Raw genomic sequence first — 57,065 nt, 5'->3', positions numbered from 1 at the left:
GACGCCTCCACCGTCTTCCGCTTCTGGGAGCTGAAGAAGGGCTGAGCCCGCACGACGGAGGGGCCCGGCGCGCGACACGCGCACCGGGCCCCTCCGTCGTCCTCGCGACCGGCTACTGATTGCCGCCGGGCCGCACCAGTCCGCTCTCGTACGCGTACACCGCGGCCTGCACCCGGTCCCGCAGGCCCAGCTTCGTCAGCACATGGCCCACGTGCGTCTTCACCGTCGTCTCGCTGACGAACAGGTCCGCCGCGATCTCCGCGTTCGACAAGCCCCGCGCCACCAGCTTCAGCACCTCGACCTCGCGGTCGGTCAGCGTGCTCAGGGTGTCCGGGACCTGCTCCTCGCCCGTCGGCAGATGCGCCGAGTACTTGTCGAGCAGCCGACGCGTGATCGACGGCGCCAGCATCGCCTCGCCCGCCGCCACCACGCGGATCGCCTGCACCAGCTCGTTCGCCGGGGCGTCCTTCAGGAGGAAGCCGCTCGCCCCCGCCCGCAGCGCCTCCACCACGTACTCGTCCAGGTCGAACGTGGTCAGCACCAGCACCTTCGCCGGACCGTCCCGGCCCGGACCGGTGATCTGCCGGGTCGCCTCCACGCCGTCCATCCGCGGCATGCGGATGTCCATCAGCACCACGTCCGGCTGCAGCGCGCGCACCTGCTCCTGCGCCTGGAGACCGTCACCGGCCTCGCCCACCACCGCGATGTCCTGCTCCGCCTCCAGAATCATCCGGAAGCCGGTGCGCAGCAGCGGCTGATCGTCGACCAGGAGGACGCGGATCGTCACAAGGACTCCTTCACGAGGCGGGCTGAGCTCACGGCACGGGCCGCCGTCACGGTGCCGGCGGCGCCGGGTCCATTCTGCCCTGCCCGGATTCGCCCGACTCCGGCGGGCGCGCGGAAACGATCTTCAACGGATACACCGGGGGAGTCCCGCCGAACTCCGGACAGACCTCCTGGTGGTCGCACCAGCCGCAGAGCTTCGTCGGCCGCGGCCGCCAGTCGCCCGTCTCCGTCGCCAGCCGGATCGCGTCCCACAGGGCCAGGAGCTTGCGCTCCACCCGCAGCAGGTCCGCCTCCACCGGGTCGTACGTCAGCACGTCCCCACTGCCCAGGTAGACCAGCTGCAGCCGCCGCGGCAGCACCCGCTTCAGCCGCCACACCACCAGCGCGTAGAACGTCATCTGGAACAGCGCGCCCTCGCGGTACTCGGGCCGGGGCGCCTTGCCCGTCTTGTAGTCGACGATCCGCACGTCACCCGAGGGCGCCACGTCGACCCGGTCGATCACCCCGCGCAGCCGCAGCCCCGAATCCAGCTCCGTCTCCACGAACAGCTCGCGCTCGGCCGGCTCCAGACGCGTCGGGTCCTCCAGCGTGAACCAGCGCTCGACCAGCCGCTCCGCCTCGCCGAGCCAGCCCGCGAGACGCTCCCCGTCCGCATCCTCCGCGAACAGCTCGCCCAGCTCCGGCTTCGACTCCAGGAGCCGCTCCCACTGCCCAGGAACCATCGCCTTCGCCCGCGGCGCCGTCCGCTCCGCCGCCTCGTCGTCGAAGAGCCGCTCGAGCACCGCGTGCACCAGCGTGCCCCGGGTCGCCGCCGGACTCGGCTTCTCCGGCAGCCGGTCGATCACCCGGAACCGGTACAGCAGCGGACACTGCATGAAATCGCTCGCCCGCGACGGCGACAACGACATGGGCGCCCGGGGCTCCGCCGGCACCTGCTCGCTCGTACTCATGACACAGACCCTACGACCCGCCACCGACAGCGAGCGGAATACCATCGACCTGGGACCCCGTCGCACTGCATGATCGAACCGTGACGCACCGACGTGGGTCACACGTCGCGACGAAAGGAACCCGTGAACCAGGACGAGCCCAAGCCGCAGCGGACCGAGGAGCCCGGCGGCGGGATCCTCATGGGCCGCCCCTTCGGCGTGCCCGTCTACGTCGCACCCAGCTGGTTCCTCGTCGCCGCCCTCATCACCTGGGTCTTCGGCGACCAGATCGAGCGGGTCCTGCCCGAACTCGGCGCCGCCCGCTACCTCGTCTCCCTCTTCTTCGCCGTCGCCTTCTACGCCTCCGTGCTCGTCCACGAGCTGGCCCACACGATCGCCGCGCTCCGCTTCAAGCTGCCCGTGCGCCGCATCCAGCTCCAGTTCTTCGGCGGCGTCTCCGAGATCGAGAAGGAGACCGAGACCCCCGGCCGCGAGTTCGTCCTCGCCTTCGTCGGCCCGCTGCTCTCCCTCGTCCTCTCCGGTGTGTTCTACCTCTCGCTGTACGCGGTCGAGCCCGGCACCGTCCCCGGAGTCCTCCTCGCCGGCCTGATGATCTCCAACCTGATCGTCGCCGCCTTCAACCTCCTCCCGGGCCTTCCCCTCGACGGCGGCCGCATGCTCCGCGCCGTCGTCTGGAAGATCACCGGCAAGCCCATGAGCGGCACCGTCGCCGCCGCCTGGGTCGGCCGCGCCCTCGCCGTCCTGGTCCTCGTCGGCCTGCCGCTGCTCACCCGCACCGGCTTCCTCGGCAACTCCACCGAGGACATCAGCGGCTTCAACACCGTCACCGACGCCCTGCTCGCCGCGATCCTCGCCGCCATCATCTGGACCGGCGCAGGCAACAGCCTCCGCGTGGCCCGGCTCCGCGAGCACCTCCCCGAGCTCCGCGCCCGCGCCCTCACCCGGCGCGCCATCCCCGTCGAACCCACCACCCCCCTCTCCGAGGCCCTCCGCCGCGCCAACGAGGCCGGCGCCCGCGCCCTCGTCGTCGTCGACGGCGGAGGCGACCCCACCGGCATCGTCCGCGAGGCCGCGATCGCCGCCGTCCCGCAGCACCGCCGCCCCTGGGTCGCCGTCAGCGCCCTCACCCAGGACCTCGTGGACGGCATGCGCGTCCCCGCGGAGCTCACCGGCCAGCCCCTCCTCGACCACCTCCGCGCCAGCCCCGCCACCGAGTACCTCGTCGTCGAGGAGACCGGCGAGATCTACGGCGTCCTCGCCACCACCGACGTGGAGCGCGCGTTCGTCAGGGCCATGGCACGCCCGTCCTCCTGAGCCCGGTACTCGGCTTCCGAGCCGAAGGCCCGCGTCGGCGCCGACTGGAGCGGGCCGGAGGCGAGGAAGCCCTTGATAAGGTGCTCACATGTCCGAACCGACCGGTGCCGCCCGCCGACGCGGGCCCTTCAAGGTCGGGGACCAGGTTCAGCTGACCGACCCCAAGGGCCGTCACTACACGTTCACGCTCGAAGAGGGAAAGAACTTCCACACCCACAAGGGTTCTTTCCCGCACGACGAACTGATCGGCGCCCCCGAGGGCAGCGTTGTCCGCACCACCGGAAACGTCGCCTACCTCGCGTTGCGCCCCCTGCTCCCCGACTATGTCCTGTCCATGCCCCGCGGCGCCGCCGTGGTCTACCCCAAGGACGCGGGGCAGATCCTGGCCTTCGCCGACATCTTCCCCGGCGCGCGCGTCGTGGAAGCGGGAGTGGGCTCGGGCTCGCTGAGCAGCTTCCTCCTGCGCGCCATCGGCGACAGCGGCATGCTGCACTCCTACGAGCGCCGTGAGGACTTCGCCGAGATCGCGAAGGGCAACGTCGAGCGCTACTTCGGCGGCCCCCACCCGGCCTGGCAGCTGACCGTCGGCGACCTCCAGGACAACCTGTCCGACACGGACGTCGACCGCGTCATCCTGGACATGCTCGCTCCCTGGGAGTGCCTGGAGGCCGTCTCCAAGGCCCTCGTCCCCGGCGGCATCCTCTGCTGCTACGTGGCGACCACCACCCAGCTCGCGCGCACCGTGGAGTCCATCCGCGAGTTCGGCTGCTACGCCGAGCCGCAGCCCTGGGAGTCCATGATCCGCAACTGGCACGTCGAGGGTCTCGCCGTCCGGCCCGATCACCGCATGATCGGCCACACCGGCTTCCTCGTCACCGCCCGCCGCCTCGCGGACGGTGTCGAGCCCCCGATGCGCCGCCGTCGCCCCGCCAAGGGCGCGTACGGCGAGGACTACGAAGGCCCCAACAAGGGCTGACGTCCCGACACCCACACGGCGCCGCCGTCGAGTTCCCGCCCGCGGGAGGGAACTCGACGGCGGCGTCCTCATGTTCGGGCGCGCGGCCTGTTCCGGCGACGTACGGGCGGCCCCGGCGACGCTCGGTGAGGCCCCGCCTGTTCCGTCCCCCTGTGACGTGTGGCACGATGCCCGAAACCCTCCGGACAGCCCTCACAGGAGACCTCTCGCGTGCAGCACTCCGCCGCCCAGGACCCCGCGGATCTGCCGGACCTCGCGCACACCCACGCCAGGCCGGCGCACTGGCTGGCGACCGCCACCGCGACCGCCGCGGTCGTCGCCCTGGCCGGACTGCTCCAGCCCGGCCCCGCCGGAGCCACGGCGGCCCCCGCGGCTCCCGCGGCCCCGCGTCCGGCGCCCGCTCCCGAGGCCGCCGAGGCCGACTACCCCCTGGAGTGCCGGGGAGCGGCCCACAAGGTCGCGAAGCGCGTCTCAGGCGACCTCGACGGCGACGGGAACCCGGAGACCGTTGCGGTCGTGCACTGCGAAGCCGGCTCCGGCACGCCGCCGAGCGGCGTCTACGTCCTGACCCGCGGCAGGGGTGAGGGCGCCCCCGCGCGCGTGGTGGCCACGCTCGTCGCGCCGAAGGACGGCAAGAACGTCACCGGGCTCGCCGTGCGCGACGGAGCGGTGCACGCCACGCTGCTCGGCTACTCGTCCCCCGACGTCCCCATGTGCTGCCCCGACGAGAAGGAGCAGGTCAGCTGGAACTGGCAGGGCGGAGCCTTCGTACGCGTCGCCCGTGCCGAGGCGCGGAGCGCCTGACCCGTCACTCGGCGTCGGGGCCGTACACCTCGACCTTGTCGGCGACCCGGCGCACGTGGATGCAGTCGCCCGGGCACTCCTTCGCCGAGTCCACCACGTCCTGGAGCAGCGGCAGCGGCACCGGGGTCGTCGCCCCGCTGTCCTGGAGCAGCTCGTCGTCTGCGCTCTTCACATACGCGAGCCCGTCGATGTCCAGCTCGAAGACCTCGGGAGCGTACTGCGCGCAGATCCCGTCCCCGGTGCACAGGTCCTGGTCGATCCAGACCTCCAGCGCCTCTTCGACGCCCGTTGCCGGGGCCTCGTTCTGCACGGTCATTTCTCCTGCCGTTTCTGCTTCGCGCGGGTAAGTCGGGCCACCTCTGAAGGGTGTTGACCCATGACGACGATACAACCGCCCGCTTTCAGACGGCGAAAGGGTGGGTATTCCCCTGGCGAGAGGGGAAGCGCAAGGGTGAAGATCGGACACGGCCCTGAGTCTTTTTGATCTAGGGGTTTCAATCACCACCCACGCAGGTAGGGTCAGGAAGCGTCCAGCTCCCCTTGGAGGAGGTGAGGACCGTGGCAGCCCACGACGACGACATCAACCGCGGCATCCGGCCGGGGCGAGGGTCTGAGGACCCCGCCGGTCAGGTTGCCTATCTCGAGCAGGAAATCGCCGTCCTGCGCCGCAAGCTCGCCGACTCTCCGCGACACACGAGGATTCTCGAAGAGCGGATCGTCGAGCTGCAGACGAACCTGGCCGGCGTGTCCGCGCAGAACGAGCGGCTCGCCAATACGCTCCGTGAGGCCCGCGACCAGATCGTGGCCCTCAAGGAGGAGGTCGACCGGCTCGCACAGCCGCCGGCCGGCTTCGGTGTCTTCCTGCAGGCGAACGAGGACGGCACGTGCGACATCTTCACCGGGGGCCGCAAGCTCCGGGTGAACGTGAGCCCCAGCGTCGAGCTCGAAGAGCTCCGACGTGGCCAGGAAGTCATGCTCAACGAAGCGCTCAACGTGGTCGAGGCCATGGAGTACGAGCGTGCCGGGGACATCGTCACCCTCAAGGAGATCCTCGAGGACGGCGAGCGCGCCCTGGTGGTCGGGCACACCGACGAGGAGCGGGTGGTGAGGCTCGCCGAGCCTCTGCTGGACGTCACCATCCGCCCCGGCGACGCCCTGCTGCTCGACGCCAGGTCCGGCTACGTCTACGAGGTCATCCCCAAGAGCGAGGTCGAAGAGCTCGTTCTGGAAGAGGTCCCGGACGTCGACTACGACAAGATCGGCGGTCTGGGCAACCAGATCGAGCTGATCCGCGACGCGGTCGAGCTCCCGTACCTCTACCCCGACCTCTTCAAGGAGCACGAACTCCGACCGCCCAAGGGCATCCTGCTCTACGGGCCGCCGGGCTGCGGCAAGACGCTGATCGCGAAGGCCGTGGCCAATTCGCTGGCCAAGAAGGTCGCCGAGGTGACCGGCCAGCCCGCGGGGAAGTCCTACTTCCTCAACATCAAGGGGCCCGAGCTCCTCAACAAGTACGTCGGCGAGACCGAGCGGCACATCCGCCTCGTCTTCCAGCGTGCGAGGGAGAAGGCGAGCGAGGGCACCCCCGTCATCGTCTTCTTCGACGAGATGGAATCCCTCTTCCGCACCCGCGGATCCGGTGTCAGCTCGGACGTGGAGAACACCATCGTCCCCCAGCTGCTCGCCGAGATCGACGGTGTGGAGGGCCTGGAGAACGTCATCGTCATCGGCGCCTCCAACCGCGAGGACATGATCGACCCCGCGATCCTGCGGCCCGGCCGGCTCGACGTCAAGATCAAGATCGAGCGTCCGGACGCGGAGGCCGCGAAGGACATCTTCGCGAAGTACCTCACGGCCACCCTGCCGCTCCACACGGACGACATCTCCGAGCACAGCGGCTCGAAGGCCGCTGCCGCCCACGGAATGATCCAGTCGGTCGTCGAGCAGATGTACGCGGAATCCGAGGAGAACCGCTTCCTCGAAGTCACGTACGCCAACGGCGACAAGGAAGTCCTCTACTTCAAGGACTTCAACTCCGGCGCGATGATCCAGAACATCGTCGACCGGGCCAAGAAGATGGCCATCAAGGCCTTCCTCGACCACAACCAGAAGGGCATCCGCGTCTCCCACCTCCTCCAGGCCTGCGTGGACGAGTTCAAGGAGAACGAGGACCTGCCCAACACCACCAACCCCGACGACTGGGCCCGGATCTCCGGAAAGAAGGGCGAGCGGATCGTCTTCATCCGCACCCTCGTCACCGGAAAGCAGGGCGCGGACACGGGACGCTCCATCGACACGGTGGCCAACACCGGTCAGTACCTGTAAAAACGCACACCGGCTGCGGATGTCCGGAAACCGGGCATCCGCAGCCGCCGCATTCCGTCCAGAATTCCTCCCGGCAGCACGGGTTCCTTCCGACAGCACGGGAAATACCGCAAGTGATCTCCCCACCAGCGCGGAGCCGTTCTAGGCTCTTCGGTAACGCCGAGTCGCGCACTGTGAGCGACGCCGGGCAAGGAGGGCCGCATGACCGTACGGCGAGTAATGGGCATCGAGACGGAGTACGGGATCTCCGTCCCAGGGCACCCGAACGCCAATGCCATGCTCACCTCGTCCCAGATCGTCAACGCCTACGCGGCGGCGATGCACCGGGCGCGCCGCGCCCGCTGGGACTTCGAGGAGGAGAATCCGCTGCGGGACGCCCGCGGCTTCGACCTCGCCCGCGAGGCCGCAGACTCCAGCCAGCTGACCGACGAGGACATCGGCCTGGCCAACGTGATCCTCACCAACGGTGCCCGGCTCTACGTGGACCACGCCCACCCCGAGTACAGCTCGCCGGAGGTCACCAACCCGCGGGACGCCGTCCTCTGGGACAAGGCCGGCGAGCGGATCATGGCGGAGGCGGCCGTCCGCGCCGCCCAGCTCCCCGGAGCCCAGCCGATCCACCTCTACAAGAACAACACCGACAACAAGGGCGCCTCCTACGGCACGCACGAGAACTACCTGATGAAGCGGGAGACCCCCTTCTCGGACATCGTGCGTCATCTGACCCCCTTCTTCGTCTCCCGCCAGGTCGTGACCGGCGCGGGCCGGGTCGGTATCGGTCAGGACGGCCGGGAGAACGGCTTCCAGATCAGTCAGCGCGCCGACTACTTCGAGGTCGAGGTGGGGCTGGAGACCACCCTCAAGCGGCCCATCATCAACACGCGCGACGAGCCGCACGCGGACGCCGAGAGGTACCGCCGCCTGCACGTGATCATCGGGGACGCCAACCTCTCGGAGATCTCGACCTACCTCAAGCTCGGCACGACCGCGCTGGTCCTGTCGATGATCGAGGACGGGTTCATCACCGTGGACCTCGCCGTCGACCAGCCGGTCAGGACGCTCCATCAGGTCTCGCACGACCCGACCCTCCAGTACCTGGTCACGCTCCGCAGCGGCCGGACGCTCACCGCGGTCCAGCTCCAGATGGAGTACTTCGAGCTGGCCAGGAAGTACGTGGACGAGCGGTACGGCTCGGACGCGGACGAGCAGACGAAGGACGTCCTCACGCGCTGGGAGGACACCCTCAACCGGCTCGAGAACGACCCGATGAGCCTGGCCGGCGAGCTCGACTGGATCGCCAAGCGGGAGCTCATGGAGGGCTACCGGCGCCGGGACGGCCTGGACTGGGACGCGGCCCGCCTGCACCTGGTGGACCTCCAGTACGCGGACGTGCGCCCCGAGAAGGGCCTGTACAACCGTCTGGTGGCCCGAGGGCGCATGAAGCGGCTCCTGGAGGAGCCCGAGGTGCGGCAGGCCGAGACGGTGCCTCCGGAGGACACCAGGGCCTATTTCCGGGGCCGCTGCCTGGAGCAGTACGCCGACGACGTCGCCGCGGCCTCCTGGGACTCGGTGATCTTCGACCTGCCGGGCCGGGACTCGCTCCAGCGCGTACCGACCCTGGAGCCGCTGCGCGGCACCAAGGCCCATGTGAAGGCGCTCCTGGACCGCTGCCGGACCGCGGAGGAACTCGTCCGCGTCCTGTCCGGCGGATGATCGGGGGCCCGGTACGGGCCTGAAATGCCCCGGCACTGGGAATCATGGAATCAGTGCCCGGGCGATGTGGAAACTGCGGGGCCGAAGTCAGACCCGACCTATAGGGTCTGATCTTGTACGGACTCAACCGAGCGGGCCGATTTCGAGCGGGGTGAGGGATATGGCGACCAAGGACACCGGCGGCGGACAGCAGAAGGCGACGCGTTCCACGGAGGAGGTCGAGGAGACCACCACGGAGGCGAGCTCCGATCTCCAGGAACGCCAGGAGAAGCTGAGCGACGACGTGGACTCCGTGCTGGACGAGATCGACGACGTCCTCGAGTCCAACGCGGAGGAGTTCGTTCGTAGCTTCGTCCAGAAGGGCGGCGAGTAGCCGCCTCCCGCGCCTGTACACCTCCGTCCCCGGAGCCCTGGTGAAAGCCGTGGGTCCGGGGACGGATGACAGGCGGTGGCACGGGTATGGTCCGTGCACAGCAAGCAAGATCGGCTCGTGCGTCCCACGGCGGGCCGACTCTCCCACCCGGAAGGAATCGCGTGGAAGCCAACCCTCGTAGCACCGGGCGTCTGCCGGCGGCCTTCCTGACGCCGGGATCGTCCTCGTTCCTGGACTTCCTGTCGGCGTACTCGCCGGAGCTGCTGCCGAGCCACCGCAAGCTGCCGGAGGGCGTCCTCGACGCCCCGCACGGCACGACCATCGTGGCGGTCACCTTCGACGGCGGTGTCGTCCTCGCCGGCGACCGGCGGGCCACCATGGGCAACATGATCGCGCAGCGCGACATGGAGAAGGTCTTCCCGGCCGACGAGTACTCCGCCGTCGCCATCGCCGGCACCGCCGGTCTCGCCGTGGAGATGGTCAAGCTCTTCCAGCTGGAGCTGGAGCACTTCGAGAAGGTGGAGGGCGCCACGCTCTCCCTGGAGGGCAAGGCGAATCGCCTCTCCACCATGATCCGCGGCAACCTCGGCATGGCCATGCAGGGCCTCGCCGTCGTGCCGCTCTTCGCGGGCTGGGACGAAGGCAAGGGCAAGGGCCGGATCTTCTCCTACGACGTGACCGGCGGTCGCTCCGAGGAGCAGGGCTACGCGGCCACCGGCTCCGGATCGATCTTCGCCCGCGGGTCGATGAAGAAGCTCTACAGTCCCGACCTCACCGAGCACCAGGCCACGACCCTGGTCGTGCAGGCGCTCTACGACGCGGCGGACGACGACTCGGCGACCGGTGGCCCCGACATGGCCCGCCGGATCTACCCGCTCGTCACCGTCATCACCGAGGAGGGTTTCCGCAGGCTCACCGAGGCCGAGTCCTCCGAGCTGGCCCGGTCGGTCACCGAGCGGCGCCTCACGCAGCCCGACGGGCCGCGCGCCGCCCTGCTCTGACCACTCGTCGCTCTGTAGGAGCCCAGAAGAAAGGGACGGACCGCCGGTGTCCACTCCGTTCTACGTCTCACCCCAGCAGGCCATGGCCGACCGGGCGGAGTACGCCCGCAAGGGCATCGCCCGAGGCCGCAGCCTCGTCGTCCTCCAGTACACGGACGGCATCGTCTTCGTCGGCGAGAACCCCTCGCGAGCCCTGCACAAGTTCAGCGAGATCTACGACCGGATCGGCTTCGCCGCCGCCGGCAAGTACAACGAGTACGAGAACCTCCGCATCGGCGGCGTGCGCTACGCCGACCTGCGGGGCTACACCTACGACCGGGACGACGTCACCGCGCGCGGCCTGGCCAACGTCTACGCCCAGACGCTCGGCACGATCTTCTCCAGCGCGGGGGAGAAGCCGTACGAGGTGGAGCTGGTCGTCGCCGAGGTCGGCGACGAGCCGGAGGGCGACCAGATCTACCGGCTGCCCCACGACGGCTCGATCGTGGACGAGCACGGCTCGGTCGCGGTCGGCGGAAACGCGGAGCAGATCAGCTCCTTCCTGGACCAGCGGCACCGGGACGGCATGTCCCTGGCCGAGGCCCTGAAGCTGGCCGTGCAGGCGCTCTCGCGGGACACCAACGGCAGCGAGCGGGAGATCCCCGCGGAGCGCCTCGAGGTGGCGGTCCTGGACCGCACGCGCCCGCAGCAGCGCAAGTTCAAGCGGATCGTCGGCCGCCAGCTGTCCCGCCTCCTGCAGGCGGACAACGCGGCCGTGACGAAGACGGACGAGCCTTCGGACGAGGTTCCCGAGGAGTAGGCGCTCTTTGTCGGAGGGGCCCCGGTGCGCGCGAGCGGACCGGGGCCCTCGGCGTGTCCGCCTCAGGAAGCCGGCGGGGGCCCGGAGGAGCCCCGGGGGACCAGGGTGACCGGGAGGTCGTCCGGCTGCGGCGGTTCGCCCGAGAGGACGGCCAGGAGGGCCGCCATGCCCCGCTCGCCGATGCGCTCGGCGGGCAGCGAGACGGTGGTCAGCTCCGGTTCGACGGCGGTGGCGAGCGCGAGGTCGTCGAAACCGGTGACCGAGACGTCCTCGGGGACCCGCAGTCCGAGCCGCCGCAGGGCCTTGCAGGCGCCCGCCGCGAGGATGTCGTCGTCGCACACGAGAGCGGTGGGGCGGGGGCCGGGCGTGGCGAGGGCGCGCTCGGTGGCGGCCATGGCGCCGTGCACGTCCAGGGGTGCGCGGACCGTCCGCACCGACACGCCGGCGAGGGTCTCGGCGAGCGCGGCGGCGCGGACGTCGAAGGTCCAGGACGGCACGGCCGATGCCAGGTGGACGAAGCGGCGGTGGCCGAGGGCCAGCAGGTGGCCCGTGACCTGGCGCATGCCGTCCGCGATGTCGAGGTTGACGTGCGCGGCGGCGCCGGTGTCGGCGGGGTCGCTGTCGAGCATGACCAGGGGCAGGTCGGTGCCCCGGAAGGCCTTCAGGGCGTCCGAGGCCATCGAGGACGCGATGACCCCGTCGAGGGCCGCGCGGGCCGAGGCGAAGGGGTCCTTGGCGGGGCCGACGCCGTCGGGGGAGGGGTACAGGACGACACCGAAGCCGTGCCGGGCGGCGACGGTCGCCGCGCCGGTGTAGACGCGGGCGAAGAACTCGTTGGTGAGCGCCGGAACGACCAGCAGGGCCGTACGGGTGTGGCCGAGGCGGAGGTTGCGGGCGGCGAGGTTGGGCCGGTAGCCGAGGCTCCGGGCGGCCTCCCGCACGACCTCGGCCGTGCGTTCCGACACACGGCCGCGCCACTTGTCGCCGAGCACGAGCGACACGGTGGCCTGCGAGACGCCCGCGGTCCGGGCGACGTCCCTGCTGGTGGGGCGGGCGCCGCCGAGCGGCTCCGGGGTCTGCACACAAGCCTCCGCGTCGGACGGTTCACGAGCCGGTCACCAGGGGGTGGCCTGGCGCGGGGTGGACCCGCGCGCTGCGGACATGGTACGTATGACCTCGGACGTTATACGTAAAACCTCGGCGAGGTCCGGGGGTGAGGGGAGACCGACATGGCCACCGAGGCCACGGCACACGGCGGCTATCTCGACATACTCCGGGCGCCGCACGCCGCCCGGCTGCTGGCCGGCACGCTCGTCGGGCGGCTGCCCAACGGCGTCGGCCCCATCGCCCTCACCCTCTTCGTCCGCGACCAGGGCGGCAGCTACACGCTCGCCGGCGGCCTCATCGCCGCCTACGGCGTCGCCACCGCCGTCGGCCAGCCCCTCCTCGGCCGCGCCGTCGACCTCAAGGGCCAGCCCCGGGTCCAGCTGCCCGCGGCGGTCCTCTCCGCCCTCGGCATGGTCCTGCTCGCGCTCACCGGCATCGACCACCTCGCCCTCGCCTACGCGGCCGTGGTCGTCGCCGGCCTCTTCACCCCGCCCCTGGAGGGCGGCCTCCGGGCCCTGTGGCCGAGCGTCCTCGGCCGTGAGGACCGGGTCCACCGGGCGTACGCCATGGACGCGGTCGCCCAGGAGGTCATGTTCACCGTCGGCCCGCTGCTGCTGACCCTCCTGGTCTCCCTGTGGTCGCCCGCCGCGGCCCTGCTCGTCATCAACGTCCTCGGCGTCCTCGGCGCCCTCGCCGTGGTCCTCTCCGAGCCCTCCCGCACCTGGCGCTCCGCACCCCGCGAGGCGCACTGGCTGGGAGCCCTGCGCTCGCCCGGCCTTCTCGCCCTCCTCGGCTCGTTCTTCTTCGTCGGCCTCGCCCTCGGCTCCATCACCGTCGCCGCCGTCTCCTACGCCGACGACCGGGGCACCCCGGCCGTCTACGGCTGGCTGATGGCCGCGCTCGGCCTCGGCGCCCTCGTCGGCGGCGTCACCTACGGAGCCCGGCAGTGGTCCGGAGCCCCCGAGCGGCGGCTGCGCGTCCTCGTGCTGCTCCTCGCGGTCTGCTACCTGCCGCTCGTCCTCACCCCCGGACCCGTCGCCATGACCGGCCTCGCGGCCCTCTCCGGCGTCTTCCTGGCCCCCGTCCTCGCCTGCGCGTTCATCGTCGTCGACCGGCACGCCCCGGCCGGCACCGTCACCGAGGCCTTCTCCTGGCTCGTCACGACGTTCGGCGTCGGCTCGGCCCTCGGTTCCGCGCTCGCGGGACCCGCCGTCGAACTCGCCGGAACCGTCGCCGGATTCGCCGTGGCCGGAGCGGGCGGCCTCGTCGCCCTTCTCGTCCTCCTCGCCACCGGCCGCGTCCTGCACGTCCCCGTGAGCCCGGCGAGCCCCGCGGTCCCGGCCGAACCGGAAGCGCGACACGCCGTGGGCGCGGGCGGCCCCACCTCCGTACACACCGAAAAGAACACGCACTGATCGGAAAATGATCGAAACGGGAACGCCCAACCCGGTTTCATCACACGCCGTCAGGCGTAATGTTCAGACATGGACCGCCGCATTTTCGGGCTGGAGAACGAGTACGGCGTCACGTGCACGTTCAGGGGACAGCGCCGACTGTCTCCTGACGAAGTGGCGCGCTACCTCTTCCGCCGTGTCGTGTCATGGGGCCGCAGCAGCAATGTCTTCCTGCGGAACGGCGCCCGCCTGTACCTGGACGTGGGTTCGCATCCGGAATACGCAACACCGGAATGTGACGACGTGACCGAACTGGTCACCCACGACAAGGCAGGCGAGCGCATTCTCGAGGGCCTGCTCGTCGACGCCGAACGCCGCCTGCACGAGGAGGGAATCGCGGGCGACGTCTATCTCTTCAAGAACAACACCGACTCGGCCGGAAACTCCTACGGCTGCCACGAGAACTATCTCGTCGCCCGCCACGGGGAGTTCTCCCGGCTCGCGGACATCCTCATTCCCTTCCTCGTCACCCGGCAGCTCATCTGCGGTGCGGGAAAGGTCCTCCAGACCCCGCGTGGCGCGGTCTTCTGCGTCTCCCAGCGTGCCGAGCACATCTGGGAGGGCGTCAGCTCCGCCACGACCCGCTCACGGCCCATCATCAACACCAGGGACGAGCCGCACGCGGACGCCGAGCGCTACCGCCGCCTCCACGTCATCGTCGGCGACTCGAACATGTCCGAGACGACCATGCTGCTCAAGGTCGGCGCCACCGACCTGGTGCTCCGCATGATCGAGGCCGGCACCGTGATGCGCGACCTGACCCTGGAGAACCCCATCCGGGCCATCCGCGAGGTCAGTCACGACATCACGGGCCAGCGCAAGGTCAGGCTCGCCAGCGGCCGCGAGGCCTCCGCTCTGGAGGTCCAGCGCGAGTACTACGAGAAGGCCGTCGACTTCGTCGACCGGCGCGGCATCCGCTCCGGCACCGTCGCGCAGGTCCTGGAGCTGTGGGGCCGTACGCTCGACGCGATCGAGAGCGAGCGGCTCGACCGCATCGAGACCGAGATCGACTGGGTCATGAAGCACCGGCTCATCGAGCGCTACCGGGCCAAGCACAACATGACCATGTCGAACCCGCGCGTCGCGCAGATAGACCTCGCGTACCACGACATCCACCGCCGACGCGGGCTCTACTACCTGCTGCAGAAGAACGGCCAGGCGGCCCGGATCTGCAACGACATGAAGATCTTCGAGGGCAAGTCGGTGCCCCCGCAGACCACCAGGGCGCGACTCCGCGGCGACTTCATCCGCCGCGCACAGGAGCAGCGCCGGGACTTCACCGTCGACTGGGTCCACCTCAAGCTCAACGACCAGGCGCAGCGCACCGTGTTGTGCAAGGACCCGTTCCGCTCCGTCGACGACCGGGTGGAAAAGCTGATCGCCGGAATGTAGGACCGGCGCGTACGAGTCCCGGGGCCCCGCACGTTTGACGTGCGGGGCCCTCGACGTGACAGGAGGAGCGCCTAGAGTGTCGGCACAACTACTGTGCCGTCTGAGATCTGAGGAACACGTGCGCCGACTTGCCGGCCTTCTCGTCGTCCCGCTGCTGCTGCTCTCGACAGCGGCGTGCGGCAGCGACGACAAGGGCTCCGATTCCGCTTCGATGAAGAACGGGCTGCCCGCCATCACCGCGGGGGCCAAGTTCGGTGAGAAGCCGACCCTCTCCAAGGGCGTGGGCGACCCGCCCAAGGAACTGAAGGTCAACGTCATCAGCGAGGGTGACGGCCCGGTGACGAAGAAGGGCGACGCGCTCCAGGTGAACTACCTGGGCCAGGCCTGGGACTCCACCACCCCCTTCGACAACAGCTTCGACCGCGGTCAGCCCTTCGACCTGACGCTCGGCGCCGGCGGCGTCATCAAGGGCTGGGACCAGGGCCTCGAAGGCCAGAAGGTCGGCAGCCGCATCGAGATCGGCATCCCGCCGGAGCTCGGCTACGGCGAGGCCGGCTCCCCGCCGAGCATCAAGCCGAACGCCACCCTCGTCTTCGTCGTGGACATCCTGAAGTCCGTCACGATCCCGAAGTCCGCCACGGGCACCGTCGTCCCGCAGGAGGACGAGAAGCTGCCGAAGGTCGGCACGAACACGGACGGCAAGGCGCCCACGCTGACCGTCCCCAAGGTCGCCGCGCCGACCAAGCTCGTCTCGAACTACGTGCTCGAGTCCAAGGGCGAGGTCGTCAAGGAGACCGACACGGTCGTCGTGAACTACGTCGCCGCCCTCTGGAAGGACGGCAAGGTCTTCGACTCCACGTACACCACGGGCAAGCCCGCGAACTTCCCGCTCGCTCAGCTCACGCTGGAGGGCCTCAAGAAGGGGCTCGTCGGCAAGAAGGTCGGCAGCCGCGTCCTCATCGTCGCCCCGCCGTCCGAGGCCTTCGGCGACCAGGAGAAGCAGGGCATCCCGAAGAACTCCACGCTGGTGTTCGCCGTGGACATCCTGACGAAGATGTAAGACTGTCCCGATCGCGCAGTTCATCAGTATGAGGAGCAGTTCAGTGAGCATCGAGAAGCCCGAGGTCGACTTCCCGGGTGGCGAGCCGCCGCAGGACCTGAAGATCAGGGACATCTGGGTGGGCGACGGCGCGGAGGCCAAGGCCGGCGCCACCGTCTCCGTCCACTACGTGGGCGTCGCCTTCTCCACCGGCGAGGAGTTCGACTCCTCCTGGAACCGCGGTACCCCGCTCCAGTTCAAGCTCGGTATCGGCCAGGTCATCTCCGGCTGGGACCAGGGTGTCCAGGGCATGAAGGTCGGCGGCCGTCGCGAGCTGATCATCCCCGCCCACCTCGCCTACGGTGACCGTGGCGCGGGCAGCGCCATCGCCCCGGGCGAGACGCTGATCTTCGTCTGCGACCTGGTCGCCGTCTGATCGGTCGTGCCGACCGGTACCGGTCGCTCCGAGGCCCCCGCCACCCGTGGCGGGGGCCTCGGCTTTTGCCCCGACACCCCGGGGCGGTACGGTCGGACGTCCGACAAGTGGAACCGGCAGAAGAGGTGCGGGGCGTCGATGGCGATTGCCAAGTCCGAGCGGCTGATGAATCTCGCGCTGTGCCTGCTCGGGACGCGCCGCCCGCTGAGCAAGCGCGAGCTCCGCGGCTCCATCGAGGCCTACCTCGAAGCGAGCGGGGACGACGCCTTCAACCGGATGTTCGAGCGCGACAAGGACGACCTGCGCGAGCTGGGCCTCGTCATCGAGACCGTCGAGAACCTGGAGGGCGAGACCGGCTACCTCGCCCGCCGCGACTCCAACCGTCTCCCGCCCATCACCCTCGACGCCGAGGAGGCCGCCGCGCTCGGCCTCGCCGCCAAGGTCTGGCAGCAGGCCCGCCTCGCCGGCGCCGCCAGCGGCGCCCTCCAGAAGCTTCGCGCCGCCGGCATGCCCGAGGCGGAGGACTCGTACGACGTCCAGCCCAGCGCCCTGGAACCCCGCATCCCGGTCCACGAGGCCGCCTTCGAGCCCCTCATGCTGGCCTGCCGCGACCGCCGGCCCGTCGTCTTCGACTACCGCAAGGCCAACGCCGCCCGCCCCGAGACCCGCCAGGTCGAGCCCTGGACCCTCGAATGCTGGCGCGGCCACTGGTACCTCGCGGGCTGGGACCGCGACCGGGGTGCCGAGCGCGTCTTCCGCCTCTCCCGGATCACCGGCAAGGTCCGCTCCCGGGCCGGCGCCTTCACCGCGCCCGTACCCGACGTCGTCACCGTCCGCGAGACCGTCGAGAGCTGGGCCGGCGAGACCGCCACCCGCTCCGCCCGGATCCGGCTGCGCGCCGGCTGCGGCTACCCGCTGCGGGCCCGCGCACAGTCCGTACAGGTGGGCGACGACGGCTGGGACGAGCTGGAGATCCCGTACGGGCACGGGCTCGACGCCTGGCTCGTCGAGTTCGGCCCCGACGTCGTCGTGCGGGAACCGGCCGACCTGCGGGCGGATGTACTGGACCGGCTGCGCGCCGTGGCCAAGGGCTGAGGGGGAGACGTACGCATGGCTGCCAATGCGATCGACCAGACGAGGCGGATGCTGTCCCTCGTCACCTATCTCCGCGAGCGCCCCGGCGCCCACGTCGCCGACGTCGCGCGCGCCTTCGGGATCACCGAGGACGAGCTGATCTCCGACCTGGACGTGCTGCCCATGTGCGGCACCAGCTTCCGGGGCGGCGACCTGCTGGACATCGACACCGACGGCGACCGGATCTGGTGGCACAACCCCGACGACGTCGCCGCGCCCCTGCGGCTCGCCGCCGACGAGGCGACCGCCCTCCTGGTCGCCGCCCGCGCCGTCGCCACCCTGCCCGGGCTCCGCGAGAGCGACCGGGACGCGCTGGTCCGCGCCACCGCCAAGCTGGAGGCCGCGGCCGGCGAGGCCGCCGGGGCCAGCTCCCGTCTCTCGGTCACCTTCGAGTCCGAGGGCGGCGTCTTCGCCGAGGTCGACCGGGCGATCTCCGAGCGCAGGCGGCTGTGGGTGCGCTACTACTCACCCGCGCGCGACGAGCTCACCGAGCGCGAGGTCGACCCGATCCGGCTCTTCGCCGTCGGCCACACCTACATGGAGGCGTGGTGCCGGCTCTCCGAGGCGCGCCGCACCTTCCGTCTCGACCGGGTCGTCGAGATCCGGCTCCTCGACGAGCACGCGGCCCCGCCCGAGCTGGAGCTGCGCGACCTCTCCGAGGGACTGGTCCAGCCCTCCGCCGACGACCCCGAGGTCGTGGTCGAGGTCGGCCCCGGCGGCCGGTGGGTCGCCGAGTACTACCCGCACGACCGGGCCGATGAGCTGCCCGACGGCGGCCTGCGGATCACCCTGCGGACACCGGACCCCGCCTCGCTGCGGCGGCTCGCGCTGCGGCTGGGCAGCGACGGGCGGATCGTCGCACCGCGCGAGCTCGCCGACAGCGCCCGGGAGGCGGCGACCGCCGCGCTCGCCGCGTACGAAGGCGTGTGACGTTCTCCGCTTCGAGGACGCTGTTGCTGATGTAGTGCCGATTCGGTTGTTGCCGTGGGAATTGAGGGAGATGTCCGTCATGCTTGGTCTTGCCGCGACGATGGCCCCGGTCCTCTTCAAAGCCGCCTGCCCCGACTGCCGCTCGCGCTTCGAGCTCTCGGCGAGCGCCCTGCGCCTCGCGATCGGCGCGAGCCGGCGGACGACCTTCTACTCCTTCACCTGCCCGGAGTGCGGCAGCTCCGTCCGCAAGCCCGCGGGCGAGCGCATCGTCGAGCTGCTCACCGGCGGCGGCGTCCGCACCCTGCGCCTCCACACCACCGTCTGAACGACCCGTATCCGCTCAAGGTCTAGGCTCTGCCCATGTTCTGGCCCATGCTCGCCATCGCCCTCGGCTTCCTCGGCATCGCCGTCCTCGGTGTCCTCGGCATCAAGGTCTTCCTGGAGGTCCAGCGCCTCGGCCGTCAGGTGGCCGACACCACGGAGCGGATCACACAGGCCGCCGAAGAGCTCGAAACGGCCGCCGTGGGACTGGCCCGAACCGGCGAGACGCTGCGCTGAGCCGGTGCCGTACGCTGCATGAAGCGGCCTCGGTCCGGACTTGTGGGACGCAATCGGGAGTATGCACGGGCATTGCCTCGCGTTTACTCCTGCGGGTTACGATCGCAGGCAGCGCGGTGGCCGGACACATGTCCGACCCGCCGGGCACGCACTCCATGTCGCCTCGGTGAAGAAGGTAAACAGCTATGGGTAGGCTCGGCCCCACCGAGATCATTCTCATCCTCGTCGTCATCATCCTGCTGTTCGGCGCCAAGAAGCTCCCGGACATGGCCCGCTCGCTGGGCAAGTCGGCCCGCATCCTCAAGAGCGAGGCCAAGGCGATGAAGTCGGACGACCAGCAGAGCGCCCCCGCCGACCCGCCGCACGCCGGTACCGGAGCGCAGGACCAGCAGCCCGCGCCGCGTACGATCCAGGCCGCTCCCGGTGACGTGACCAGCTCGCGTCCCGTGACCGAGCCGTCGGACACCACCAAGCGCTGACCCGGTCCGCCGTCGCCGCCGCACCATGCGGCGGCTGCCGCACGAGATGAGGACGTGGGTTGCCCAAGTCTGCCCGCAAGCAGGAGAAGGATCCCGAGGGCCGGATGCCCCTCGTGGAGCACCTGCGTGAACTCCGCAACCGCCTGGCGAAGGGGCTCATCGCCATCACGGCGGTGACGATCGTGGCCCTCGTGTACAGCGAGGAGCTGATGCAGTTCCTGGCGGATCCGGTGCCCAAGTGCCCACCGGGCGTCACCAGTGACGGCGGCAACTGCGCGCAGGTCGTCTTCAGCTCGCTGATGGCCCCCTTCAGCGTGACGATCCAGCTGTCGCTGACCGCGGGCCTCGTCATCGCCAGCCCCGTCTGGCTCTACCAGCTGTGGGCCTTCGTCGCGCCCGGACTGCACAAGAGCGAGAAGAAGTACACGTACGCCTTCGTCGGCGCGGCCGTGCCGCTGTTCACCGCCGGCGCCTACCTGGCGTACCTGATCCTCCCCATCAGCGTGAAGGTGCTCATCAGCCTCACGCCCGCCGGCTCCGCGAACCTCCTCTCGCTCGGTGACGTCCTCGACTTCACCCTGCGCATGGTGCTCGTCTTCGGCCTCGCCTTCGAGCTGCCGCTCGTCCTGATCATGCTGAACCTCACCGGTGTCCTCACCGGCCGTCGCATGGCCGGCTGGTGGCGCGGCGTGATCATGGGCGTCTTCGTCTTCGGTGCCGTCATCACCCCGACCACCGACCCGGTCGGCATGATCGCCCTCGCGGGACCCATCACGATCCTGTACTTCGGGGCCGTCGGCTTCTCGCTCCTGAACGATCGCCGCCGCAAGCGCAACAACCCCGACGCCGCACTCGACGACGACGAGGCCTCCGTCCTCGACCTCACGCCCGAGACCGTCGGCGCCGTCGAACCCGTCCCCGCCGCCCGGGCCCTGCCCGAGCAGGCCACCGGACCGGGCGAGACCGGGGGTTCCGCAGCGCACCGGCTCAACGGCTACGACGACATCACCTGATCTGGTCGGGGTCCCCCCGGACATCGTCCGGGGGGACCCACGCATGACCGGCGGCATCTCTGTCCTCGCCGGCGTCACTGCTCTCCCACGCGCACCGCATCGCACGCGCACCGCGCCGTACGCGAACGCCCCTGCGCGCCTCTCGCGAGCCCCGGGAGCATTGCCCCGATAAAGATCGCGTCACTGTCAGAGGTGGCGGGTAGGCTCGACAACAAGATGACAGAGGACCTCACACCAGCCGAGCGGTACGCGGCCGCCCTCGCCCGAAACGCCGAGCAGGCCACCGCGCTGTTCCCCTTCCGCGAGCTCTACGACTTCGATCTGGACCCCTTCCAGATCGAGGCCTGCAAGGCCCTCGAAGCGGGCAAGGGCGTGCTCGTCGCCGCGCCGACGGGCTCCGGCAAGACCATCGTCGGCGAGTTCGCCGTCCATCTCGCCCTCAGCCAGGGCCGCAAGTGCTTCTACACGACGCCCATCAAGGCGCTGTCGAACCAGAAGTTCGCCGACCTCGTCAAGCGGTACGGCGCGGACAAGGTCGGGCTGCTCACCGGTGACAACAGCGTCAACGGGGACGCGCCGATCGTCGTCATGACCACCGAAGTCCTCCGCAACATGCTGTACGCGGGGTCCCAGGCGCTCTCCGGCCTCGGCTACGTCGTGATGGACGAGGTGCACTACCTCTCCGACCGCTTCCGCGGCGCCGTCTGGGAGGAAGTGATCATCCACCTCCCCGAATCCGTCACGCTGGTCTCACTCTCCGCGACCGTGTCCAACGCCGAGGAGTTCGGCGACTGGCTCGACACCGTCCGCGGCGACACCGAGGTCATCGTCTCGGAGAGCCGTCCCGTGCCCCTCTGGCAGCACGTCCTGGCCGGACGCCGGATGTACGACCTCTTCGAGGAGGAGACCGACCACGGCGGCCGCGGCTCCTCCCGCCGCGAGGTCAACCCCGACCTCGTCCGCCTGGCCCGCACGGAGAACTCGACGTACAACCCGCGTGACCGGCGCCGCGGCAAGATGGTCCGCGAGGCCGACCGCGAGCGCGAGCGCCGCCAGCGCTCCCGCATCTGGACGCCCGGCCGCCCCGAGGTCATCGAGCGCCTCGACGCCGAGGGGCTGCTGCCCGCCATCACCTTCATCTTCAGCCGCGCCGCCTGCGAGGCCGCGGTGCAGCAGTGCCTCCACGCCGGGCTCCGCCTCAACAACGAGGAGGGACGCCAGCGCGTCCGCGAGATCGTGGAGGAGCGGACCGCCTCCATCCCCACCGAGGACCTCCACGTCCTCGGCTACTACGAGTGGCTCGAAGCGCTGGAGCGGGGCATCGCCGCCCACCACGCCGGCATGCTCCCCACCTTCAAGGAGGTCGTCGAGGAGCTCTTCGTCCGCGGCCTCGTGAAGGCGGTCTTCGCCACCGAGACCCTCGCCCTGGGCATCAACATGCCCGCGCGGTCCGTCGTCCTGGAGAAGCTCGTCAAGTGGAACGGCGAGCAGCACGCCGACATCACGCCCGGCGAGTACACCCAGCTCACCGGCCGCGCCGGCCGCCGTGGCATCGACGTCGAAGGCCACGCCGTGGTCCTCTGGCAGCGCGGTTTCGACCCCGGCCACCTGGCCGGACTCGCGGGCACGCGCACCTACCCGCTGCGTTCCAGCTTCCGGCCCTCGTACAACATGGCGGTCAACCTCGTCGACCAGTTCGGCCGGCACCGCTCGCGCGAGCTCCTGGAGACCTCCTTCGCGCAGTTCCAGGCCGACCGCTCCGTCGTGGGCATCTCGCGCCAGGTGCAGAAGAACGAGGAGGGCCTGGAGGGCTACCGCGAGGGCATGACCTGCCACCTCGGGAACTTCGAGGAGTACGCGCGGCTCCGCCGCGACCTCAAGGACCGCGAGACGGAACTGGCCCGGCAGGGTGCCGCCCAGCGGCGCGCCCAGGCCGCCGGCTCGCTGGAGAAGCTCAAGCCGGGCGACATCATCCACGTCCCGACCGGCAAGTTCGCGGGCCTCGCCCTCGTCCTCGACCCCGGCATCCCCGCGGGGCGGACCAACGGGCACCGCGGCTTCGAGCACCACGACGGACCGCGGCCCCTCGTCCTCACCGCCGAGCGGCAGGTCAAGAGGCTCGCCTCCATCGACTTCCCGGTCCCCGTCGAGGCGCTCGACCGCATGCGGATCCCCAAGTCCTTCAACCCGCGCTCGCCGCAGTCCCGCAGGGACCTGGCCTCCGCGCTGCGGACCAAGGCCGGGCACGTCCATCCCGAGCGTCACCACAGGCAGCGCGCGGCCGCCGCCGACGACCGTGAGATCGCCCGGCTTCGCACCGCGCTGCGCGCCCACCCCTGCCACGGCTGCGACGAGCGCGAGGACCACGCCCGCTGGGCCGAGCGCTTCCACCGTCTCCAGCGCGACACGCAGCAGCTGGAGCGGCGCATCGAGGGGCGTACCAACACGATCGCCCGGACCTTCGACCGGATCGTCGCGCTCCTCACCGAGCTCGACTACCTGCGGGGCGACGAGGTCACCGACAACGGCAAGCGGCTGGCCCGGCTTTACGGCGAGCTCGACCTGCTGGCGAGCGAGTGCCTCAGGGACCGTGTCTGGGAGGGGCTCACCCCGCCCGAACTCGCCGCCTGTGTCTCGGCCCTGGTGTTCGAGTCGCGCCAGGCCGACGACGCCGTCGCGCCGAAGCTGCCCACGGGCGACGCCAAGGCGGCGCTCGGTGAGATGGTCCGGATCTGGGGGCGTCTCGACGCCCTCGAGGAGGAGTTCAAGATCAACCAGGCGGAGGGGGTCGGCCAGCGCGAGCCCGACCTCGGCTTCGCCTGGGCCGCCTACCAGTGGGCCTCCGACAAGAGCCTCGACGAGGTGCTGCGCGAGGCGGACATGCCCGCCGGTGACTTCGTCCGCTGGTGCAAGCAGGTCATCGACGTCCTCGGCCAGATCGCCGCGGCGGCGCCCAGGGAGAACAGCACGGTCTCCAAGAACGCCCGCAAGGCCGTCGAATCGCTGCTGCGGGGTGTCGTCGCCTACAGCTCGGTGGGCTGACCCTCCCGGTTCCTTTCAGGCCGGTGCCCGTGGTGATCACGCCACGGGCACCGGTCGTTCCGTCCCCTGTGCGCGGGGTTGTCCACAGGGCGTTGTCCACAGGGGTGGCGCCTGGGTCGGCCCTTCCGCTTGCATGGACTCGCACACGGGGAAGGCCAGTTGGGGAGGGGACGCACATGACCACGGAAGCCGGTCAGGACGCCGGGGCACGCGGCGACACGGCACAGCCGACACCGGGGATCGTCGACGGCCCCCGAGGGCTGCCCCTCCTGGGGAACCTGCCCGCGTTCGGCAAGGACCCCCTCGCCTTCTTCGAACAGCTGCGGGAGCGCGGTGACTTCGTCCGCTGGCGCTTCGGGCGCGGACCCGCCCTCTTCATCGCCCACCCCGACACCGTGGGCGAACTCCTCACCGAGGTCGAGCGCACCTTCGACCAGCCCGACCTCGGCATCGCCTTCCGCACCCTCCTCGGGAACGGGGTCGTCGTCGCCAAGGGCGCCGACTGGCGGCGCAAGCGCTCCCTCGTCCAGCCCTCCGTCCGCCCCAAGCAGGTCCGGTCCTACGCGGCGACCATGACGGAGTGCGCAGTCGATCTCGCCGACCGGTGGAGCGACGGACAGCCCATCGACATCAAGAGGGAGATGGCGGCCCTCACCCAACTCATCGCCGTCCGCACCATCTTCGGCGTCGATACCGCCGCCGACGCCGAGGCCATCGGCCGGGCCATGGACATCGCCCAGCAGGAGATCGGCGCCGAGTTCAGCGGCATCGGCGCGATCCTGCCCGACTGGGTCCCCACGCCCGGACGCGCCCGCATCAAGCGTGCCACCGCCGTCATCGACGCGGAGGTCTCCCGAGTCGTCTCCCGGCACCGCGACGGCGACACCGAGCGGCCGGATCTCCTCAGCCGTCTCCTCGCCGCCCGGGACGAGACCGGTGCCCGGCTCTCCGACCAGGAGATCCGGGACGAGACCGTCACCCTCTACATCGGGGGCCACGAGACGACCAGTTCGACGCTCGTCTGGGCCTGGTATCTACTCTCCCGCAACCCGCAGGTCCGTGACGCCCTCACGGAGGAGCTCGACCGGGTCCTCGCCGACCATGAACCCGGCTACGACGACTACGCCTCCCTTCCGTACACCCAGGCCGTGGTGAAGGAGACCCTCCGCCTCTACCCGACGATCTGGCTCATCACCGGCATCGCCAAGGAGGGCGCCACCCTCGGCGGCAGGCCCGTCCCCGTCGGCACCCGCGTCTGGTCCAGCCAGTGGGCTACGCAGCGCGACCCCCGGTGGTACGGCGAGGCCGAGGCCTTCCGCCCCGAGCGGTGGCTCACCAACGAGGACGGCCAACCCGCCGAGCAGATACCCGAGTACGCCTGGTTCCCCTTCGGCGGCGGCCCCCGCGTCTGCCTCGGCACCCGCTTCGCCCTCGTCGAGGCCGTCCTGGTGCTGGCCGTCCTCGCCCGCCGCTTCGAGCTGGAGCTCTGCACCAGGGACATACGCCCGGTCCCGAGCCTCACCCTCCAGCCGGACCGCGAGGTCATCGCCACGGTCCACGCCCGGAGCTGACGCCGGGCCAGGGAGTCGGGGAGGGGGCATGGCTGGTGCCGCTATCGTCACCGGATGTCTGAAGAATCCGAGAAGTTCGACGCCGCGATGACGACGTGGCAGGAGTGGCAGGAGGCCCCCTGGGGCCGCCTCCGCTACACCCTCGCCGAGGCGAATCTGATGCGGCATCTCGACGGCCCCGACGGCCCCGACGGCCCCGAGAACGGACGAGCCCTGCGGGTGCTCGACCTGGCGGGCGGCGACGGCGGCGACGCGCTGCGTCTCGCCGCCCGTGGGCACCACGTCACGGTCGTCGACTACGCACCGGCGATGCTCGCCGCCGCGGCCGAACGTGCGGCGGCGGGCCTGTCGGAGCGGATGAGCTGCGTCCGTGCCGACGTGACCGCCCTGCCGGCCGACCTCGCGGCGGGGGAGTTCGACGTGGTGCTGTGCCACAACCTGCTGCAGTACGTGGACGACGTGCCCGCGACCCTCGCCGGGGCTCTCGCACCGCTGAAGGACGGAGGACTGCTCTCCCTCATGGCCATCAACCGGAACTCGGCGCCCCTGAACATCGCCGTCCGGGAGATGGACCTGAAGGCGGCACTGGCCGCCCTCGACAACGACCGGCTCGCGACCGCGATGTTCGACGCGGAGCTGACGCTCCACACGGCGGAGGAGATCGTCCCGCTCCTCCGGGACCTCGGTTGCCTGGACGTACGGCACTACGGCATCCGCACCTTCTGCGACTACATCACCGACGACGTCCGCAAGTACGACAAGGAGTACTACGACGACCTGGAGCGCCTGGAGCTGGCCACCACGGCGAGACACCCGTACCCGCACACGGCCCGACTCTTCCAGCTGACGGCCCGGAAGAGGGCTGTCTGATCCTGCCGCCGGCTGTCCGCCGGGGCCGGACGTCCCCCTCACTCATGGGGCGGCCCTGGCAGTTCGTCCCCGCTCTCGCCCCGTTCGGCCAGGCTCCTCGCCAGGTCCCGCAGATCGTCGGAGCGCAGGATCCGGCCGGCTGAGCCGGGGAGGGGAACGTGCAGTTCGGACGTCCAGCGGGCGGGGAGGGCGTCGGGGCCGTGGACCGCACCCGCGAGCATGCCGGTCACGGCCGCCACGGTGTCGGTGTCGCCGCCCAGGTCCACTGCCGCGCCGAGGGCCTCCTCGAAGGAGTCCGTGGTGCGCAAGGCCCACACCGCCGAGCCCAGGCAGGGCCAGACCGCGCCGTTGAACTCGGTGGCGTCGTCCGGGTGCCAGGCGGGGTCCAGGACCCTCGCCCAGCGCTCGCGGTGCTCCGGGGCCACTTCGGCGAGCGTGGCGGGCAGTGCTGCGAGCGGGTCCTCGCCGAGGAGGGCGACCCGGACCAGCTCGTGGAGGATCGCCGTACCCTCCCAGGCCGCGCCGTCGCCGTGTGTCAGTGCCGCGATGCGCCGCCCGGCGTCCATCGTCGCCGTCCGGCCCCGCGCGGCGAAGTAGACGGCGGAGGTCGACGCTCGCATGAGCGAACCGTTCCCCGCGGCACGGCCGTTGACCTGGAAGTGCAGGGAGGCCGCGAGGTCCCACGGGTCTCCGCCGAGCAGGACCTGCTCCGTCTGGAGACCGATGTCCTTCGGGTCGGCGGCCGCCCACCGGCGGAACCTGCTGAAGATGTCCGGTAGGTCGAGACCGCCCCGTTCGAGGAGCGACTCCCCGACGAGAACGGCCATCTGGGTGTCGTCGGTGGCCTCACCCGGATCCCAACCTCCGCCTCCGCACAGCTCCCCGACGCCGTCCGGGAACCGCTCGCGGAAGACGCCGGGCAGCCCGAACTCGAAGGGTGCGCCCAGTGCGTCGCCCACCGCGGAGCCCAGGACGGCGCCCACGGCGCGGTCGGTGTTTCGCATGGTGGGGAGACTAGTCCGCGCCCCGGGTCTTCCAGGCTCGGGCCGCGAGGAAGGGTGGGAGGGCGAGGGGGGAGAGGAGGATCGTCAGGAGGAGGAGTGGGGCCATCAGGAAGGGGGAGAGGGCGAGGCGGCGGGACTCGCGGTACATCCACTGGCCCAGGAGCAGGTCCCAGGCGAGGATCTGGGCCCAGATCGCGCCGGCGCCGTTCGGGAGTGCGGCCAGTTCGCGGAAGGTGTCGATGTCGGGGCTGCTGACCGCCGTCCACAGCTCCGGCATGACGGGGGCGGCCAGGACGGCCCAGACCGCGAGGAGCGGGAGGACGGTCAGCGGTGAGGCGGCGACGCGGTCGGTGATCCGCCGTCCCGGCGCGAAGATCATCAGCAGCCAGACGGGCGCCGCGAGGAGGAACGTCAGCTCGAAGAGGAAGGCGGTCATGCCGCGACCTCCTCGGCGAGCGACGGGGCGGGGGTGCGGAGGGAGAGCGCGGTCGCGGCGCCGCCGAGCAGGACGATCGCTCCCGTCGCGGCGAGTGTCACGGCGTCCGGTGAGAACAGGGCCTGGCCGCGCAGGGCCTGCCAGGTCAGCAGGACGACGGTCGCCGCGTACGTCCCCGCGGCCGTGAGCGTGAGGCGCAGCCGCACCCGCTCGTCGGCGAGGCGTGCGAAGCGCGGTGCGAGAGCGGCCAGGACGAGCAGGAGCAGCGGGAGCAGCTGGAGCGCGTGCATGCCGAAGAAGTGAGGGATGCGCAGGTCGCCGCCGGTGGTCGACCAGCCGGTCAGCGGCATCGAGGGGCCGCCGTCCGGGACCCCGACGCTGTGGGAACCGGTGATCGGGGCTTCGTCGACCGCCAGCTGCTCCGGGGTGGGACGCACCATCAGGAAGCCCACGGCGGCGCCCGCGAGGGCGATGAGGGAGGAGAGGCGGACGGCCCAGGCGGTGGCGCGGTCGAGGATCCGGGCGCGCAGCAGGAGTACCGCGATGACCAGGGCGCTCAGCCACAGGATCGCGATGCTGGCTCCCATGATCTGGAAGACGGCGTTGTCGAAGGGAGTCGCGTGGTTGAAGTGGCTCTGGGTGCCGCGGACCACCTGGAGGGTGATGAGCACCATCTCGATCGTCAAGGAGACGGCGACGACGGTTCCGGCCCACCAGCCGACGCGGTGGGCGCGGTGGGTCGTGGGGAGCAGGGAGATCATCCAGGCGAGCGAGAGCGTGTAGGCGACCAACGAGACCGAGAACTTGAACGGCTTGGTCCAGATCGGCACGCCGACCAGGATCCGGTCGTCGACGGCCAGGCCGACGGCGGAGACGAGTGCGAGGGCGACCATCGAGCCGGCGAACCAGACCAGCGGTCGGTGCAGCCGGGCGAGTGGGCTGAGTGCGGACAGGCCGAGTGAAGGCATAGCGATCCCCCCGTGGGAAAGTATGGATAGTGGCACTTGCCGCTATCTGATAGCGCCACTATCTATGATGGGGGTGTCGGTCGGCAAGGCCGTTGAAGGCCGGAAAGGTGAACACGCGGTGCGCATCGGAGAGTTGAGTCGCAGGACCGGAGTGTCCGTACCGACGATCAAGTTCTACGTACGGGAAGGGCTGCTGCCGGCCGGAGAGTTGACGAGCCCGAACCAGGCCTCGTACGGGGAGACGCACGTCCAGCGCCTCCGGCTGATCCGGGCGCTCCTCGACGTGGGCGGCATGTCGGTCGCGGCGATCCGTGACGTGATCGTGGCGGTCGAGGACCCCGAGCGGTCGATGCACAAGGTGTTGGGCGTCACGGCGAACCGGCTGGTGCCTCGCTACGAACGTGAGCCGGACACCGTGATCGAGGAGGCGCGGAAGAGCGTCGCGGAGCTCGTCGCCGCGCGTGGCTGGCACGCCTATCCGGAGAACCCGGCGGGGGAGGCGCTGGCGGCGGCCCTCGCCGCGCTCGACGACGTCGGCCACGGCGGGTTCGTCGAGATCCTCGACGCCTACGCGGACGCGGCGGAGAAGGTGGCGCGGGCGGACATGGACTACGTGGCACATCACGTGGCGCGAGAGGCGCTCGTCGAGAGCGCGGTGGTCGGCACGGTGCTCGGCGACGCGATCTTCGCGGCGCTGCGGCGGCTGGCGCACGTGGACGCCTCGAACCGCGTCTTCGGCGGGCCGGCCGACAGGGAATGACGTGAGGTGACGTGACGTCGTGAGGTGAGTGATGTCGAGAGGGGGGTGGGGCCCTCGGCCCCACCCCCCTCTCGCATGCTCGGAGCGTCAGTTCTCCTGCTCGCGCTCCACCTGGTCGTTCCACTCGCGCTTGATCGCGCGCCACGCCTCGTCCGTCTTCCCCAGGCGCCAGTACCCCGAGATCGACAGCCGCTCGCGCGTCACCCCGCGGTCCATCCGCAGGTGCCGGCGGAGGTCCTTCACGAAGCCCGCCTCGCCGTGGACGAAGGCGTGCACGTCGCCCGCCGGGAAGTCCAGCGCCTTCACGGCCTCGACGACGGCCTCGCCCGCCGGGCGGTCGCCCCGGTGCAGCCAGGTGACGTCCACGCCCGCCGCCGTCGCGAACTTCTGCTCCTCCGCGGCGTCCGAGACCTCCACGAAGGCGTGCACCCGCGCGCCCGAGGGCAGTCGCTCCAGCGCCACCGCGATGGCCGGCAGGGCGCTCTCGTCACCCGCGAGCAGGTGCCAGTCCGCCGCCGGGTCCGGTGTGTAGCCGCCGCCGGGGCCGAGGAAGCGCACGGTGTCGCCCGCCTGCGCCCGCGCCGCCCAGGGGCCCGCGAGGCCCTCGTCGCCGTGGACCACGAAGTCGACGGTCAGCTCGCGGTGGACCGGGTCCCAGGCGCGCACCGTGTACGTCCGCGTCGTCGGCCACTGCTCCCGGGGGAACTCCTCCCGGATCCGCTCCATGTCGAACGGCTCGGGGTAGGCGACCCCCTCGGGGGCGAACAGCAGCTTCACATAGTGGTCGGTGAACTCGCCGGCCTCGAAGGCGTCGAGTCCGGGGCCGCCCAGGACGACCCGCACCATGTGCGGCGTGATCCGCTCGGTGCGCACCACGCGCGCTTCGGTGGCCTTGGGTGCCTTGCGGGCCGGCTGCTCTGCCACGAGGGGCTCTCCTGACTGTACGAACTTAGGTATGCCTAAGCTAGCATCCCGCCGCGCTGCCGCCCAGGGTGGATCAAGGTGATCAGCGTGCCAGTACGGGCAGCAGGCGCCCCACCGCCCCGCCCAGACCCCACCGCTTCACCAGCGCGTCCAGCGCCGCAGGGTCCCGGGGCACTGTCGGTAGGGCCGGGTCGAACTCCGGCAGCGGTACGTCTCCGGCGACCCGCACCACCGTCGGCGCCACGTCCAGGTACGCGGCCGCCTCCACGATGCCGCGCCGCTTCGCCGGCGTCAGCTTCGACGTCCGGTCCTCGGCCGCCGCCCGGACCCCCGCCAGATCCCCGTACTCCGTGATCAGCTGCGCGGCCGTCTTCTCGCCGATGCCCTTCACCCCGGGCAGCCCGTCGCTCGCGTCCCCGCGCAGCGCCGCGAAGTCCGCGTACTGGTCGGGGCGCACGCCGTACTTCGTACGGATCAGCTCGTCGTCCACCAGGTCGCAGTCGCCGACGCCCTTGCGGGGGTACAGCACGCGCACCCCGCGCGCGTCGTCGACCAGCTGGAACAGGTCCCGGTCGCCCGTGACGATGTCCACCGGCCCGGCGGCGCGCCCCGCGAGCGTCCCGATGACGTCGTCCGCCTCGTACCCCGCGGACCCGACCCGGGCGATCCCGAGCGCCGCGAGGACCTCCTCGATCACCGGCACCTGCGGGGAGAGCGTGTCGGGGACCTCCTCCACGTCCGGGCCGGTCTCCGTCTCGACGACCACCCGGTGCGCCTTGTACGAGGGGATCAGGTCCACCCGCCACTGCGGCCGCCAGTCCTCGTCCCAGCAGGCCACGAGCTCGTCGGGGCGGTGGTCCTGGACGAGCCGGGTGATGAAGTCGAGGAGCCCGCGGACGGCGTTCACCGGAGTGCCGTCCGGCGCGCGGACCGAGTCCGGCACACCGAAGTAGGCGCGGAAGTACAGGCTGGCGGTGTCGAGGAGCATCAAACGTCGGGTCACCCGCCCGATCATGCCGCACACCACCGACAGAGCCGCGGACATGCACCACGCCAACGACAGAAGCACGGACCTGCCGCACGCCAGGGGGCTCCGCGGGCGGCGGCCCAGGGTCCGGAGTGACCCCCGTCACCTTTGCGTTTGCACTCTGTGAAGCCGGGCAGGCGCGAGCCCGGAGCGGAACCCGGTGCGGGATTCGACAGCGAGAATCCCCGCACGCGACGGGCCGCGGGCCGATCCCGCCCGCTCCACGGCCCGGCCGCGCGGGGGTGGCGGGCCGTTCTCGTTGCTACTCGTGAGGTCTATGTGTCCAGGCTCCAGGCCGATCACCTCTACAAGGTGTTCGGCAGACGAACCGATGAAGCCGTCCGGCGCCTCGCCGACGGCGCCGACCGCGACGAACTGCGCGCCGAAGGGACGACGGCCGCTGTCGTCGACGCCGGCTTCGTCGTCGAACCCGGTCAGATCTTCGTCGTGATGGGCCTGTCCGGATCCGGGAAGTCCACCCTTCTCCGCATGCTCAACGGCCTGCTCGAACCCACCGCGGGACGGGTCCTCTTCGACGGCCGCGACCTCACCGCGCTCTCCCCCCGCGAGCTGCGCGCCGTCCGGGCCACCAAGATCAGCATGGTCTTCCAGCACTTCGCGCTCTTCCCGCACCGAAACGTTCTCGAGAACGCCGCCTACGGCCTGGAGGTCCAGGGCGTCCCGCGCGCCGAGCGCGAGACCCGCGCCGCCGAGGCCCTCGAACTGTGCGGGCTCGCCGGCTGGGAGAAGTCCTGGCCCGACGAGCTCTCCGGCGGCATGCAGCAGCGCGTCGGCCTCGCCCGCGCCCTCGCCACCGACGCCGACCTGCTCCTCATGGACGAGTCCTTCAGCGCGCTCGACCCGCTCATCCGCCGCGACATGCAGGACCAGCTCCTCGTGCTCCAGCAGCGGCTGAAGAAGACCATCGTCTTCATCACCCACGACCTCAACGAGGCCATGCGCCTCGGCGACCGCATCGCCGTCATGCGCGACGGCCGGATCGTCCAGCTCGGCACCGCCGAGGACATCCTCGTCCGCCCCGCCGACGACTACGTCGCCTCCTTCATCCAGGACGTCGACCGCTCCCGCGTCCTCACCGCCGCCGCCGTCATGACCGACGGCGCCGTCCCGGCCGACTGCCCCGAGGGCTGCGCCTGCCGGGCCGTCGGACCCGACACCCTCGTCGCCGACCTGTGCGCCGTCGCCGCCCTGGCCCCGCACCCCGTGACCGTCCAGGACTCCGACGGCTCCGTCCTCGGAGTCGTACCGACGGAACGGCTCCTCGCCGTCATGGGCGGGCTCGCGAGCGAGGAGGTGACGGCCCGTGCCTAGGCTCCCCCTCGGTGAATGGACCGACAGCTCCGTCGACTGGCTCCAGGCCCACCTCTCCTGGTTCTTCGATGCCGTCAGCACCGGCGTCACCGGCCTCTACGACGGCATCGACGCCGTCCTGTCCGCACCCCAGCCGCTGATCTTCGCCGGCATCCTCGCCGTCGTCGCCTGGTGGCTGCGCGGCCTCGCCGCCGGCGTCCTCGCCTTCGCGGGCTTCGCGCTCGTCGACTCGGTGCAGCTGTGGGACGAGGCGATGGCGACGCTCTCCCTCGTCCTCGTCGCCACCCTCGTCACCCTGGTGATCGCCGTCCCGCTCGGCATCTGGGCGGCCCGCTCCCAGACGGTCAGCGCCGTCCTGCGGCCCGTCCTCGACTTCATGCAGACCATGCCGGCGATGGTCTACCTCATCCCCGGCATCATCTTCTTCGGGGTCGGAGTCGTCCCCGGCATCATCGCCACCATCGTCTTCGCGCTGCCCCCGGGCGTCCGGATGACCGAACTCGGCATCCGCCAGGTCGACGGCGAACTCGTCGAGGCCGCGGAGGCCTTCGGCACCACCCCGCGCGACACCCTCCTGCGCGTGCAGCTCCCGCTCGCCCTGCCGACGATCATGGCGGGCGTCAACCAGGTCATCATGCTCGGCCTGTCCATGGTCGTCATCGCCGGCATGGTCGGCGGCGGCGGCCTCGGCGGCGCGGTCTACCGCGCCATCGGCAACGTCGACATCGGCCTCGGCTTCGAGGCCGGCGTCTCCATCGTCGTCCTCGCCATGTACCTGGACCGGATGACCGGCGCCCTCGGCCGCCAGGTCTCCCCGCTGGGCCGCCGCGCCGCCGCCAAGGCGCGCGCCGCGCTGAGCGCCAAGCGGCCCGGGGCGAAGCTCTGGGCCCACCGGCCGCAGCCCGTCACCGCCCTCGTCGGCGTCGTCGTGCTCGCCCTCGTCGCCGGCGGTACGGGCTTCCTGGGCCGGGCCGGCGGCGCGACCTCCACCACCGCCTCCGGCCCGAACAGCGGCCACGGCAAGAAGATCAGCATCGGCTACATCCCCTGGGACGAGGGCATCGCCTCCACGTACCTCTGGAAGGAACTCCTGGAGCGCCGCGGCTACGAGGTCGACACCAAGCAGCTGGAGGCCGGCGCCCTCTACACCGGCCTCGCCGGCGGGCAGCTCGACTTCCAGACCGACGCCTGGCTCCCCGTCACCCACGCCCAGTACTGGGAGAAGTACCGGAACAAGCTGGAGGACCTCGGCTCCTGGTACGGACCCACCTCCCTGGAGCTCGCCGTCCCCTCGTACGTGAAGGGCGTCGACTCGCTCGCCGACCTCAAGGGCAAGGCGGGACAGTTCAAGGGCCGCATCGTCGGCATCGAGCCCAGCGCCGGAATGATGGGCATCCTCAAGGACAAGGTCCTCAAGGAGTACGGCCTGGAGGGCGAGTACGAGGTCGTCGACGGCTCCACCCCCGGCATGCTGGCCGAGCTGAAGCGCGCGTACGAGCGCAAGGAGCCGGTCGTCGTCACCCTCTGGTCCCCGCACTGGGCCTACTCGGCCCACGACCTGAAGAAGCTCACCGACCCCAAGGGCACCTGGGGCAAGGGCGACGGCGTCCACACCCTCGCCCGCAAGGGCTTCGCCGCCGACAATCCCGAGGTCGGCGCCTGGCTGAAGAACTTCGAGCTCACCGAGAAGCAGCTCACGGACCTCGAAGCCGTCATCCAGGAGACCGGCAAGGGCAAGGAGCAGGAGGCCGTCCGCGTCTGGCTCGACCGCAACCCCGGCCTCGCGGAGAAACTCGCCCCCCAGTAGGAAGCCTTCGTTCACTGGCTGAAAAGGGGTGGTCGCCGAATGTGCTCGGCGACCACCCCTTTTCGTCACGACGCGAAACCCCGCCCCAAAGCTGCGTAAGGTTCAGGTAACCGCCCGGTACGGATACGCACGAGGGACGAGGGAGGGAGCCGACATGGACGAGAAGGAAGCACCCCGCGTGGGCGCGGCCGTCAAGAGACGCCGTAGAGCGCTCCAGCTCACCCTGGCCGTCGTCGCCTCCCGCAGCGGCCTCTCCGTGCCCTTCCTCAGCCAGGTCGAGAACGAGCGCGCCCGCCCCAGCCGCCGCTCCCTCGAACTCGTCGCCGAGGCCCTGGAGACCAGCGCCGGCGAGCTCCTCGCCGCCGCCGAGGCCTCCCGCACCGTCGACGTCGTCCGGGCGGACGAGCGGTCCGCCGCGCTGCCCCCCGGCGTCCGCGGGCTCGTCCGCGGCCGCCACCAGCTGCACGCCCTGGAGTTCACCGGCGAGCAGGACGCGGGCCGTGAGTTCCAGCACCGGAACGACGAGTTGCTGTACGTCGCCGACGGCGCCGCCGAGGTCGAGGCCGAGGGCCGCGCCCACCGGCTGGGCCGCGGCGACACGCTCTACCTCTCCGGAGGCGTACGGCACCGCTGGCGGGCCACCGAGCCCGGCACCCGCCTCCTCGTCGTCGCCGTCGCCGACCACGTCGAGGTCGAGGAGGAGTGAGGGCAGCCGGCGCGGGACCGCGGGTCGTCTCCCTCGTCCCCTCCCTGACGGAGGCCGTCGCCGTCTCCGCGCCCGGCGTCCTCGTCGGCGCGACGGAGTGGTGCACCCACCCCGCCGGCCTCGACGTCGCACGGATCGGCGGCACCAAGAACCCCGACGTCGCCGCGATCACCGCCCTCAGGCCCGACCTCGTCCTCGCCAACGAGGAGGAGAACCGCGCCCCGGACCTCGCCGCCCTGCGGGCCGCCGGGCTCGACGTCCTCGTCACCGAGATCCGCACCCTCGACCAGGGCCTGCGGGAACTGGAGCGGGTCCTCGCCGCCTGCGGCGCCCCGCGCAGGCCGCGCTGGCTGACCGAGGCCGAGGCCGCCTGGGAGTCCGTGACGCCCCTGGAGCCCGCACCGGACGGCAGGCCGCCGACCGCCGTCGTGCCGATCTGGCGCCGCCCCTGGATGGTCCTCGGCAGCGACACCTTCGCGGGCGACCTGCTCGCCCGCCTCGGCGTCCGCAACGCCTACGAGGACCATCCGGAGCGCTACCCGCGGATCCCGCTCGACGAGCTCCGCGCCACCGCCCCCGACCTCCTCGTCCTGCCCGACGAGCCCTACCGCTTCACGGCGAACGACGGCCCCGAGGCCTTCCCCGGGACCGCCGCCGCCCTCGTCGACGGGCGACTGCTCACCTGGTACGGGCCGTCGCTGGCCGAGGCGCCGCGGGCACTGTCGTGGGAGCTGACCCGGGCCCTGCGAGCAGCGCGCCGCTGAGCAGCCCGCGCACCGTGTGGAAACCGGCCACCAGCCAGGCCGCCACGAGGAACACGTACAGGCCGACGGCGAGCCACCGGAAGGCGGCCAGACCGGTGTGCGCGGCGAGCCCCTCGGCGCCGGTCACGCAGGTCCCGACCGGGAAGGTGAACGCCCAGAACGTCATCGCGAAGCCCATGCCCCGCCGCCGCGCCCGCAGCACCATCGCCCCGGCGAGCGCCAGCCACAGCAGGGCGAAGCCCATCACGGGCACCCCGTAGAGGACGGCGAAGGCGGCGAAACCGTGTGCGTACGGGGCGGGCAGCACGCCCGGGGCCACGTCGGCGAACTTGTTCGCGGCGGTCGTCGACTGGCCCAGCGGGCCGAGGACCAGGAAGAGCGTGGGGGTGAGCGCCAGCGGCAGCGGGCCACCGGTCACGAGCCGGCCGAAGACCAGCGGCAGCATGACCAGGGTGGCGAGCAGGCTGAGCCCGAACATCGCGTAGCAGGCGACGAGCAGCGTCTGCTGGGCCTGCCCGGCGGGCAGGTGGGGCACGAGCAGCGGGCCGAGCGCGGCGGAGACCATGGGGGCGACGACCGGCAGCAGCCACACCGGGGACGCGCTCTCGATCCGGTGGTGCACCACCATGAGGTACGGGACGGCCACGGCCGCCGCCAGACCGATCGCCGTGCCCGCGGTGAACAGGACGGTGTCGAGCGCCACGGCCGCGGGGAGCCCTATCCAGTCCTGGCCCACGATCATCGCGCCACCGCCCACGGCGAGCAGGGCCATCGAGAGGCAGCCGTAGAACGGCGCCATGGCGGGGTCCATGAGATGGGCGCGAGCCTGGTCGCGGTGGTGGATCCAGTGCAGCGTCCGGGCGGAGACGAGAACGAGCAGCATCGCGAGCGACAGGGCCCAGATCGCCGCGCAGACGGTACGGAGCCCGGGGACGTCCACCGGGAGGGCTGCGCCCGCGTTGGCGATGATGGCCGTCCCCATGACGGAGGCGTACCAGTTGGGTCCGAGGTGACGGACGGAGCGGGCCGGGGAGGCGGCTGGGGAGATGGTCGGGGAGGCGGTGTGCGCGCCGGGGGTGGTGGCGCGTGAGTCCGGACCGGGGGCCGTGCGGGGTGCTGCGAGGCTTGCCATGACCCCACCGTCGCGCCCTTTCGCCGCACCCACCAGGGATCTTGCGACTATGACGTCATAAGCTGGGTTTATGAGCAGTGAGATAGCAGGGCGGCCCGGGCCACAGGGCGACGAGCCGCGGCCGCACCTGTCCCACCGGGTCCCGGACCTCGGCGCGCTCGAACTGCTCCTCGCCGTCGCCCGGCACGGCAGCCTCGGCGCGGCCGCCCGCGAGGTCGGGATCACCCAGCCCGCCGCGAGCAGCCGGATCCGCTCGATGGAGCGGCAGCTCGGCGTGGCCCTCGTCGACCGCTCGCCCCGCGGCTCGCGGCTTACCGACGCGGGCGCGCTCGTGACGGACTGGGCGCGGCGGATCGTCGAGGCCGCGGAGGCCTTCGACGCGGGCGCCCAGGCGCTGCGCGGGCGGCGCGACTCGCGGCTGCGGGTGGCCGCGTCCATGACGATCGCCGAGTACCTGCTGCCCGGCTGGCTGATCGCGCTGCGCGCCGCGCGTCCCGACACGGCCGTGTCGCTCCAGGCCGGGAACTCCGCGGCGGTCGCGCAACGGCTCTTCGCGGGCGACGCCGACGTCGGCTTCGTGGAGGGGCTCGCCGTGCCGGAGGGGCTCGACGGGGTCGTCGTCGCGCACGACCGGCTCGCGCTCGTCGCCGCGCCCTCGCACCCCTGGGCTCGGCGCCGCGGACCCCTCGACCCGGCGGAGCTGGCCGCGACCCCGCTGATCCTGCGGGAGCGCGGCTCGGGCACCCGGCAGGTCCTGGACGCGGCGCTCGCCGGCCACGGCGGTCTCGCCGAGCCGCTCCTGGAACTCGCCTCCACGACGGCCGTGAAGGCCGCGGTCGTCAGCGGGGCGGGCCCGGCGGTCCTCAGCGAACTCGCCATCTCCGAGGAGCTGGCCTCCCGCCGCCTGGTCGCCATCCCCGTCGAGGGCGTCCTGCTCCGCCGCGACCTGCGCGCGGTCTGGCCCGCCGGCCACCGCCCGACGGGCCCGGCCCGCGACCTGCTGTCGCTGACCCGGGGCTAGGCCCTGTCCGGCGGATCATGGCCGGGCCCGCGGCGTCCGGCACGGCACCTCGCCGCGTTGCCGAAACGTCCCCAAGTCCCCCGTAGCCCTTCGGGCACGGGAGGTGCCCCCACCGCTATGGGGACGCTCCGGCGCCTTGCGATGCACCGCACCAGCCGCCGCGGCCTGTCCGACCCTGATCCGCCGGCCAGGGCCTAGGGCCCTGGCCCCGCGCCCTTGCGGGCGCCTCCGGTCCGGCGCGCGGGCGGCGTCCCACATGCCGACGGCGCCGGTGCCGCTCCCGTCAGAGGTCCGTCGCCCGGAACGTCACCCGGCCGTCCACCGCCGTGAGGCGGACCGGGACGTCCGCCAGCTCCGTCGCGGGCGTCGTCAGCGGGTCGGCCGCCAGGACCGTCAGGTCGGCGCGGTATCCGACGGCGAGCCGGCCCGCCTCGTGCTCCTCGCCCGCCGCGTACGCCGGTCCCGTCGTCATGCCCCGCAGCGCCTCAAGACCCGTCAGCGCCTGCTCGGGCCCGTGCGGTGCCTGGCCGAGGTCACGGCTCGGACGCCGGTGCCGGGCCCCGGCCAGCACGCCGAGCGGCGGGAACGGCGCGATGGGCCAGTCGGAGCCGAGGACTACGGTCGCCCCGGAGTCCACCAGGTCGCGGCAGCGCCAGGCCAGCGAGGCCCGCTCCTCGCCCAGGCGGCGCGACCAGTTGTCGGTGTGGTCGGCGCGGGTGAAGTCGCAGCAGTGGGTGGGCTGCATGGAGGCGACGACGCCCAGCTCGGCGAAGCGGCGCAGCGTGTCGTCCGGCACCGTCTCGATGTGCTCCACCCGGTGACGTACCCCGACCGTGGCGGAGGCCTGGGCCTTCTCGACGGAGTCGAGGGCGTGTCGTACGGCCGCGTCCCCGATCGCGTGCGTCGCGGTGGCCACGCCCGCCCGGTGCAGTTCCCCGACGATCTGCGTGTACGCGGCGGGATCCGGCCAGAACGCGCCCGTCGACTCGCCGTTGCGGTCGGGCCGCTCCAGCCACGCGGTGCCGTTGTCGATGGTCCCGTCCATGAAGAGCTTCACGCCCGTGACCCGCCACAGCGCGCCGCCCGTGCCCTGCTGCTCGATCAGGGCGCGCACCCCGTCCGCGTCGGTGCCGGGCTGGCACCAGGGCGCGACGCGCAGCCGCAGCGGCAGCTCGCCGGCGGCGTCGAGCTCCCCGTACAGCGCGAGGCTGTCTCCGTTCGCGTCCATGACGTGGCCGCCGGTCAGACCGGCCGCCGCCATCGCCCGCAGGGCGACCGCGAGCCCCTCCCGGCGCTCCTCGCGCGTGGGCTGCGGGGCGACCCGCTCGACCAGCGCGCAGGCCGCGTCCTCCTGAAGCAGTCCGGTCGGGCGCCCGTCCGCGTCGCAGACGACCTCGGCGGAGGCCTGCGCGAAGGTACGCGGCCCGTCGACCCCGGCCAGTTCGAGCGCCCGGCGGCTGGCCAGCGCCGAGTGGGCGTCGAAGAGCAGCAGGAACGCGGGCACACCGTCGAGTACGGCGTCGAAGGGGGCGACCCCGACCGGCCGGTCGCCGAAGACGTTCGGGTCGAGCCCCCAGGCGAACAGCCACTCCCCGCGGGCGAGGCGGCGGACCTCCCGGGCGAGCTCCGCCCGTACGTCGTCGAGGTCGGCGCAGCCCGACAGGTCGAGGCCGCCGGTCAGTTCGGCGCCGGTGACGGGGTGGACGTGACCGTCCACGAGACCGGGCGTGACGACGGCGCCCTTGAGGTCGACGACGGTGGTGCCGGGACCCGCGAGGGCGCGGATCTCCCGGTCGTCGCCCAGGGCGGAGATCCGGCCGTCGTCGGAGACGGCGAGCGCGGTCTGCGGCAGGAACGCCCCCGTGGCGGGGTCGAGCAGCCGGGCGGAGAGCAGGACGAGGCGGGTGGTGCTCACGGGGTCTCCAGGGGGAGGTGGTACGTGACTGGGGAAGCCGGGGAAGGGGGTACGGGCGTACGGGCGCGGGCAGCCGCTGAGGCCGGCGAGGCGAAGGCCGTCAGTGGGGAGGGGCCGGGTCGGCAGGCCCGGGGGACTCGTCGGGCAGGGCGGACTCGTCGGGCAGGGCGGACTCACCGGGCAGGGCGGACTCACCCGGCTCACCGGGCGCACCAGAGTCACCGGGCTCAGCGGGCTCACCAGGCGCACCGGTCTCAACAGAATCGCCGGTCTCACCGGACTCGCCCGGCTCACCGACCCCGCCCGCCTCCGCAGGCTCCACGAGCGGCGTGACATCGGTCAAGGCGCCATGCGCCAGGCCGAGTTCGCGCTCCGCCGTCGTGAGTGCCATCCGGGTCACGGCCTCCGGCCGGTTGCTCCGGTCGGTGTTCGCGTGGGCGCCCAGGCCGTCGAGCACCACCAGGATCTGGATGGCCGCCGCCCGCGGGTCGTCCGTACGGAACTCGCCCCGCTCCACACCCTCGCGGATCAGCCCCGAGAGGCGGTCGTCGGAGGCGAGCTCCTGTACGGCGACCCGGTCGCGCAGGACGGGACGGTAGCGGCTGAGGTGCCGGGCGTTGATCCAGAGCCGGCTGATGTCGTCGTACGCGTCTCCGGCCGAGAGCGCGAAGTAGCGGGCGAGGTACTGGGTGGGCGTCCCGTGCGGCCGGTCCGCGGGCAGCAGCGTGTCGAGCTCGCCGGTGGAGGCGACGCTGAACGCCTCGGCCACGAGGTCCTCCGCCGAGGGGAAGTAGTGGCTGATCAGACCGGGCCGGACCGCGAGCTCCTCGGCGATACGCCGCAGGGTGACGCACTCCAGGCCCTCGGTCAGGGCGACCCGGGCCGCGGTCTCCACGATCTCCGCCCGCCGGGCTTCCGGGGATTTCCGAACTCGCTTGCGCTGGACGCTTGACGACATACCCGGGATGCTATTGAGTGTGCGACCAATAAGCAACCAGGTGGGCGCCGAACGGTCGCCTGGTGGGCACCACCCGCATCCGGAGGGCCGCATGTCTGCCACGATCCCCGACCCGATCCCGCGCTCCCAGGGGGCTCAGGTCGCTCCTCCGGCCGCCGCCGACAGTCCCGGCCGCATCGAGGCCCACGGCATCGACCACATCCCCGACGGGGAACGCCACGGACACCCCCGCGAGCTCTTCTCCGTGTGGGCCGCGGCCAACGTCAACTACCTCAGCCTCGTCATCGGCGGCGCCCTGGTCCTCATGGGCCTGACCCTCTGGCAGGCCGTCGCCGTGATCGTCGTCGGCAACCTCTTCTGGCTGCTCACCGGCCTGCTCGCCACCTCGGGCCCCGCCGCGGGCGCGCCCAGCGAGGTGATCACCCGGGCCGTCTACGGCGTGCTTGGCAACCGCGTGAACAACGCCGTCGGCGGCTGGCTCGTCTCCGTCTGCTACTTCGCCCTCAACCTCGCCGCCGCGGCGACCGCGGCCTTCGCCCTGGTCGAGAAGACTGGCATCACGGCGAACACCCCCGTCAAGGTGGCCGTGATCGTGGTCATCGCCGCGCTCACCCTGGCCATCAGCGTCTACGGGCACGCCCTGATCATCAAGCTGTACCTGCCGATCACCCTCGTCCTGATCGCGGCCTTCGCCGTCGTCGCGTTCGCCGTCCTGCGCCACGCCGACTTCTCGTACGCCCCCGCCGAACCGCTCAGCGGCGCCCCGCTCTGGACCCTCCTCGTCGCGGGCACCACGATGATCGCCTCGGGGCCGCTCTCCTACACGACGAGCGCCGACTTCTCCCGCTACCTGCCCCGCACGTCCTCGAAGAAGGCGATCGTCGCCTGGACGGCGCTCGGCGCCTTCCTGCCCAGCGTCGCCGTCTGTTCGCTGGGCGCGTTCGCCGCGACCGCCGTCGACATGAGCGACCCGCAGAACGCACTCCAGACGATCCTGCCCGGCTGGTTCAACCCCGTCTTCCTGCTCGCGCTCGTCCTCGGCACGATCTCCATCAACGCCCTGACCGCCTACAGCGCCGGCCTCGCCCTCCAGGCCGTCGGCCTCCGCATCCGCCGTACCGTCAGCGTCCTCTTCGACGGCGCCGTCGCCGTGGCCCTGACCCTCTACGGGCTGCTCGTCTCCAACTTCCTCGACACCGTCAGCAACGCCCTCCAGGTGATCGTGGTCCTGAGCGGCCCCCTGATGGCCGTCTACGCCACCGACATCGTGCTCCGCCGGTTCCGCTACGACGGTCCCGCGCTCTCGGACGAGACCCCCGGCGGCCCCTTCTGGTACACCCGGGGCGTCAACCCCGCAGGCGCCCTCGCCCTCGCGGCGGGCGTGACCTCGGCCGCCCTCTGCGTCAACACCCTCTACACCGGCCCCGTCGCCGGAGCCCTGGGCGGCCTGGACCTCTCCCTGCCCGTCGGCATGACGGTCGCCGCGACCCTCTACGCCCTCCTGATGCGGAACGACTCCGCCGCGCTCGCCGCCCGGGCCTCCGCGTGAGCGGCCGTACGGTCCTCCGGATCGGCGGGGACTCGCCGAGGCGCCGGGGCGAGGACCGCGGCCGGCAGGCCCGCGAGGGCATCACGCGCGCGTGGAAGGTCTACGAGGAACTCTTCGCGACCGTCGCCGCGGCCGGCGGCCGGACACTCGACGTACCGGCACTCGCCCTCCGTACCGTCGACGCGACCCGGGCCTGGGCGCCCGAGCTCGTCGAGGAGATGGAGGGGGTCGCCGAGGGCGCCGGGCTGCCGTTCCTGACGATCGCCGCGCTCAACGCGCGCACCGAGATCCTCGCCGAGGCCGGCGCGCCGAGGTCGGGGGAGTGCTCCACCCTCGTCCGTACCGGCGACGCCCGGACCACCGCCGGGGGCCAGTGCTGGGACTGGCACGAGGAGCTGGCCGACGCCTGGCACCTCCAGACCGTGACCGGCGACACCCGGGGCTTCGCGGGGATCACCGAGCACGGCATCCTCGGGAAGATCGGAATCAACGACGCCGGTGTGGGGGTGCTCTTCAACATCCTCGGCCACACCGGCGACGCCGCCACCGGCGTCCCCGTCCACCTCGTGGCCCGCCAGGTGCTCGGCGCGGCCGGGTCGTTCGCGGAGGCGGTCGCCCTGCTCACCGCCGCCCCGGTCTCGGCGTCCACCGTCATCACCGTGGTGACGGCGGACCGCGCCGCCTCCGTCGAACTCGCCCCCGGCGGCTCGGCGGTCGTCAGCCCGGACGACCGCGGCTGGCTGGTCCGCACGAACCACTTCCTCGATCCGGCCCTCGCCGCCGGCGAACTGCGCGGGCGCCGGGAGCCGGAGACGTACGACCGCCACCGTCTGCTCACCGCGCGCGTCCGCGAACGATCCGGCCCGCTCGGCCCCGACGCGCTCGTGCGCCTGCTCGCCGCCCACCGCGACGACGGCGCCGAGGTCTGCTGCCACGCCCCCGCCGAAGGAACCCTCGGCGGCAGATGGGCGACCCTGGCCACGGTCGCGGTCGACCCGACGGAGCGGAGCCTGCTGGTCCACGACGGCGGCCCCTGCACGGCCGCCCCGTCGACCTGGACCCGGCTCACCGCGCCGTCGGGCCGAGCCGAGCTGGGCTGAGCCGCACTGAGCTGGACCGAGCCGAGCTGAGCTGAGCTGGGTCGGACCCGGTTCAGCCCACAGCCGAGCCGGACTGAGTCGGGCTGGACCCGGCTCACCGCGCGAGCCGACCCGACCCGACCCGAGCCGGGCCAAGCCGGACTCGGCTCACCTCACCCCTGTCGAGCCCCCGCAGCCTCGACGGGTCCCCTCATCTCGGGCAGGGCGCGTCGAGCCCTTGCCGCCTCGACGAGTCCCCGCATCACCCGCAGGTCCTCGCCCATCTCCGGATGCCACTGCACGCCGAGGGCCCAGGCGGGGGCGGACAGCTCCACCGCCTCCACCGTGCCGTCCTCGGCGTGGGCCGAGGCCGCGAGCCCCGTGCCCAGCCGGTCCACGGCCTGGTGGTGGTAGGTCGGCACCTCGGCCAGCTCGGGCACCAGGGAGGCGTAGCGCGTGCCCGGCACCGGCTTGACCGCGTGCCGGCCGATCACGCCGACCGCCTCGACGTGCCCGTCGAGGTGCTGGACCAGCGTCCCGCCGAGGGCCACGTTCAGCAGCTGCATTCCCCGGCAGATCCCGAGCAGCGGTGTGCCGGAGGCCAGGGCCGCGTCGATCAGGGCCAGTTCCCAGGAGTCCCGGGCGCGGGCCGGCGGGCCGGTACGGGGGTCGGGCTCGGCCCCGTACCGTACGGGCTCGACGTCCGCCCCGCCCGCGACGACCAGCCCGTCGAGGCGGGCCACGACCTCCGCCGCGGCGGCCGCGTCGTCCGGCGGCAGCATCACGGCGAGCCCCCCGCTCTCCCGGACGAGCCGCGGGTACGGCGCGGGCAGCAGTGCGGCCTGCATGTCCCACACCCCCCATCGGGCCTGGTCCAGGTAGGTGGTCACGCCGATGAGCGGCTTGGACACGTGCTTCCTCCAGAGATGCGGGCGAGCGGGACGGGGCCGTCGGTGGATCAGTCGCGTGCGAGTTCGGCCTCGGCCGCGGCGAGCGCCGCGAACTCCTCCTCCGGCGCGCCGGCCACCAGATGGTGCCGACTGTAGAACGCGAAGTAGGCGAGAGCGATCACGTACACCCCGAGGGCCATGAACGCCGCCGTCCGGTCCACCAGGAACGTCGCGACGAGCGCCGAGAGCGCCAGGACGAACGCGACGGACGAGGTCGCGATCCCGCCGGGCGTCCGGTAGGGCCGGTGCAGCCCCGGCTCCCGGCGCCGCAGCACGATGTGCGAGAGCGCCATGAGGGCGTACGAGATCGTGGCGCCGAAGACCGCGATGTTCAGCATCCGCGCGCCGTTCCCGGTCCCGGCGGCGAGCGCGAAGCCGATCGCGCCCGGGATGAGCAGCCCCAGGTACGGCGACTTGCGGCGGCTGGTGAGGGAGAGGAAGCGGGGCAGGTAGCCGGCCCGGGAGAGCGCGAAGAGCTGGCGTGATCCGGCGTAGATGAGCGAGAAGAAGGAGGCGACGAGGCCCGCGAGGCCCGCGTAGTTCACGAAGCGGCTGAGCGCCGTCGGCTCCCCGTCGCCCTGGAGCGCCACGACGAGCGGGTTGCCGGCCTCCTGGACGGCGGCCGAGCCGCGCGCGCCGGTGGCGGCGAGGAAGGTCACGACGGCGAGGAGCACCAGGATGCCCATCGAGATCGCGAGCGCCCTCGGCATCGACCGCACCGGGTCCTTCGCCTCCTCGGCGGCGAGCGGCACGCCCTCCACGCCGAGGAAGAACCACATGCCGAAGGGGAACGCGGCCCAGATCCCGAGCAGTCCGAAGGGCAGCCAGGAGTTCGACCCGAAGGCCTCGCCGTCGACCGGGATGTCGTTCAGGCCGTCGACGTGGAAGTCGGTGAACGCGCCGAGCGCGAAGACGACGAGCGCCGCGACCGCGATGGCCGTCACGATCAGGCTGAAGCGCAGCGCCTCGCCCACGCCCCACAGGTGGATCCCGATGAAGAGGGCGAAGCAGACGAGGTAGACCGGCCAGCCGGACTCCAGGCCGAAGAGGCCGAGGGACTCTACGTAGTCGCCGATGAAGATGGAGATCGCGGCGGGGGCGAGGACGTACTCGATGAGGATCGCGGTGCCGGTGAGGAAACCGCCCCAGGTGCCGAGTGCCCGGCGGGCGAAGCCGTAGCCGCCGCCCGCCGTGGGCAGGATCGCGGAGAGCTCGGCGAGCGCGAAGACCAGACAGGCGTACATCGCGCCCATGAGGACGGTGGCGACGGCGAGTCCGCCGAAGCCGCCCTTCGACAGGCCGATGTTCCAGCCGGAGAAGTCCCCGGAGACGACGTAGGCGACGCCGAGGCCGGTGAGCAGCAGCCAGCCGGCGCTGCCGCGGCGCAGCGCGCGCCGTTCAAGGTAGTCGTCCTTCGGTGGGGTGGTGCCCCCGGACGTCCCTTGGGACGTCCCCCCGGGGGTGTTTCCGGTGGTGTCTTCGAGCGTCATGGCAGCGTCAGCTCCCCGCAGCGGGCCCAATGGATTGGAGCCATACCTTTGCGGTGGCCGACGGGGGAGCGCAACCCCCGTGCGTTACTTTCGGGTTACGCGCGCCCCCGCTGCCCCCGAACGCCCCCGCCCTACGTCAGGAACCCCCGCAGCAGCGCCGCCGTGCCCGCGCAGTGCTCCCGCATCACCTCGCGCGCCGCGTCCGCGTCCCCGTCGAGGACCGCCTCCACCAGTGCGGTGTGCTGGTGCTGGGAGTGCTCCAGATTGCGTACGAGCAGGGGGATGCAGTCCAGCAGGTCGTTCACCGTCGCCCGGACGGCGGCGTACTGCGCGGTCAGCGTCGGCGAGCCGGAGAGCTCGGCGAGCGTGAGGTGGAGCAGGGTGTCCTGACGGCGGTATTCGGCCAGCGGGGCGTCGTGTGTCGCCGCCACGGCGGCCCGCAGTCGATCGGCGCCCGCCGCGTCGAGCCCGTGGGTCGCGCAGAGTCCGGCGGCCCCCACCTCCAGGACCTCACGGAAGCGCAGGGTGTCCTCCATGTCGACCGAGGCGATCCGGCGGCGGAGCTCGTCCTCGTCGGCGGTCTGGACGCGGGGCAGCACGAACGTTCCGCCGTACCGGCCGCGCCGGCTCTCCACGAGCCCCTGCTCCTGGAGGACCTTGAGGACCTCGCGCAGGGTCACCCGGCTGATCCCCATCCGGTCGGCCAGCTCCCGCTCGGCGGGCAGCCGCTCCCCGTCCGGCACGAGACCGAGCCTCACCACCTGCAGGATCTGCTGCAGCGCCTCCTCGAAGCCGTTGCCCGCCCGCACCGGCCGCAGCACGGGCGTCAGCCGGTCCGCCGGTTCACTCGTACTGGCCACGTTCCTCGTTTCCCTTTCTCAAGCACTTCCCAAGCAATGGTCTTCGGCAATACCTTATGGCTCCCGGCAGGCCGAAGGAGGAGTAATCCCGTGGCAGACCGCACACCCCCGCTCACCGTCGAGGAGCTGCGTGCCCTCGTCGCGAGCGGCGAGATCGACACCGTCGTCCTGGCCTTCCCCGACATGCAGGGACGGCTCCAGGGCAAGCGGTTCGCCGCACAGTTCTTCCTGGACGACGTCCTCGGCCACGGCACCGAGGGCTGCAACTATCTTCTGGCCGTCGACACCGAGATGAACACCGTCGACGGCTACGAGATGTCGTCCTGGGACCGCGGATACGGCGACTTCGCGATGCACCCCGACCTCACCACCCTCCGCCGCCTCCCCTGGAACGAGGCCACCGCCATGGTGACGGCCGACCTCGCCTGGGCCGACGGCACCCCGGTCGTCGCGGCCCCCCGCCAGATCCTCCGCCGCCAGCTGGAGCGCCTCGCCGAACACGGCTTCACCGCCCACGTCGGCACCGAGCTGGAATTCATCGTCTTCAAGGACAGCTACGAGCAGGCCTGGGACGCGAACTACCGCGGCCTCACCCCCGTCAACCAATACAACATCGACTACTCCGTCCTCGGCACCGGCCGCATCGAACCCCTCCTGCGCCGCATCCGCAACGAGATGACCGGCGCCGGACTCACCGTCGAGTCCGCCAAGGGCGAGTGCAACCCCGGCCAGCACGAGATCGCCTTCAAGTACGACGAGGCCCTCGTCACCTGCGACCGGCACGCCGTCTACAAGACGGGCGCCAAGGAGATCGCCGCCCAGGAGGGCTACTCCCTCACCTTCATGGCGAAGTACAACGAGCGCGAGGGCAACTCCTGCCACATCCACCTCTCTCTCCAGAACGCCGACGGAGAGAACGTGATGGCGGGCGACGGCGACCACGGCATGTCCGCGACCATGCGGCACTTCCTCGCCGGACAGCTCGCCGCCCTCCGCGACTTCTCCCTCCTCTACGCCCCCAACATCAACTCCTACAAGCGGTTCCAGCCCGGCTCCTTCGCGCCAACCGCCGTCGCCTGGGGCCACGACAACCGCACCTGCTCGCTCCGGGTCGTCGGCCACGGCCGCTCCACCCGCTTCGAGAACCGCCTCCCCGGCGGCGACGTCAACCCCTACCTCGCCGTCGCGGGCCTGGTCGCCGCCGGCCTGTACGGGATCGAGCAGCGCCTCGAACTGCCGCCGCCCTGTACCGGGAACGCCTACACGGCCGAGTACGCGCACGTCCCCACCACCCTGCGCGAGGCCGCCGAACTCTGGGAGACCAGCGAGATCGCCAAGGCCGCCTTCGGCGCCGAGGTCGTCGCCCACTACCGCAACATGGCCCGGGTCGAGCTCGACGCCTTCGACGCCGCGGTGACCGACTGGGAGCTGCGCCGCTCCTTCGAACGCCTCTGAGTCAGTGAGTAGAGAAGTGAGCACTGAAAGGAACGAGTTGCTCCAGGTACTGAACCCGGCGACGGAGGAGCTGGTCGCCACCGTCCCCGCCGCCACCCCGGCCGACATCGACGCCGCCGTCGCCCGCGCCACCGTCGCCCAGCGCGGCTGGGCCGCCGCCGCGCCCGCCGACCGCGCCCGGCTGCTCCGCCGCTTCGCGGTCGTCGTCGACGAGCATGTCGAGGAGCTCGCCCACCTGGAGGTCGCCGAGGCCGGGCACACCATCGGCAACGCCCGCTGGGAGGCCGGCAACGTCCGCGACCTGCTCGACTTCGCCGCCGGGGGAGTCGAGCGCCTCAACGGCCGCCAGATCCCGGTGGCCGGCGGCCTCGACGTCACGATCCTCGAACCCCTCGGGGTCGTCGGCGTCATCGCGCCCTGGAACTTCCCCATGCCGATCGCCGCCTGGGCCACCGCACCCGCCCTCGCCGCCGGCAACGCGGTGATCCTCAAGCCCGCCGAGACCACCCCCCTCACCGCGCTCCGCCTCGCCGCTCTCGCCCTGGAGGCGGGCCTGCCCGAAGGCCTCTTCCAGGTCCTCCCGGGCACGGGCCCGGTCGCGGGCAACGCTCTCGTCGAGCACCCCGGCATCGCGAAGATCGTCTTCACCGGCTCCACCAGGGTCGGCAAATCGATCATGGCGAAGTGCGCCGACCAGGTGAAGCGACTCACTCTCGAACTCGGCGGCAAGAGCCCCAACATCGTCTTCGCCGACGCGGACATCGAGGCGGCGGCCGCCGCGGCGCCCATGTCCTTCCTCGACAACAGCGGCCAGGACTGCTGCGCCCGCACCCGCATCCTCGTGCAGCGGAGCGCGTACGACCGCTTCCTGGAGCTCCTCACGCCCGCGATCGAGGAGATCGTCGTCGGCGACCCGCTCGACGAGCGCACCCAGATGGGCCCCCTCATCTCCCGCGCCCAGCTCGACCGCGTCCGCTCCTACGTCACCGAGGACCTCAAGGGGATCCGCGGCAAGGCCCCCGAAGGCCCCGGCTTCTGGTTCCCGCCGACCGTCCTCACCGACGTACCCGAGGACGCCCCCTGCGCCGTCGAGGAGGTCTTCGGCCCGGTCGCCGTCGTCCTGCCCTTCGACGACGAGGCCGACGCGATCCGGCTCGCCAACGCCACCGAGTACGGCCTCTCCGGATCGATCTGGACCCGGGACGTCGGCCGCGCCCTGCGCGCCTCCCGCGCCGTCCGGGCGGGCAACCTCTCCGTCAACTCCCATTCCAGCGTCCGCTACTGGACCCCGTTCGGCGGCTACCGGCAGTCCGGCCTCGGCCGTGAACTGGGCCCCGACGCCCTGACCGCCTTCACCGAAACCAAGAACGTCTTCATCAGCACGGAGGCCTGAGCACCCATGTCCACGACCGAAGAGATCATCTGCCGCCGCCTGGTCGGCCGTACCGCCGTCATCACCGGAGCCGGCAGCGGCATCGGGCTCGCCACCGCCCGCCGCCTCGCCTCCGAGGGCGCCAACGTCGTCTGCGGAGACATCGACGAGGTGGCCGGCAAGGCCGCCGCCGAGGCCGTCGGCGGCACCTTCGTGAAGGTCGACGTCACCGACCCGGAGGAGGTCGAGGCGCTGTTCCGCACCGCCTTCGAGACCTACGGCTCCGTCGACATCGCCTTCAACAACGCCGGCATCTCGCCGCCCGACGACGACTCCATCCTGGAGACCGGCCTGGAGGCCTGGAAGCGCGTCCAGGACGTCAACCTCACCTCCGTCTTCCTGTGCTGCAAGGCCGCACTCCCCTACATGCGCCGCCAGGGCCGGGGCTCCATCATCAACACCGCCTCCTTCGTCGCGATCATGGGCGCGGCCACCAGCCAGATCTCGTACACGGCCTCCAAGGGCGGTGTCCTCGCCATGTCCCGCGAGCTGGGCGTCCAGTTCGCCCGCGAGGGCATCCGGGTCAACGCCCTCTGCCCGGGACCGGTCAACACCCCCCTCCTCCAGGAGCTGTTCGCCAAGGACCCGGAGCGGGCCGCGCGCCGCCTCGTGCACATCCCGGTCGGCCGCTTCGCCGAGGCCGAGGAGATCGCCGCCGCCGTGGCCTTCCTCGCCAGCGACGACTCCTCCTTCGTCAACGCCAGCGACTTCCTCGTCGACGGCGGAATCTCGGGCGCGTACGTGACGCCGCTCTAGCCGTTCACCCCCCGTCCCCCCACCCGACAGCCGGGCGTCGCAAGGCGCCCGGCTGTTCCGCGTACAGACAGGAGAGTGATCATGAACCACCGACTCCGCACCTCCGCGGCCGCCGCCGCGCTCGTCCTCGCGGCCACCGGCCTCGTCTCCGCCGGCCAGGCCGAGGCCAGGCCCGCCGGATGCCCCACCCTGAACAGCTCCGACGGCTGGTACGGCGACAACAAGGCGCGCATCGACGCCCTGATCGCCGACCACTGCGACGACAGAGGGACCCGGAAGAAGAAGCCCGTCGCGGTCTTCGACTGGGACAACACCGTCATCAAGAACGACGTCGGCGACGCCACCTTCTACTGGCTCCTGCGCAACGACCGCATACGGCCGCCCCGCGGCGGCGACTGGTCCACCACCAGCCGGTACCTCACCCCCGAGGCCGCCACCGCCCTCGGCGACGCCTGTCCCACCGGCGTCCGCACCCTCCCCACGTCCACCGACACCCGCTGCGCCGACGAACTCCTCTCCGTCTACGGCACGGGCGCCACCACCGGCGGGAAGACCGCCTTCGCCGGCCACGACCACCGCCGCATGGAGCCGCAGTACGCCTGGCTCGCCCAGCTCCTGCGCGGCTGGACCACCCGCCAGGTCGAGTCCTTCGCGGCCGCCGCACGGGCCGAGAACCTCGCCGCGCCGCAGGGCGCCACCCAGCAGGTCGGCACCGCCCGGGTCACCGGCTGGGTCCGCTACTACGAGCAGCAGCGCGACCTGATCGGCACCCTTCGGCGCGCCGGCTTCGACGTCTGGATCGTCTCCGCCTCGCCCGAACCCGTCGTCGACGTCTGGGCGAAGGGCGTCGGCGTCGACCCCTCCCACGCCCTCGGCATCCGCAACACCACCGAGCACGGCAGGCTCACCGCCCATCTGAAGGGCTGCGGCACGGTCCGGGACGGCGAGGACGAGATGATCACGTACATCGACGGCAAGCGCTGCTGGATCAACCAGGAGATCCTCGGCGTGCGCGGACCCGCCGCCGAGCGCGCACAGCCGGCCTCACGGCGGCAGGTGTTCGCCGCCGGGGACTCCGACACGGACATCTCGTTCCTGCGGGACGCGACCGGCCTGCGCCTGGTCCTCAACCGCAACAAGAACGAGCTGATGTGCCGGGCGTACGAGAACGGCGACGGCCGCTGGCTCGTCAACCCCATGTTCATCCAGCCGAAGGGGCAGAAGGTCACCCCGTACCCCTGCGCCACGACGGGCTACACGGCGGGCGACGGCACGGCGGAACCGGTCCGCCGCCCCGACGGCACGGTGATCCCGGACCAGCGGGACACGGTGTTCTGAGGCGCGCAGGCAGAGGCGCGCCCGCTGAGGCAGGCCCGCCAAGGCGCGCCTCAGAGGAAGGTCTGCCCTTCCCCCCGGTAGGTCGGCACGGTGGCCGTGATCCGGTCGCCCTCGACCAGCCGGAGCGAATCGAACCGCTCGCAGAGCTCGCCGGCCTTCGCGTGCCGGAACCACACCTTGTCGCCGATCCGCAGGTCGTCGGCCGGCGAGCCGAGCAGCGGGGTCTGGACCTCGCCCGGACCCTCCTGCGGGTCGTAGCGCAGCCCCTCCGGCAGGTACGGCACGGGCAGCCGGTCCGGGCCCGCCACCCCGGACGCGGGATAGCCGCCGCCGAGGACGGTCACCACGCCCACACCGGGACGGCGGACGACGGGCTGCGCGAAGAGCGCGGCCGGGCGGCCGTCGAAGGAGGTGTAGTTGTCGAAGAGACGCGGCACGAACAGCCCCGAACCGGCGGCGATCTCCGTCACCGCGTCCTCCGCGGCCGTGTGCTGCACGCTCCCGGTGCCGCCGCCGTTCACGAACTCCAGGTCCGGGGCGACCGCCCGGACGGCACGGACGACGGCCGCGCGGCGCTCCGCCAGCTCCCGGCGGGCGGCGGACTGCATCAGCCGGATCGCCCGCGAGCGCAGCGGCCGACCCGCGACCGAGTCGCCGACACCGGCGACATGGCCCTCGTACGCCATGATCCCGACCAGCCGGAAGCCCGGCCGCCGCACCACGGAACGGGCCACCTCGGCCAGGTCGGCGGGGGTGCGCAGCGGCGAGCGCCGGGCTCCGATCCGGACCCGCCCGCCGAGGAGGTGGAGCGCCGTGTCCAGCTCCAGGCAGACCCGGATCTCCTCCGCCCCGCCCGCGCGGGAGGCGTCGATCAGATCGAGCTGGGCCACGTCGTCGACCATCACCGTCACGGCGGCGGCGAGCTTCGGATCCCGCGCGAGCTCGGCGAAGCCGGCGCGGTCCGCCGACGGATAGGCGAGCAGCACGTCGTCGAAGCCGGCACGCGCGAGCCACAGCGACTCGTCGAGCGTGAACGACATGATCCCGGCGAACCCGTCCCGCGCCAGCACCCGCTCCAGGAGCGCGCGACAGCGCACGGACTTGCTCGCGACGCGGATCGGCTTGCCTGCGGCCCGGCGGACGAGATCCGCGGCGTTGTCGTCGAAGGCCTCCAGGTCGACGATCGCCACGGGCGCGTCGAGGTGAGCGGTGGCACGGTCGTAACGGGCCCGGTCGGCGGCGCGGGGAGTCATGGCCCGAGCTTGCCAGACAGCTATACGGGTGGGTAGCCCCCGACCCCGGTCCGCCCGGTTCCTCCACCGCGGGGAACAGCCCGTAGAGTGACGGGCATTGTCGACACGAGGGGGACGGGGATGACCGCCGAACACCCACGCCCCGCGTCCCGCATCACCGACGCTCTCCTCCCCCCGACCCCATCGCGCCCGGCCGCCTCTCCGCAGACCCCGGCACCCGCGCCGCACGTCACGGCCCCGACGGCCCGGCCCGCCCCCGAGCGCCCCACGCCGCCGCCCGCACCGGCCCCGCCGCGCCCGGCGACCCTTCCGCAGGCCGCCGCGCACCCCGCGCCGGGGACCGCACCGGCACCGGCACCGGCACCGGCACCGGCACAGCCTCCGGCACCGGCATCGACGCCGAACGCCCCCGCGCCGACCACCCCCGAGCGCCCCACGGCGACACCCGCGCCCGCACCGGCCCCGCCGCGCCCCGCATCCGTGTCCGTGTCCGCAGAAGCGCCCCCGCTGCCCTCGGCCGCCCCCGCCGCGCCCCGGCCGGCCAAGGCGACGAGTGCCCCGCAGCCCCAGGCCGCGCCCGTGTCCCAGCCCCTTCCGCCGGCTTCCGCGCCGCTGTCGACCCGTCAGGCGGCCGTGCCCGCCCGCGCCTGGGCGGCGCCGACCGGGGCGGACGACCTGCCGGAGGTCGAGACCACCACCCGGCTCCGGGCGATCCGCGACACGTCCGGCACGGGCCGGCCGACGCGGCCCACGCCCAGGTCCATGCCCAGGCCCACGACCGCGCCCCCGCCCACGTACGGATACGGGCTCGCCGGCACCCTGCCGCCCGAGGCGCCCGTCGAGACCACCACCCGGCTGCGCCCCGTACGCCCGCGCCGCACCGGACGCGTGCTCGCGGTCACGGCCTGCGTCGTCCTCGGGGGCGGGCTCATCGGCGGAGCCCTCGCCGGGATATGGCTGGCCTCCGCCGAACCGGCACGGCCCGCCGAACCCGCCGGGTACACCGAGGCGAAGGACCTCTGGCACAACGCCCCCGTCGACACCCTCTTCCCCCGCACCCTCCCCGGCCCCGGCGCGGGCCCCGGCGCCGCCGCCCGCACCTGGACCCGGATCGTCGTCGCCCCGGACACCCCCTGCTCGCCCGCCGTCCTCGCCAAGGGGCTGCGCGCCACCCTCACGCCGCTCGGCTGCGAGCGCGTCCTGCGCGCCACGTACACCGACGCCACCGCCAGCAGCGTGATCACCGTCAGCCTCGTCTTCACCCGCGCCGACGCCGAAGCGCAGCGCACCCTCGGTCAGGGCGGCGGCCTCACCGCCCGCCTGGGCGAGGACGTCCCCCCGGCGCTCTCCGGCCCGTCCACCGTCGCCGCCCGCTTCGGCGCCCGGCAGCGCGCGAGCTGGTGGCTGAGCGCCCCCGCCGACCTCCCCGTCGTCGTCACCGCCGTCTCCGGCTTCGCCGACGGCCGCGCCGTCGACCGCCCGCAGCCCGCCGACCGGGCCATGGCCCGGGGCCGTACCGACGCCACCGCCCAGTCCGGCCTCGGCCACGAGGCCAAGGGCATCACCGGCCGCTTCGAATCGCTGCTGCGCAAGGCCGTCGCCGCGACCGTCAAGGAGAAGGAGAACGCCCGGTGACCCGCCCGACCGCCACCCGGCCGACCACCTCCGCTCCCGCCCGCGCGGCCGTCATCGTGCTCCTCGCCGCCTCCTTCTCCGTGCTGCCCGCGACCACCGCCCCCGCACACGCCGACACCATCCGGGCCCGCCAGTGGGGCCTTGAGGCCATGCACACCACGGAGGCCTGGCGCACCACCAAGGGCAAGGGCATCAAGGTCGCCGTCCTCGACACGGGCGTCGACGCCGACCACCCCGACCTGTCAGGCTCCGTCCTCCCCGGCCGCGACCTCATCGGCTTCGGCGCCTCCGAGGGCGACCGTGCCTGGGCCCGCCACGGCACCGCCATGGCCGGCATCATCGCCGGGCACGGCCACGGCCCCGGCGACGAGAGCGGCGTCCTCGGCATCGCCCCCGACGTCGAGATCCTGCCCGTCCGGGTCATCCTGGAAAGCAGCGACAAGGCCCGCGACAAGGCCCGCAAGACCCGCGGCACCGCCCTCGCCGAGGGCATCCGCTGGGCCGCCGACCACGGCGCCGACGTCATCAACCTCTCCCTCGGGGACGACTCCAAGTCCGCCCACCCCGACGCGGGCGAGGACGCCGCCGTCCAGTACGCCCTCGCCAAGGGCGTCTCCGTCGTCGCCTCCGCCGGCAACGGCGGCGAGAAGGGCGACCACATCTCGTACCCCGCCGCCTACCCCGGCGTCATCGCCGTCGACCGCTACGGCACCCGCGCCTCGTTCTCGACCAGCCGCTGGTACGCCACGGTCAGCGCCCCCGGCGTCGACATCGTCATCGCCGACCCCGACCGCCGCTACTACGAGGGCTGGGGCACCAGCGCCGCCGCCGCGTTCGTCTCCGGCGCGGTGGCCCTCGTCAGATCCGCCCACCCCGATCTCACCCCGGCCCAGATCAAGCAGCTGCTCGTCGACACCGCCCGCAACCGCCCCAAGGGCGGCCGCAGCGACGCCAAGGGGTACGGGACGGTCGACCCGGCCGCCGCCATCGAGGCCGGTGCCGCGCGCAAGGGAGCCGACCCCAAGAACGCCACCACCGGCTACCGGGGTCAGTACTTCGGCCCCGGCCCGACGGCCCCCGTCGAGGAGAGCCGCCCCCTCGGCCTGCTGGCCCCCGTCGCCGGCGGACTCGGCGCCCTGCTGCTCCTGACCGCCTTCGCCCTCGGACGGACGAAGCGCACCCACTGACACGCCACGCCCCGCCCGCCGACGCACCGGCCACCACCCACCACCCGGCGGACAGCGCACCTCCCGCAGCCGGTTAGGCTCGGTGCGTGGCGCTCAAGAACATCCCGGACCCCGGTTTCTCCGACGACGACGGCACCGCCGACCCGCGGCTCGCCGCGGCCCTCGCGGCCTGGGCGGAGGACAGGACCGCGCACGGCCCGGTCCTCGAAGCGCTCAAGGGCGCCCGGCTCCTCGTCCCCGTGGTCGCCGTCCTCGGCGAGGTCGAGACCGACGAGAACGGCCTGCGCCGTGAGAAGACCAGCGACATGGCGGTCCCCACCCTCACCGCCGGCGACCGCCGGGCCCTGCCCGCCTTCACCTCGATCGCCTCGCTCGCCCTGTGGGACCCGGAGGCCCGGCCCGTGGCCGTCCCGCTCCACCAGGCGCTCCAGGCGGCGGCGCACGAGAAGGCCGACACCGTCGTCCTGGACCTCGCGGGCCCCGTCCCGTACCAGCTGACCGGACCGGCGCTGCGCGCCCTCGCCGAGGGCCGCTCCAGCACCGACCCGCTCGACGACCCGGCCGTACGCGAGGCCGTACGGGCCGCCGTCGCCGCCGAGCCCGCCGTCCTCCGCGCCCATCTGGGCCCCGGCGCCGCCGACGGCACCCTCGCCCTGGTCCTCGCCGCGGACGCCGCCCCGGCGGAGGCGGCCCAGCGCGTGGCCCGCGCCCTCGCCGCCGACGAAACACTGAGGGCCCGCCTGGTGCGGGGCCTCGACCTGGCACTGCTGCCGGCCTCGGCCACGCCTCCGGGCGAGCCCTTCTACGTGCAGAGGTAAGACGTACGGGCGACTCAGCCGTACACGGGACCCGTGTACTTCTCGCCCGGCCCCTGGCCCGGCTCGTCCGGGATCAGGGACGCCTCGCGGAAGGCGAGCTGGAGGGACTTCAGGCCGTCCCGCAGGGGAGCGGCGTGGAAGGAGGAGACCTCCGTCGCGCCGGCGTCCAGCAGGCCCGCGAGCGCGTGCACCAGCTTGCGGGCCTCGTCGAGGTCCTTGTACTTGTCGCCCTCCTCGGTGAGCCCGAGCTTCACCGCGGCGGCACTCATCAGGTTGACGGCGACCGTCACGATCACCTCGACGGCCGGGACCTCCGCGATGTCGCGGGTCATGGCGTCGAAGTCGGGGTTTTCGGGGGAGTCCGCGGACTCGTTCTGGGGGGTCTCGCTCATGACTCATACGATAGGCCGGTCCTCGGTTAGCGGAGACCGCCGGGTCCTGCT

At 72.2% G+C, this 57,065-nt stretch carries 53 protein-coding genes and 1 pseudogene (1 of these 54 only partly in view); 37 read left to right on the top strand and 17 right to left on the bottom strand.

The genetic code is table 11. The features are described 5' to 3' along the window. Positions 1–45, top strand: the final stretch of a protein-coding gene (locus SGA01_RS25195) for an ABC transporter substrate-binding protein (RefSeq protein ID WP_141298700.1). It extends 1,536 nt beyond the left edge of the window; only the last 45 of its 1,581 coding nucleotides appear in the window; its start codon lies beyond the left edge, outside the window; the stop codon is at positions 43–45. Positions 46–112: 67 nt separating this feature from the next. Here SGA01_RS25195 and SGA01_RS25190 read toward each other — a convergent pair whose 3' ends face one another. Next, on the bottom strand, positions 113–787 hold the full coding sequence (locus tag SGA01_RS25190) for a response regulator (protein ID WP_055644443.1): 675 nt from the start codon (positions 785–787) through the stop codon (positions 113–115). A gap of 46 nt (positions 788–833) precedes the next feature. After that, positions 834–1,736 (bottom strand): RecB family exonuclease, encoded by a 903-nt coding sequence (locus SGA01_RS25185; RefSeq protein WP_229918025.1) that lies wholly within the window; start codon positions 1,734–1,736, stop codon positions 834–836. Positions 1,737–1,916: 180 nt separating this feature from the next. Between SGA01_RS25185 and SGA01_RS25180 the strand changes: the two genes are divergently transcribed. The 3 genes from SGA01_RS25180 to SGA01_RS25170 all read left to right on the top strand — a co-directional run bounded on the left by SGA01_RS25180 (position 1,917) and on the right by SGA01_RS25170 (position 4,830). Next, on the top strand, positions 1,917–3,050 hold the full coding sequence (locus SGA01_RS25180; RefSeq protein ID WP_229918048.1) for a site-2 protease family protein: 1,134 nt from the start codon (positions 1,917–1,919) through the stop codon (positions 3,048–3,050). A gap of 88 nt (positions 3,051–3,138) precedes the next feature. After that, the gene (locus SGA01_RS25175; protein WP_015032448.1) at positions 3,139–4,026 is read left to right on the top strand and encodes a tRNA (adenine-N1)-methyltransferase; all 888 of its coding nucleotides are present in this window, start codon (positions 3,139–3,141) and stop codon (positions 4,024–4,026) included. A 210-nt stretch (positions 4,027–4,236) separates the two neighbouring features. Continuing rightward, the gene (locus SGA01_RS25170) at positions 4,237–4,830 is read left to right on the top strand and encodes a hypothetical protein (protein ID WP_141298696.1); all 594 of its coding nucleotides are present in this window, start codon (positions 4,237–4,239) and stop codon (positions 4,828–4,830) included. 4 nt (positions 4,831–4,834) lie between these two features. Here the strand turns inward: SGA01_RS25170 and SGA01_RS25165 are convergent, their stop codons facing one another. Next, on the bottom strand, positions 4,835–5,146 hold the full coding sequence (locus tag SGA01_RS25165; RefSeq protein ID WP_024755477.1) for a ferredoxin: 312 nt from the start codon (positions 5,144–5,146) through the stop codon (positions 4,835–4,837). A gap of 242 nt (positions 5,147–5,388) precedes the next feature. On the opposite strand from SGA01_RS25165, the gene arc reads away from it, so the two are divergent. From arc to prcA, 5 genes are all read left to right on the top strand, one after another. Next, positions 5,389–7,155: a proteasome ATPase gene (gene arc, locus SGA01_RS25160; RefSeq protein WP_141298694.1), complete on the top strand. Its 1,767-nt coding sequence runs from the start codon at positions 5,389–5,391 to the stop codon at positions 7,153–7,155. 201 nt (positions 7,156–7,356) lie between these two features. Further along, complete coding sequence (dop, locus tag SGA01_RS25155) at positions 7,357–8,868, top strand: depupylase/deamidase Dop (RefSeq protein WP_141298692.1); 1,512 nt, start codon at positions 7,357–7,359, stop codon at positions 8,866–8,868. Positions 8,869–9,028: 160 nt separating this feature from the next. Further along, entirely contained in the window at positions 9,029–9,241 is a 213-nt protein-coding gene (locus tag SGA01_RS25150) for a ubiquitin-like protein Pup (protein ID WP_055644448.1), read from the top strand. 161 nt (positions 9,242–9,402) lie between these two features. Further along, the gene (prcB, locus tag SGA01_RS25145) at positions 9,403–10,242 is read left to right on the top strand and encodes a proteasome subunit beta (protein WP_141298690.1); all 840 of its coding nucleotides are present in this window, start codon (positions 9,403–9,405) and stop codon (positions 10,240–10,242) included. Positions 10,243–10,288: 46 nt separating this feature from the next. After that, entirely contained in the window at positions 10,289–11,041 is a 753-nt protein-coding gene (gene prcA, locus SGA01_RS25140; RefSeq protein ID WP_141298688.1) for a proteasome subunit alpha, read from the top strand. Positions 11,042–11,103: 62 nt separating this feature from the next. Here the strand turns inward: prcA and SGA01_RS25135 are convergent, their stop codons facing one another. After that, on the bottom strand, positions 11,104–12,123 hold the full coding sequence (locus SGA01_RS25135) for a LacI family DNA-binding transcriptional regulator (RefSeq protein ID WP_141298686.1): 1,020 nt from the start codon (positions 12,121–12,123) through the stop codon (positions 11,104–11,106). A 147-nt stretch (positions 12,124–12,270) separates the two neighbouring features. Between SGA01_RS25135 and SGA01_RS25130 the strand changes: the two genes are divergently transcribed. From SGA01_RS25130 to SGA01_RS25070, 13 genes are all read left to right on the top strand, one after another. Continuing rightward, entirely contained in the window at positions 12,271–13,563 is a 1,293-nt protein-coding gene (locus SGA01_RS25130) for an MFS transporter (RefSeq protein WP_141298684.1), read from the top strand. Between the two features lie 69 nt (positions 13,564–13,632). Further along, the gene (gene pafA / locus SGA01_RS25125; RefSeq protein ID WP_055644453.1) at positions 13,633–14,994 is read left to right on the top strand and encodes a Pup--protein ligase; all 1,362 of its coding nucleotides are present in this window, start codon (positions 13,633–13,635) and stop codon (positions 14,992–14,994) included. A gap of 118 nt (positions 14,995–15,112) precedes the next feature. Continuing rightward, positions 15,113–16,054, top strand: coding sequence for an FKBP-type peptidyl-prolyl cis-trans isomerase (locus SGA01_RS25120; protein WP_141298682.1), 942 nt, complete (start codon positions 15,113–15,115; stop codon positions 16,052–16,054). Between the two features lie 43 nt (positions 16,055–16,097). After that, positions 16,098–16,469 carry an FKBP-type peptidyl-prolyl cis-trans isomerase gene (locus SGA01_RS25115; RefSeq protein WP_141298680.1) on the top strand — a complete coding sequence of 124 codons (372 nt, stop codon included), beginning with the start codon at positions 16,098–16,100 and terminating at the stop codon, positions 16,467–16,469. Between the two features lie 138 nt (positions 16,470–16,607). Next, positions 16,608–17,564, top strand: a complete 957-nt coding sequence (locus tag SGA01_RS25110) for a helix-turn-helix transcriptional regulator (protein ID WP_055644456.1) — start codon at positions 16,608–16,610, stop codon at positions 17,562–17,564. 15 nt (positions 17,565–17,579) lie between these two features. After that, the gene (locus SGA01_RS25105; RefSeq protein WP_141298678.1) at positions 17,580–18,533 is read left to right on the top strand and encodes a helix-turn-helix transcriptional regulator; all 954 of its coding nucleotides are present in this window, start codon (positions 17,580–17,582) and stop codon (positions 18,531–18,533) included. A 79-nt stretch (positions 18,534–18,612) separates the two neighbouring features. Beyond that, on the top strand, positions 18,613–18,858 hold the full coding sequence (locus SGA01_RS25100; protein WP_371866146.1) for a CpXC domain-containing protein: 246 nt from the start codon (positions 18,613–18,615) through the stop codon (positions 18,856–18,858). A gap of 35 nt (positions 18,859–18,893) precedes the next feature. Beyond that, positions 18,894–19,091 (top strand): hypothetical protein, encoded by a 198-nt coding sequence (locus SGA01_RS25095; protein ID WP_055644459.1) that lies wholly within the window; start codon positions 18,894–18,896, stop codon positions 19,089–19,091. A 185-nt stretch (positions 19,092–19,276) separates the two neighbouring features. Beyond that, entirely contained in the window at positions 19,277–19,570 is a 294-nt protein-coding gene (gene tatA / locus SGA01_RS25090; RefSeq protein ID WP_141298675.1) for a Sec-independent protein translocase subunit TatA, read from the top strand. Positions 19,571–19,674: 104 nt separating this feature from the next. Then, positions 19,675–20,583: a twin-arginine translocase subunit TatC gene (gene tatC / locus SGA01_RS25085; RefSeq protein ID WP_174867475.1), complete on the top strand. Its 909-nt coding sequence runs from the start codon at positions 19,675–19,677 to the stop codon at positions 20,581–20,583. Between the two features lie 216 nt (positions 20,584–20,799). Continuing rightward, complete coding sequence (locus SGA01_RS25080; RefSeq protein ID WP_141298671.1) at positions 20,800–23,625, top strand: DEAD/DEAH box helicase; 2,826 nt, start codon at positions 20,800–20,802, stop codon at positions 23,623–23,625. A 176-nt stretch (positions 23,626–23,801) separates the two neighbouring features. Continuing rightward, on the top strand, positions 23,802–25,196 hold the full coding sequence (locus SGA01_RS25075) for a cytochrome P450 (protein WP_229918027.1): 1,395 nt from the start codon (positions 23,802–23,804) through the stop codon (positions 25,194–25,196). A gap of 54 nt (positions 25,197–25,250) precedes the next feature. Then, positions 25,251–26,066, top strand: coding sequence for a methyltransferase domain-containing protein (locus SGA01_RS25070; protein WP_141298669.1), 816 nt, complete (start codon positions 25,251–25,253; stop codon positions 26,064–26,066). Positions 26,067–26,104: 38 nt separating this feature from the next. On the opposite strand, the gene SGA01_RS25065 is transcribed toward SGA01_RS25070, so the two are convergent. The 3 genes from SGA01_RS25065 to SGA01_RS25055 are packed head-to-tail and all read right to left on the bottom strand — an operon-like array spanning position 26,105 to position 28,399. Continuing rightward, positions 26,105–27,070, bottom strand: coding sequence for an ADP-ribosylglycohydrolase family protein (locus tag SGA01_RS25065; RefSeq protein ID WP_141298667.1), 966 nt, complete (start codon positions 27,068–27,070; stop codon positions 26,105–26,107). A gap of 10 nt (positions 27,071–27,080) precedes the next feature. After that, complete coding sequence (locus SGA01_RS25060) at positions 27,081–27,506, bottom strand: ABA4-like family protein (RefSeq protein WP_141298665.1); 426 nt, start codon at positions 27,504–27,506, stop codon at positions 27,081–27,083. After that, complete coding sequence (locus SGA01_RS25055; protein ID WP_141298727.1) at positions 27,503–28,399, bottom strand: hypothetical protein; 897 nt, start codon at positions 28,397–28,399, stop codon at positions 27,503–27,505. The genes SGA01_RS25060 and SGA01_RS25055 overlap by 4 nt, the downstream gene beginning before the upstream one ends. A 193-nt stretch (positions 28,400–28,592) precedes the next feature. On the opposite strand from SGA01_RS25055, the gene SGA01_RS25050 reads away from it, so the two are divergent. Continuing rightward, positions 28,593–29,234 (top strand): MerR family transcriptional regulator, encoded by a 642-nt coding sequence (locus SGA01_RS25050; protein WP_141298663.1) that lies wholly within the window; start codon positions 28,593–28,595, stop codon positions 29,232–29,234. Positions 29,235–29,321: 87 nt separating this feature from the next. Here the strand turns inward: SGA01_RS25050 and SGA01_RS25045 are convergent, their stop codons facing one another. Continuing rightward, complete coding sequence (locus SGA01_RS25045) at positions 29,322–30,158, bottom strand: siderophore-interacting protein (RefSeq protein ID WP_174867467.1); 837 nt, start codon at positions 30,156–30,158, stop codon at positions 29,322–29,324. Positions 30,159–30,240: 82 nt separating this feature from the next. Then, positions 30,241–31,146, bottom strand: coding sequence for a 5'-3' exonuclease (locus SGA01_RS25040; RefSeq protein WP_229918050.1), 906 nt, complete (start codon positions 31,144–31,146; stop codon positions 30,241–30,243). Positions 31,147–31,464: 318 nt separating this feature from the next. On the opposite strand from SGA01_RS25040, the gene SGA01_RS25035 reads away from it, so the two are divergent. From SGA01_RS25035 to SGA01_RS25020, 4 genes are all read left to right on the top strand, one after another. Further along, positions 31,465–32,517, top strand: a complete 1,053-nt coding sequence (locus SGA01_RS25035) for a quaternary amine ABC transporter ATP-binding protein (RefSeq protein WP_141298659.1) — start codon at positions 31,465–31,467, stop codon at positions 32,515–32,517. After that, positions 32,510–34,324: an ABC transporter permease/substrate binding protein gene (locus SGA01_RS25030; RefSeq protein WP_141298657.1), complete on the top strand. Its 1,815-nt coding sequence runs from the start codon at positions 32,510–32,512 to the stop codon at positions 34,322–34,324. The genes SGA01_RS25035 and SGA01_RS25030 overlap by 8 nt, the downstream gene beginning before the upstream one ends. Positions 34,325–34,478: 154 nt before the next feature. Then, complete coding sequence (locus SGA01_RS25025; RefSeq protein ID WP_055644467.1) at positions 34,479–35,030, top strand: helix-turn-helix domain-containing protein; 552 nt, start codon at positions 34,479–34,481, stop codon at positions 35,028–35,030. Continuing rightward, positions 35,027–35,794, top strand: coding sequence for a helical backbone metal receptor (locus SGA01_RS25020; RefSeq protein WP_141298655.1), 768 nt, complete (start codon positions 35,027–35,029; stop codon positions 35,792–35,794). Before SGA01_RS25025 ends, SGA01_RS25020 begins: the two co-directional genes overlap by 4 nt. Here the strand turns inward: SGA01_RS25020 and SGA01_RS25015 are convergent. Next, the gene (locus SGA01_RS25015; RefSeq protein WP_141298653.1) at positions 35,709–36,926 is read right to left on the bottom strand and encodes a TDT family transporter; all 1,218 of its coding nucleotides are present in this window, start codon (positions 36,924–36,926) and stop codon (positions 35,709–35,711) included. The genes SGA01_RS25020 and SGA01_RS25015 overlap by 86 nt on opposite strands. A 70-nt stretch (positions 36,927–36,996) precedes the next feature. Here SGA01_RS25015 and SGA01_RS25010 point away from each other — a divergent pair, with 70 nt between their 5' ends. Continuing rightward, positions 36,997–37,947, top strand: coding sequence for a LysR family transcriptional regulator (locus tag SGA01_RS25010; RefSeq protein ID WP_174867465.1), 951 nt, complete (start codon positions 36,997–36,999; stop codon positions 37,945–37,947). 283 nt (positions 37,948–38,230) lie between these two features. Here the strand turns inward: SGA01_RS25010 and SGA01_RS25000 are convergent, their stop codons facing one another. Further along, positions 38,231–39,862, bottom strand: a complete 1,632-nt coding sequence (locus SGA01_RS25000) for an amidohydrolase (protein WP_141298650.1) — start codon at positions 39,860–39,862, stop codon at positions 38,231–38,233. A 337-nt stretch (positions 39,863–40,199) separates the two neighbouring features. Continuing rightward, a pseudogene (locus SGA01_RS24990) lies at positions 40,200–40,820 on the bottom strand (TetR/AcrR family transcriptional regulator); the annotation flags it as partial. 91 nt (positions 40,821–40,911) lie between these two features. Between SGA01_RS24990 and SGA01_RS24985 the strand changes: the two are divergent. Both SGA01_RS24985 and SGA01_RS24980 read left to right on the top strand, forming a co-directional pair. Continuing rightward, entirely contained in the window at positions 40,912–42,369 is a 1,458-nt protein-coding gene (locus SGA01_RS24985) for a purine-cytosine permease family protein (RefSeq protein WP_141298648.1), read from the top strand. Continuing rightward, positions 42,366–43,469, top strand: a complete 1,104-nt coding sequence (locus SGA01_RS24980) for a C45 family autoproteolytic acyltransferase/hydrolase (protein ID WP_141298646.1) — start codon at positions 42,366–42,368, stop codon at positions 43,467–43,469. Before SGA01_RS24985 ends, SGA01_RS24980 begins: the two co-directional genes overlap by 4 nt. 152 nt (positions 43,470–43,621) lie before the next feature. On the opposite strand, the gene SGA01_RS24975 is transcribed toward SGA01_RS24980, so the two are convergent. From SGA01_RS24975 to SGA01_RS24965, 3 genes are all read right to left on the bottom strand, one after another. Then, positions 43,622–44,359 (bottom strand): gamma-glutamyl-gamma-aminobutyrate hydrolase family protein, encoded by a 738-nt coding sequence (locus SGA01_RS24975; protein ID WP_141298644.1) that lies wholly within the window; start codon positions 44,357–44,359, stop codon positions 43,622–43,624. 47 nt (positions 44,360–44,406) lie between these two features. Beyond that, positions 44,407–45,888: an ethanolamine permease gene (gene eat, locus SGA01_RS24970; RefSeq protein WP_141298642.1), complete on the bottom strand. Its 1,482-nt coding sequence runs from the start codon at positions 45,886–45,888 to the stop codon at positions 44,407–44,409. A gap of 131 nt (positions 45,889–46,019) precedes the next feature. Next, on the bottom strand, positions 46,020–46,748 hold the full coding sequence (locus SGA01_RS24965; RefSeq protein WP_141298640.1) for a FadR/GntR family transcriptional regulator: 729 nt from the start codon (positions 46,746–46,748) through the stop codon (positions 46,020–46,022). 90 nt (positions 46,749–46,838) lie between these two features. On the opposite strand from SGA01_RS24965, the gene SGA01_RS24960 reads away from it, so the two are divergent. The 4 genes from SGA01_RS24960 (at position 46,839) to SGA01_RS24945 (ending at position 51,729) form a co-directional block, all read left to right on the top strand. Continuing rightward, on the top strand, positions 46,839–48,203 hold the full coding sequence (locus SGA01_RS24960) for a glutamine synthetase family protein (protein WP_141298638.1): 1,365 nt from the start codon (positions 46,839–46,841) through the stop codon (positions 48,201–48,203). Between the two features lie 16 nt (positions 48,204–48,219). Beyond that, on the top strand, positions 48,220–49,596 hold the full coding sequence (locus SGA01_RS24955) for an aldehyde dehydrogenase family protein (RefSeq protein ID WP_141298636.1): 1,377 nt from the start codon (positions 48,220–48,222) through the stop codon (positions 49,594–49,596). A 6-nt stretch (positions 49,597–49,602) separates the two neighbouring features. Continuing rightward, positions 49,603–50,391 carry a 3-oxoacyl-ACP reductase gene (locus tag SGA01_RS24950; RefSeq protein ID WP_141298634.1) on the top strand — a complete coding sequence of 263 codons (789 nt, stop codon included), beginning with the start codon at positions 49,603–49,605 and terminating at the stop codon, positions 50,389–50,391. 81 nt (positions 50,392–50,472) lie between these two features. Beyond that, positions 50,473–51,729 carry an HAD family hydrolase gene (locus tag SGA01_RS24945; protein ID WP_141298632.1) on the top strand — a complete coding sequence of 419 codons (1,257 nt, stop codon included), beginning with the start codon at positions 50,473–50,475 and terminating at the stop codon, positions 51,727–51,729. Between the two features lie 50 nt (positions 51,730–51,779). Here the strand turns inward: SGA01_RS24945 and SGA01_RS24940 are convergent, their stop codons facing one another. Further along, positions 51,780–52,982: an amino acid deaminase/aldolase gene (locus tag SGA01_RS24940; protein ID WP_141298630.1), complete on the bottom strand. Its 1,203-nt coding sequence runs from the start codon at positions 52,980–52,982 to the stop codon at positions 51,780–51,782. A 486-nt stretch (positions 52,983–53,468) separates the two neighbouring features. Here SGA01_RS24940 and SGA01_RS24935 point away from each other — a divergent pair, with 486 nt between their 5' ends. From SGA01_RS24935 to SGA01_RS24925, 3 genes are all read left to right on the top strand, one after another. Beyond that, entirely contained in the window at positions 53,469–54,617 is a 1,149-nt protein-coding gene (locus tag SGA01_RS24935; protein WP_255325249.1) for a hypothetical protein, read from the top strand. Beyond that, positions 54,614–55,804 carry a type VII secretion-associated serine protease mycosin gene (mycP, locus tag SGA01_RS24930; protein ID WP_174867463.1) on the top strand — a complete coding sequence of 397 codons (1,191 nt, stop codon included), beginning with the start codon at positions 54,614–54,616 and terminating at the stop codon, positions 55,802–55,804. Before SGA01_RS24935 ends, mycP begins: the two co-directional genes overlap by 4 nt. 86 nt (positions 55,805–55,890) lie before the next feature. Beyond that, entirely contained in the window at positions 55,891–56,622 is a 732-nt protein-coding gene (locus tag SGA01_RS24925) for an SseB family protein (RefSeq protein ID WP_055644481.1), read from the top strand. A gap of 14 nt (positions 56,623–56,636) precedes the next feature. Here the strand turns inward: SGA01_RS24925 and SGA01_RS24920 are convergent, their stop codons facing one another. Beyond that, positions 56,637–57,014, bottom strand: coding sequence for a DUF1844 domain-containing protein (locus SGA01_RS24920; protein WP_055644482.1), 378 nt, complete (start codon positions 57,012–57,014; stop codon positions 56,637–56,639). Between the last annotated feature and the right edge of the window lie 51 nt (positions 57,015–57,065).

This window comes from Streptomyces gardneri (assembly GCF_006539185.1).
Taxonomy (GTDB): Bacteria; Actinomycetota; Actinomycetes; order Streptomycetales; family Streptomycetaceae; genus Streptomyces; species Streptomyces gardneri.
This window is presented reverse-complemented; position numbering and strand designations above follow the sequence as displayed.

Coding starts and splice junctions, on each gene's coding strand:
- pafA (WP_055644453.1), top strand. CDS start 13,633: ATGGACCGCCGCATTTTCGGGCTGGAGAACGAGTACGGCGTCACGTGC.
- SGA01_RS25075 (WP_229918027.1), top strand. CDS start 23,802: ATGACCACGGAAGCCGGTCAGGACGCCGGGGCACGCGGCGACACGGCA.
- SGA01_RS24940 (WP_141298630.1), bottom strand. CDS start 52,982: ATGACTCCCCGCGCCGCCGACCGGGCCCGTTACGACCGTGCCACCGCT.
- SGA01_RS25080 (WP_141298671.1), top strand. CDS start 20,800: ATGACAGAGGACCTCACACCAGCCGAGCGGTACGCGGCCGCCCTCGCC.
- SGA01_RS25040 (WP_229918050.1), bottom strand. CDS start 31,146: ATGCTCCTCGACACCGCCAGCCTGTACTTCCGCGCCTACTTCGGTGTG.
- SGA01_RS25175 (WP_015032448.1), top strand. CDS start 3,139: ATGTCCGAACCGACCGGTGCCGCCCGCCGACGCGGGCCCTTCAAGGTC.
- SGA01_RS24920 (WP_055644482.1), bottom strand. CDS start 57,014: ATGAGCGAGACCCCCCAGAACGAGTCCGCGGACTCCCCCGAAAACCCC.
- SGA01_RS25130 (WP_141298684.1), top strand. CDS start 12,271: ATGGCCACCGAGGCCACGGCACACGGCGGCTATCTCGACATACTCCGG.
- tatC (WP_174867475.1), top strand. CDS start 19,675: ATGCCCCTCGTGGAGCACCTGCGTGAACTCCGCAACCGCCTGGCGAAG.
- SGA01_RS25180 (WP_229918048.1), top strand. CDS start 1,917: ATGGGCCGCCCCTTCGGCGTGCCCGTCTACGTCGCACCCAGCTGGTTC.
- SGA01_RS25025 (WP_055644467.1), top strand. CDS start 34,479: ATGGACGAGAAGGAAGCACCCCGCGTGGGCGCGGCCGTCAAGAGACGC.
- SGA01_RS25065 (WP_141298667.1), bottom strand. CDS start 27,070: ATGCGAAACACCGACCGCGCCGTGGGCGCCGTCCTGGGCTCCGCGGTG.
- SGA01_RS25105 (WP_141298678.1), top strand. CDS start 17,580: ATGGCTGCCAATGCGATCGACCAGACGAGGCGGATGCTGTCCCTCGTC.
- SGA01_RS24945 (WP_141298632.1), top strand. CDS start 50,473: ATGAACCACCGACTCCGCACCTCCGCGGCCGCCGCCGCGCTCGTCCTC.
- tatA (WP_141298675.1), top strand. CDS start 19,277: ATGGGTAGGCTCGGCCCCACCGAGATCATTCTCATCCTCGTCGTCATC.
- SGA01_RS25060 (WP_141298665.1), bottom strand. CDS start 27,506: ATGACCGCCTTCCTCTTCGAGCTGACGTTCCTCCTCGCGGCGCCCGTC.
- SGA01_RS25100 (WP_371866146.1), top strand. CDS start 18,613: ATGCTTGGTCTTGCCGCGACGATGGCCCCGGTCCTCTTCAAAGCCGCC.
- SGA01_RS24985 (WP_141298648.1), top strand. CDS start 40,912: ATGTCTGCCACGATCCCCGACCCGATCCCGCGCTCCCAGGGGGCTCAG.
- SGA01_RS25010 (WP_174867465.1), top strand. CDS start 36,997: ATGAGCAGTGAGATAGCAGGGCGGCCCGGGCCACAGGGCGACGAGCCG.
- dop (WP_141298692.1), top strand. CDS start 7,357: ATGACCGTACGGCGAGTAATGGGCATCGAGACGGAGTACGGGATCTCC.
- eat (WP_141298642.1), bottom strand. CDS start 45,888: ATGACGCTCGAAGACACCACCGGAAACACCCCCGGGGGGACGTCCCAA.
- SGA01_RS25150 (WP_055644448.1), top strand. CDS start 9,029: ATGGCGACCAAGGACACCGGCGGCGGACAGCAGAAGGCGACGCGTTCC.
- SGA01_RS24950 (WP_141298634.1), top strand. CDS start 49,603: ATGTCCACGACCGAAGAGATCATCTGCCGCCGCCTGGTCGGCCGTACC.
- SGA01_RS25110 (WP_055644456.1), top strand. CDS start 16,608: ATGGCGATTGCCAAGTCCGAGCGGCTGATGAATCTCGCGCTGTGCCTG.
- SGA01_RS25095 (WP_055644459.1), top strand. CDS start 18,894: ATGTTCTGGCCCATGCTCGCCATCGCCCTCGGCTTCCTCGGCATCGCC.
- SGA01_RS25015 (WP_141298653.1), bottom strand. CDS start 36,926: ATGGCAAGCCTCGCAGCACCCCGCACGGCCCCCGGTCCGGACTCACGC.
- SGA01_RS25055 (WP_141298727.1), bottom strand. CDS start 28,399: ATGGTCGCCCTCGCACTCGTCTCCGCCGTCGGCCTGGCCGTCGACGAC.
- SGA01_RS25070 (WP_141298669.1), top strand. CDS start 25,251: ATGTCTGAAGAATCCGAGAAGTTCGACGCCGCGATGACGACGTGGCAG.
- SGA01_RS25165 (WP_024755477.1), bottom strand. CDS start 5,146: ATGACCGTGCAGAACGAGGCCCCGGCAACGGGCGTCGAAGAGGCGCTG.
- SGA01_RS25185 (WP_229918025.1), bottom strand. CDS start 1,736: ATGAGTACGAGCGAGCAGGTGCCGGCGGAGCCCCGGGCGCCCATGTCG.